This window comes from Lentzea sp. NPDC051838 (genome assembly GCF_040681245.1).
GTDB lineage: Bacteria > Actinomycetota > Actinomycetes > Mycobacteriales > Pseudonocardiaceae > Lentzea.
In genome coordinates this window covers 21,190-70,371 of the sequence record NZ_JBFAYI010000039.1, presented here as the reverse complement: position 1 = coordinate 70,371, position 49,182 = coordinate 21,190, and the positions used below count along the sequence as shown (strand labels likewise).

The 49,182-nt window shown below is 68.7% G+C and carries 52 protein-coding genes and 1 pseudogene; 24 read left to right on the top strand and 29 right to left on the bottom strand.

Features of this window, described 5'->3' with window-relative positions; all coding sequences use genetic code 11:
* Positions 1-125 precede the first annotated feature (125 nt).
* The 3 genes from AB0M24_RS42970 to AB0M24_RS42960 are packed head-to-tail and all read right to left on the bottom strand — an operon-like array spanning position 126 to position 2,185.
* A complete protein-coding gene (locus AB0M24_RS42970) occupies positions 126-1,346 on the bottom strand; it encodes a primosomal protein (RefSeq protein WP_363780070.1) in 1,221 nt (406 codons plus the stop codon).
* Positions 1,347-1,400: 54 nt separating this feature from the next.
* Positions 1,401-1,838: a YbaB/EbfC family nucleoid-associated protein gene (locus tag AB0M24_RS42965; RefSeq protein WP_363780068.1), complete on the bottom strand. Its 438-nt coding sequence runs from the start codon at positions 1,836-1,838 to the stop codon at positions 1,401-1,403.
* Positions 1,835-2,185 (bottom strand): hypothetical protein, encoded by a 351-nt coding sequence (locus AB0M24_RS42960; RefSeq protein ID WP_363780066.1) that lies wholly within the window; start codon positions 2,183-2,185, stop codon positions 1,835-1,837. Before AB0M24_RS42960 ends, AB0M24_RS42965 begins: the two co-directional genes overlap by 4 nt.
* 31 nt (positions 2,186-2,216) lie before the next feature.
* Here AB0M24_RS42960 and AB0M24_RS42955 point away from each other — a divergent pair, with 31 nt between their 5' ends.
* The gene (locus AB0M24_RS42955) at positions 2,217-2,543 is read left to right on the top strand and encodes a YnfA family protein (RefSeq protein WP_363780064.1); all 327 of its coding nucleotides are present in this window, start codon (positions 2,217-2,219) and stop codon (positions 2,541-2,543) included.
* On the opposite strand, the gene AB0M24_RS42950 is transcribed toward AB0M24_RS42955, so the two are convergent.
* Positions 2,524-3,081 (bottom strand): TetR/AcrR family transcriptional regulator, encoded by a 558-nt coding sequence (locus tag AB0M24_RS42950; protein ID WP_363780062.1) that lies wholly within the window; start codon positions 3,079-3,081, stop codon positions 2,524-2,526. The genes AB0M24_RS42955 and AB0M24_RS42950 overlap by 20 nt on opposite strands.
* A gap of 84 nt (positions 3,082-3,165) precedes the next feature.
* On the opposite strand from AB0M24_RS42950, the gene AB0M24_RS42945 reads away from it, so the two are divergent.
* A complete protein-coding gene (locus tag AB0M24_RS42945; RefSeq protein WP_363780060.1) occupies positions 3,166-3,588 on the top strand; it encodes a tautomerase family protein in 423 nt (140 codons plus the stop codon).
* A 229-nt stretch (positions 3,589-3,817) separates the two neighbouring features.
* Positions 3,818-4,021, top strand: a complete 204-nt coding sequence (locus AB0M24_RS42940; protein WP_363780058.1) for a limonene-1,2-epoxide hydrolase family protein — start codon at positions 3,818-3,820, stop codon at positions 4,019-4,021.
* On the opposite strand, the gene AB0M24_RS42935 is transcribed toward AB0M24_RS42940, so the two are convergent.
* A complete protein-coding gene (locus AB0M24_RS42935; protein WP_363780056.1) occupies positions 4,003-5,172 on the bottom strand; it encodes a C40 family peptidase in 1,170 nt (389 codons plus the stop codon). The genes AB0M24_RS42940 and AB0M24_RS42935 overlap by 19 nt on opposite strands.
* On the bottom strand, positions 5,169-5,495 hold the full coding sequence (locus tag AB0M24_RS42930; protein WP_363780054.1) for a hypothetical protein: 327 nt from the start codon (positions 5,493-5,495) through the stop codon (positions 5,169-5,171). Before AB0M24_RS42930 ends, AB0M24_RS42935 begins: the two co-directional genes overlap by 4 nt.
* 100 nt (positions 5,496-5,595) lie before the next feature.
* On the opposite strand from AB0M24_RS42930, the gene AB0M24_RS42925 reads away from it, so the two are divergent.
* Positions 5,596-6,126 (top strand): SMI1/KNR4 family protein, encoded by a 531-nt coding sequence (locus tag AB0M24_RS42925; RefSeq protein WP_363780052.1) that lies wholly within the window; start codon positions 5,596-5,598, stop codon positions 6,124-6,126.
* On the opposite strand, the gene AB0M24_RS42920 is transcribed toward AB0M24_RS42925, so the two are convergent.
* From AB0M24_RS42920 to AB0M24_RS42905, 4 genes are all read right to left on the bottom strand, one after another.
* The gene (locus tag AB0M24_RS42920) at positions 6,119-6,712 is read right to left on the bottom strand and encodes a MarC family protein (protein WP_363780050.1); all 594 of its coding nucleotides are present in this window, start codon (positions 6,710-6,712) and stop codon (positions 6,119-6,121) included. The genes AB0M24_RS42925 and AB0M24_RS42920 overlap by 8 nt on opposite strands.
* Positions 6,713-6,749: 37 nt before the next feature.
* Complete coding sequence (locus AB0M24_RS42915) at positions 6,750-7,271, bottom strand: VanZ family protein (protein ID WP_363780048.1); 522 nt, start codon at positions 7,269-7,271, stop codon at positions 6,750-6,752.
* 77 nt (positions 7,272-7,348) lie between these two features.
* Positions 7,349-9,535, bottom strand: a complete 2,187-nt coding sequence (locus AB0M24_RS42910) for an FtsX-like permease family protein (RefSeq protein ID WP_363780046.1) — start codon at positions 9,533-9,535, stop codon at positions 7,349-7,351.
* Positions 9,532-10,221, bottom strand: a complete 690-nt coding sequence (locus AB0M24_RS42905) for an ABC transporter ATP-binding protein (RefSeq protein WP_363780044.1) — start codon at positions 10,219-10,221, stop codon at positions 9,532-9,534. Before AB0M24_RS42905 ends, AB0M24_RS42910 begins: the two co-directional genes overlap by 4 nt.
* Positions 10,222-10,330: 109 nt before the next feature.
* Between AB0M24_RS42905 and AB0M24_RS42900 the strand changes: the two genes are divergently transcribed.
* Both AB0M24_RS42900 and AB0M24_RS42895 read left to right on the top strand, forming a co-directional pair.
* Positions 10,331-11,461, top strand: a complete 1,131-nt coding sequence (locus tag AB0M24_RS42900; protein WP_363780042.1) for a histidine kinase — start codon at positions 10,331-10,333, stop codon at positions 11,459-11,461.
* Positions 11,458-12,084, top strand: a complete 627-nt coding sequence (locus AB0M24_RS42895) for a response regulator transcription factor (RefSeq protein ID WP_363780040.1) — start codon at positions 11,458-11,460, stop codon at positions 12,082-12,084. Before AB0M24_RS42900 ends, AB0M24_RS42895 begins: the two co-directional genes overlap by 4 nt.
* 18 nt (positions 12,085-12,102) lie before the next feature.
* Here the strand turns inward: AB0M24_RS42895 and AB0M24_RS42890 are convergent, their stop codons facing one another.
* From AB0M24_RS42890 to AB0M24_RS42875, 4 genes are all read right to left on the bottom strand, one after another.
* A complete protein-coding gene (locus AB0M24_RS42890; RefSeq protein ID WP_363780038.1) occupies positions 12,103-12,966 on the bottom strand; it encodes an aldehyde dehydrogenase family protein in 864 nt (287 codons plus the stop codon).
* Positions 12,959-14,386: an aldehyde dehydrogenase family protein gene (locus AB0M24_RS42885; protein WP_363780036.1), complete on the bottom strand. Its 1,428-nt coding sequence runs from the start codon at positions 14,384-14,386 to the stop codon at positions 12,959-12,961. The genes AB0M24_RS42890 and AB0M24_RS42885 overlap by 8 nt, the downstream gene beginning before the upstream one ends.
* A 5-nt stretch (positions 14,387-14,391) precedes the next feature.
* Positions 14,392-15,348, bottom strand: a complete 957-nt coding sequence (gene deoC / locus AB0M24_RS42880) for a deoxyribose-phosphate aldolase (RefSeq protein WP_363780034.1) — start codon at positions 15,346-15,348, stop codon at positions 14,392-14,394.
* A gap of 75 nt (positions 15,349-15,423) precedes the next feature.
* Entirely contained in the window at positions 15,424-15,822 is a 399-nt protein-coding gene (locus AB0M24_RS42875; RefSeq protein ID WP_363780032.1) for a hypothetical protein, read from the bottom strand.
* On the opposite strand from AB0M24_RS42875, the pseudogene AB0M24_RS42870 reads away from it, so the two are divergent.
* Positions 15,788-18,601 (top strand): annotated as a pseudogene (locus AB0M24_RS42870) (BTAD domain-containing putative transcriptional regulator); the annotation flags it as partial. The gene AB0M24_RS42875 and the pseudogene AB0M24_RS42870 overlap by 35 nt on opposite strands.
* Positions 18,602-18,632: 31 nt before the next feature.
* On the opposite strand, the gene AB0M24_RS42865 reads toward AB0M24_RS42870, so the two are convergent.
* The 7 genes from AB0M24_RS42865 to AB0M24_RS42835 all read right to left on the bottom strand — a co-directional run bounded on the left by AB0M24_RS42865 (position 18,633) and on the right by AB0M24_RS42835 (position 24,386).
* Positions 18,633-20,876, bottom strand: a complete 2,244-nt coding sequence (locus AB0M24_RS42865; RefSeq protein WP_363780030.1) for a bifunctional polysaccharide deacetylase/glycosyltransferase family 2 protein — start codon at positions 20,874-20,876, stop codon at positions 18,633-18,635.
* Positions 20,873-21,265, bottom strand: a complete 393-nt coding sequence (locus AB0M24_RS42860; protein ID WP_363780028.1) for a hypothetical protein — start codon at positions 21,263-21,265, stop codon at positions 20,873-20,875. Before AB0M24_RS42860 ends, AB0M24_RS42865 begins: the two co-directional genes overlap by 4 nt.
* Before the next feature lie 67 nt (positions 21,266-21,332).
* The gene (locus AB0M24_RS42855) at positions 21,333-21,743 is read right to left on the bottom strand and encodes a hypothetical protein (protein WP_363780026.1); all 411 of its coding nucleotides are present in this window, start codon (positions 21,741-21,743) and stop codon (positions 21,333-21,335) included.
* Entirely contained in the window at positions 21,743-22,387 is a 645-nt protein-coding gene (locus tag AB0M24_RS42850; protein WP_363780024.1) for a DUF1707 domain-containing protein, read from the bottom strand. The genes AB0M24_RS42855 and AB0M24_RS42850 overlap by 1 nt, the downstream gene beginning before the upstream one ends.
* 19 nt (positions 22,388-22,406) lie before the next feature.
* The gene (locus AB0M24_RS42845) at positions 22,407-22,604 is read right to left on the bottom strand and encodes a hypothetical protein (RefSeq protein ID WP_363780022.1); all 198 of its coding nucleotides are present in this window, start codon (positions 22,602-22,604) and stop codon (positions 22,407-22,409) included.
* Between the two features lie 107 nt (positions 22,605-22,711).
* Complete coding sequence (locus tag AB0M24_RS42840) at positions 22,712-23,704, bottom strand: Gfo/Idh/MocA family oxidoreductase (protein ID WP_363780020.1); 993 nt, start codon at positions 23,702-23,704, stop codon at positions 22,712-22,714.
* 34 nt (positions 23,705-23,738) lie between these two features.
* On the bottom strand, positions 23,739-24,386 hold the full coding sequence (locus AB0M24_RS42835) for a maleylpyruvate isomerase N-terminal domain-containing protein (RefSeq protein ID WP_363780018.1): 648 nt from the start codon (positions 24,384-24,386) through the stop codon (positions 23,739-23,741).
* Between AB0M24_RS42835 and upp the strand changes: the two genes are divergently transcribed.
* On the top strand, positions 24,385-25,008 hold the full coding sequence (upp, locus tag AB0M24_RS42830) for a uracil phosphoribosyltransferase (protein ID WP_363780016.1): 624 nt from the start codon (positions 24,385-24,387) through the stop codon (positions 25,006-25,008). The two genes, AB0M24_RS42835 and upp, sit on opposite strands and share 2 nt — an antisense overlap.
* 95 nt (positions 25,009-25,103) lie before the next feature.
* Positions 25,104-26,393 carry a glycoside hydrolase family 18 protein gene (locus AB0M24_RS42825; protein WP_363780014.1) on the top strand — a complete coding sequence of 430 codons (1,290 nt, stop codon included), beginning with the start codon at positions 25,104-25,106 and terminating at the stop codon, positions 26,391-26,393.
* A 70-nt stretch (positions 26,394-26,463) separates the two neighbouring features.
* Here AB0M24_RS42825 and AB0M24_RS42820 read toward each other — a convergent pair whose 3' ends face one another.
* Positions 26,464-27,057: a TetR/AcrR family transcriptional regulator gene (locus tag AB0M24_RS42820; protein ID WP_363780012.1), complete on the bottom strand. Its 594-nt coding sequence runs from the start codon at positions 27,055-27,057 to the stop codon at positions 26,464-26,466.
* 56 nt (positions 27,058-27,113) lie between these two features.
* Here AB0M24_RS42820 and AB0M24_RS42815 point away from each other — a divergent pair, with 56 nt between their 5' ends.
* The 5 genes from AB0M24_RS42815 to AB0M24_RS42795 all read left to right on the top strand — a co-directional run bounded on the left by AB0M24_RS42815 (position 27,114) and on the right by AB0M24_RS42795 (position 29,388).
* Positions 27,114-27,320, top strand: a complete 207-nt coding sequence (locus AB0M24_RS42815) for a type II toxin-antitoxin system VapB family antitoxin (RefSeq protein WP_045315411.1) — start codon at positions 27,114-27,116, stop codon at positions 27,318-27,320.
* A gap of 32 nt (positions 27,321-27,352) precedes the next feature.
* Complete coding sequence (locus AB0M24_RS42810; RefSeq protein ID WP_363780010.1) at positions 27,353-27,739, top strand: Fic family protein; 387 nt, start codon at positions 27,353-27,355, stop codon at positions 27,737-27,739.
* 34 nt (positions 27,740-27,773) lie between these two features.
* Positions 27,774-28,151 (top strand): MerR family transcriptional regulator, encoded by a 378-nt coding sequence (locus AB0M24_RS42805; protein WP_363780008.1) that lies wholly within the window; start codon positions 27,774-27,776, stop codon positions 28,149-28,151.
* Positions 28,152-28,198: 47 nt separating this feature from the next.
* Complete coding sequence (locus AB0M24_RS42800; protein ID WP_363780074.1) at positions 28,199-29,119, top strand: aldo/keto reductase; 921 nt, start codon at positions 28,199-28,201, stop codon at positions 29,117-29,119.
* A gap of 74 nt (positions 29,120-29,193) precedes the next feature.
* Complete coding sequence (locus AB0M24_RS42795; RefSeq protein WP_363780006.1) at positions 29,194-29,388, top strand: hypothetical protein; 195 nt, start codon at positions 29,194-29,196, stop codon at positions 29,386-29,388.
* 50 nt (positions 29,389-29,438) lie between these two features.
* On the opposite strand, the gene AB0M24_RS42790 is transcribed toward AB0M24_RS42795, so the two are convergent.
* A complete protein-coding gene (locus AB0M24_RS42790) occupies positions 29,439-29,891 on the bottom strand; it encodes a flavodoxin family protein (protein ID WP_363780004.1) in 453 nt (150 codons plus the stop codon).
* The gene (locus tag AB0M24_RS42785; protein ID WP_363780002.1) at positions 29,891-30,358 is read right to left on the bottom strand and encodes a hypothetical protein; all 468 of its coding nucleotides are present in this window, start codon (positions 30,356-30,358) and stop codon (positions 29,891-29,893) included. Before AB0M24_RS42785 ends, AB0M24_RS42790 begins: the two co-directional genes overlap by 1 nt.
* Positions 30,359-30,378: 20 nt before the next feature.
* Here AB0M24_RS42785 and AB0M24_RS42780 point away from each other — a divergent pair, with 20 nt between their 5' ends.
* Together AB0M24_RS42780 and AB0M24_RS42775 are read left to right on the top strand one after the other, a co-directional pair.
* On the top strand, positions 30,379-31,005 hold the full coding sequence (locus AB0M24_RS42780) for a class I SAM-dependent methyltransferase (RefSeq protein WP_363780000.1): 627 nt from the start codon (positions 30,379-30,381) through the stop codon (positions 31,003-31,005).
* A gap of 21 nt (positions 31,006-31,026) precedes the next feature.
* Positions 31,027-31,362, top strand: a complete 336-nt coding sequence (locus AB0M24_RS42775; RefSeq protein WP_363779998.1) for a hypothetical protein — start codon at positions 31,027-31,029, stop codon at positions 31,360-31,362.
* Here AB0M24_RS42775 and AB0M24_RS42770 read toward each other — a convergent pair.
* Genes AB0M24_RS42770 through AB0M24_RS42760 form a run of 3 tightly spaced genes read right to left on the bottom strand, consistent with a single transcriptional unit; the run spans position 31,355 to position 35,385 of the window.
* Complete coding sequence (locus tag AB0M24_RS42770; protein WP_363779996.1) at positions 31,355-32,956, bottom strand: phospho-sugar mutase; 1,602 nt, start codon at positions 32,954-32,956, stop codon at positions 31,355-31,357. The two genes, AB0M24_RS42775 and AB0M24_RS42770, sit on opposite strands and share 8 nt — an antisense overlap.
* Positions 32,953-33,744 (bottom strand): purine-nucleoside phosphorylase, encoded by a 792-nt coding sequence (locus AB0M24_RS42765; RefSeq protein WP_363779994.1) that lies wholly within the window; start codon positions 33,742-33,744, stop codon positions 32,953-32,955. The genes AB0M24_RS42770 and AB0M24_RS42765 overlap by 4 nt, the downstream gene beginning before the upstream one ends.
* A 9-nt stretch (positions 33,745-33,753) precedes the next feature.
* Positions 33,754-35,385 (bottom strand): serine/threonine-protein kinase, encoded by a 1,632-nt coding sequence (locus AB0M24_RS42760; protein WP_363779992.1) that lies wholly within the window; start codon positions 35,383-35,385, stop codon positions 33,754-33,756.
* 90 nt (positions 35,386-35,475) lie between these two features.
* Here AB0M24_RS42760 and AB0M24_RS42755 point away from each other — a divergent pair, with 90 nt between their 5' ends.
* From AB0M24_RS42755 to AB0M24_RS42730, 6 genes are all read left to right on the top strand, one after another.
* Positions 35,476-37,230 carry a methylmalonyl-CoA mutase family protein gene (locus AB0M24_RS42755; protein ID WP_363779990.1) on the top strand — a complete coding sequence of 585 codons (1,755 nt, stop codon included), beginning with the start codon at positions 35,476-35,478 and terminating at the stop codon, positions 37,228-37,230.
* Entirely contained in the window at positions 37,227-39,362 is a 2,136-nt protein-coding gene (gene scpA / locus AB0M24_RS42750) for a methylmalonyl-CoA mutase (RefSeq protein WP_363779988.1), read from the top strand. Before AB0M24_RS42755 ends, scpA begins: the two co-directional genes overlap by 4 nt.
* A complete protein-coding gene (gene meaB / locus AB0M24_RS42745) occupies positions 39,355-40,347 on the top strand; it encodes a methylmalonyl Co-A mutase-associated GTPase MeaB (RefSeq protein ID WP_363779986.1) in 993 nt (330 codons plus the stop codon). Before scpA ends, meaB begins: the two co-directional genes overlap by 8 nt.
* Positions 40,348-40,403: 56 nt before the next feature.
* On the top strand, positions 40,404-40,697 hold the full coding sequence (locus tag AB0M24_RS42740) for a hypothetical protein (protein ID WP_363779984.1): 294 nt from the start codon (positions 40,404-40,406) through the stop codon (positions 40,695-40,697).
* Positions 40,698-40,902: 205 nt separating this feature from the next.
* The gene (locus AB0M24_RS42735) at positions 40,903-42,075 is read left to right on the top strand and encodes a M20 family metallopeptidase (RefSeq protein ID WP_363779982.1); all 1,173 of its coding nucleotides are present in this window, start codon (positions 40,903-40,905) and stop codon (positions 42,073-42,075) included.
* Positions 42,072-43,349 (top strand): M20 family metallopeptidase, encoded by a 1,278-nt coding sequence (locus AB0M24_RS42730; RefSeq protein ID WP_363779980.1) that lies wholly within the window; start codon positions 42,072-42,074, stop codon positions 43,347-43,349. Before AB0M24_RS42735 ends, AB0M24_RS42730 begins: the two co-directional genes overlap by 4 nt.
* A gap of 58 nt (positions 43,350-43,407) precedes the next feature.
* Here the strand turns inward: AB0M24_RS42730 and AB0M24_RS42725 are convergent, their stop codons facing one another.
* Both AB0M24_RS42725 and AB0M24_RS42720 read right to left on the bottom strand, forming a co-directional pair.
* On the bottom strand, positions 43,408-44,847 hold the full coding sequence (locus tag AB0M24_RS42725) for an alkaline phosphatase D family protein (protein ID WP_363779978.1): 1,440 nt from the start codon (positions 44,845-44,847) through the stop codon (positions 43,408-43,410).
* A 30-nt stretch (positions 44,848-44,877) separates the two neighbouring features.
* Positions 44,878-46,587, bottom strand: a complete 1,710-nt coding sequence (locus tag AB0M24_RS42720; RefSeq protein WP_363780072.1) for a glycerol-3-phosphate dehydrogenase/oxidase — start codon at positions 46,585-46,587, stop codon at positions 44,878-44,880.
* Positions 46,588-46,872: 285 nt separating this feature from the next.
* Here AB0M24_RS42720 and AB0M24_RS42715 point away from each other — a divergent pair, with 285 nt between their 5' ends.
* Both AB0M24_RS42715 and glpK read left to right on the top strand, forming a co-directional pair.
* Complete coding sequence (locus AB0M24_RS42715; RefSeq protein WP_363779976.1) at positions 46,873-47,616, top strand: MIP/aquaporin family protein; 744 nt, start codon at positions 46,873-46,875, stop codon at positions 47,614-47,616.
* Between the two features lie 13 nt (positions 47,617-47,629).
* The gene (glpK, locus tag AB0M24_RS42710) at positions 47,630-49,138 is read left to right on the top strand and encodes a glycerol kinase GlpK (protein WP_363779974.1); all 1,509 of its coding nucleotides are present in this window, start codon (positions 47,630-47,632) and stop codon (positions 49,136-49,138) included.
* The last annotated feature ends 44 nt before the right edge of the window (positions 49,139-49,182 follow it).

Below are 49,182 nucleotides of genomic sequence, written 5' to 3'. Positions count from 1 at the left end.
CGCAGCTCACAAACCCACGACAGACAACAAGAGACGGGCCGCCGCTGACGCGACGACCCGTCTCAAGGAACTCACCCCTGGTTAAAACACCAGGTGGATGAAAGAGCCGTTCATCGTGAAAAGGGTCAGTTGGCGTTGAGCCGGTCCTCGAACGAGGCCTGGAGGGTGCGGAACGCGGCCACCTCGGCGTCGTACGGGGCGGACGGCGCGAGCCGCGTCGGGTCCGGCGACACGACGAACGACACCAGCCAGCCGAGCGACTCGGACGAGGCCAGCGCGTCCTTCACGGACTCGTCCTCAGCCCAGTCACCCGCGTCCTCGAACAGCTCCACGGCGAGGTCGAGCTGCTGCGGGTCGAGGGCGTCGGGGCCCTCCTCCATGTCCTCGGCGATGCCGGTCAGCACGTAGACGTTGTCGTCGTCCACGTCGACCTCGAGCTCACCCGCGGTGGCCTTGACCTTGACGTCGTTCCACGTCTCGACGTCGGCGAGGTCGTGGTCGTCGTTCTCGGCCACGAACCGGCTCAGCGCGCGCTGCGAGGTGAAGACCTCGATCTTGCCGCGGCGGCCCAGGAACACCGGGTCGTCGCCGAGGTAGCAGCGCAGCGTGTAGAACTCGCCGGCCGACGTGATGATCTTGATGGGGTCGATGCCGACCTCGACCCAGAAGCCGGTGGGCTCGGGCTTGTCCTCGTCGGAGTCCTCCGAGTCGGGAGCCTCGACGGCGGCGGCAGCTGCGGTCTCGGCCTCGAGCGCGGCGAGCTCCTCCTGCGCGACGGCGAGCTGCTTCTCCGGGACCTCGGGCGTGTTCACGACGCCGTCGATCGCGTCGAGGACCTCGTCCCACTTCTCGGAGACGACCTCGGACAGCTCGTCCCACAGCTTCGCGCCGTCACGGCCGCTGAACGGCAGCGTGCCCTGCGGCAGCAGCGAGAAGCCCTCCGCGCTGTCGAGCACCTCGTGGACCTTCTCCAGGTCGCAGACGTCCGCAAGAGCGCGCACGATCGCGATGACGTCGGCGAGCTCGCCGATCGTCCAGGTGTCCGGGTCCTCTGCGATCAGCTCGGGCACGCCGACGAGGTCGAACTGGTGGTTGTCGTCCGGCGAGAGGTCCGCGACGCCCAGCGACGGCACAACCGGCCACGCTGGGTGATCGGTCAGGTCGTGCTCCTCCGCGGTGCGGACGAAGGCGGCGAGGTGCGCGGCGTCGGGGAAGACGAACAGGTCCTCCTCGTCACCGAGGAACGCCTCCCACTCCTCGCCCTTCTCGCGCCAACGGGGTGCCCACAGCGTGACGACGTCACCCTGCGTCAGCCCCAGCTCGATGGGGACGATGTCCTGCGCCATCCTGACCTCCCGGTCACGCCTGCCTGATGCCGTGGGCGAGCCTAACGGTGCTGATCACCGGCGCCCAAAGGGGTTCTCGAAGAACGCGTCCTCGTCGGGATCCTCGACGACGGGCGTCCTGGGCCGCCGCTCCTGAGCTGCCTCGGGAGCTGCGGATTTCGGGGGCACGACGGGGTTCCACGTCGACCGGAAGGGTGAGTCGCCCGCGATCGACTCGACGTCGATCGCCATTCCGTCACCCAGCGCCAGTGCCATCCTGTTGAAACTCGTCTGCACGGCCGCGTTGGTCGCGAGCCGCACCGTCTCGGTCACGACCTCGCCGACCGCCCGTGCGCCCTGTTGCAGCAGCGCCGGGTGCAGGTGCAGGGCCTTGATCTCGCCCTTCGCGGACGCCGTGACCATGCACAACCCGTTCGGGTGCTCGACCGTCTCCGCGGTGCGCGCGAGATCCTGCTGCAGCTGCTCGGTGGCCTGCATGCGTTCTTCGTTCACCGCCGCCACCCGAGGTCCTCGTCCTGCTCCGGCGCGAAGCCCAGCTCCGTCAGCTCGCGCGGGTCGACCACGCGTTCCAACGTGTGGTGCAACCGCGACGACGCGCTGCGCTGGGCCTTCTCGGCGATGCGCATGATCTCGGCGGCCAGCCCCTGCGGCCCCATCCGCAACGCGGCCGGGCTCACCACGATCTGCTGCGGCGGACCACCGGGCGTGGCGACCACCGTCACGGCACCGTCCGGTGAGGACACCCGTCCCGTGATGGGACCACTGCGCGCGACGTGTTGCGACACGGCCTGCTCGACATCGCGCACCTTCCTCGCGGCGCGCTCGACGTCGTCGTCCACCCGATCACCCCCTACTGCGACAGTGTGCCGCATGATGCTGCGTTCGGTCCTGCTGTTCGCCCTCGCCGCCCTCATGGAGATCGGCGGCGCCTGGCTCGTGTGGCAGGGCGTGCGGGAGTCGCGCGGCTGGCTGTGGATAGGCGGCGGGGTGATCGCGCTGGGCGTCTACGGCTTCGTGGCGACGCTGCAGCCCGACGCTCATTTCGGCCGGATCCTCGCGGCGTACGGCGGCGTCTTCGTGGCGGGGTCGCTCGCCTGGGGCATGGTCGTCGACGGGTTCCGGCCCGACCGTTACGACGTGATCGGCGCTCTGGTGTGCCTCGCCGGCGTGGCTGTGATCATGTACGCACCGCGCTAGCCAGCAGCGCGGTCAGTTCGGTGGCGATGGCCTCGAGCGGCTCGATGCCCCGCTGCGCCCGGCACAGCACCACGGCGCCCTCGGCGGCCCCGACGACCAGCGTGGCGAGCTGAGCGGCCCGCTGGGGCTCGACCCCGTGTTCCTCCAGTGATGCGGCCAGCTGCGCCGACCACGCCCGGAACGCGTCGGCGGCCGCGGCGAGCGCCTCGGGGTGGTCCGCCTCCTCGACGGCGACCGCGACCACGGGGCAGCCGGCCTTGAAGTCGTTGCCGGCCACGACCTCCCGCCACAGCTCGAAGAACGCCCGCACACCCTCCGCGGGACCCTGCCGGAGTTGCTGGTCGAGCACCTTCGAGACGAAGTCCGCAGACAGTCGCACGGCCTCCGCGGCCAGCTGGTCCTTGCCGCCGGGGAAGTAGTGGTACGTGGACCCGAGCGGCGTGCCCGCGTGCTTCGCGACCTCCCGGATGCTCGTCGCGTTGAGGCCGCGGCGCCGGAGCATGTCCGCCGCTCCGGCGACGATCTGCTGTCGGGACATCTCCTGAGCCTCTCTGGTTATAACGACTGTCATACGATAGCGTGCCGTTGGGGTTATAACAGTCGTCATAAGGGGAGTCGTGCCATGCCGATGATCGAACTGACCGCGCCGGCCGGATCGCTGACCGACGCGGGCCGCAAGAGCGTGCAGAAGGACCTCGCCGAGCTGCTGCTCAAGTGGGAGGGCGCGCCGGACAACGACTTCTTCCGCTCGGTCGCCTGGACCTACCTGCACGAGCTGCCCGCGGGCGCGCAGACGACCGCGCTGGACGACGCGCCGCGGTTCCGGGTGGACGTGACGGTTCCGGCGGGCGCGCTGTCCGACCGGCGCAAGGCCGGGCTGATCAAGGAGGCGACCGCGCTGGTGCTGGAGGCCGCTGGGCTGGCGGAGAGCGACGCGCTGCGGGTGTGGGTGCTGATCAACGAGCAGCCGGAGGGGACCTGGGGAGCGGGCGGTCAGGTTGTGAAGGTCGAGGAGCTGCGGAAGATCGCCGAGGCTGCTCAGTAGGGTCGGTGCATGAGCGATCCTCGGGATGTGCTCGCTCGCGTTTGGCCCCGCCCTCCCTAGGGGGCAGACCGCCACATAGTCCTAGGACGCAACTTACTGGCGGATTCGTGCTGTCAAGGCCCCGCTCGGCGATCTGTGGACAACCAGCTGCCGGGCCCCGAGTTGTCCACAGATCGCCGAGCGGCGGGTTGACGTCACGATTTCGCGGCTAACGTCGACAGTGTGGCTGGTGTGGCCCCCTTGGGTGGGCGGGGCCCAGGCGTGGCGGGCCGAGTTCTGGGTGTGCGGGACGTTCGTGGTGCGGGACGGGAAGGTCGTGCTGTGGCGTGACTACTACGACAACGCGACCTTCGTCTACGCGTGCTTGAAGGGGCTGGTCCGGGCGGCGCTCAAGATCGCCCGGACCAAGCTCGCTCAGCCCGTCGGGCGGTAGAAGCCGTAGAACGACATCCCGCTGTTCGTCGTGCGGATCTTGCCGACCTGCACCGGGTCGCCGGCCTCGACCATCTGGCCGTTGCCGATCACCATCGCCACGTGCCCGTCCCACACGACGAGGTCGCCGGGCAGCAGCTGGTCGGCAGGCACGGACGCGCCCATCGCCTGCGAGGACGCCGGGCGCGGGATGTCGAAGCCCGCGTTCTTGTAGGCCCACTGGGTCAGGCCCGAGCAGTCGGTGCCCTGCGGCGGGTTCGCGCCACCCCACACGTACGGGGTGCCCAGCGCCGACAGCGCGTTGCGGACGGCCTTGGCGGCGGTCTCGTTGGGCGCCTCGGCACTGCTGCCGTCGGGCAGGTTCACGCCGACGCCGGTGCCGGGCTGCGGCGGGATCGCGACCGGCAGGCGAGGGCCGGAACCGCCGCCACCGCCACCTCCTCCGCCGCCACCACCACCGCCGCCTCCTCCACCCGAGCCGCCGCCTCCACCGTTGGAGCCGGAGCTGTGCGAGGGAGCGGACTCCTGCTTCTTCGTGTCGGTCGCACCGGCCGTGGAGGTCGTGCCCTCGTCACCGCCGAGCGGCTCGCCGAGCTTGCCCAGCGCGCCGAGATCGGGCTTCTGCAACCCGTTCAGCTGCCCGATCAGCTGCGTGAGCTGGTCGCGCACCTTCTGCAGCTCGGCGGAGGTCTTGCCCTGGTAGCCGGTGGCCATGCCGGCGAGGTCCGCCAGCGCCGCCAGCACGATGCCGGGACCGGCCACCAGCGACGCGGCCATCGCGGCCGCGAGCTTCGGCGTCGCCTTCGAGGTGAACTCGTCGATGAGGCCCTGGATCGCCGTCCGCCCGCCGGTCACCGCGGAAACGCCGGACGACGCCACGGTCTTGAAGACGGAAGCGTTGGAGGACAACGTGTTCGTGGCCGACGCGAAGGTGGCGACGCGGCCGGTGAAGGCGTTGGCCTTGTCGCCGGACCACGTGTTCAGCACGGCCGTCGACGCCGACGAGTGCCGTGTCCCCAGGTCGGTCATGGCCGTCTGCGCGCGGCCGAACGCGTCGCCTGCGCGCGTGGCGCCACCGGTGTCGCCGTCCAGCTTCGCCAGGTCTTCCTTCATGGGCGCGATGAACGCGCTCAAAAGCCCTTCGACGCTCATGCACGCGCCGCCTTGTCGAGCGACGCCTTGTGCGCCTCTTCCTGCGCGATGTACGCCTCACGGGCCTTGGAGACGGCGGTCCCGAGGCCCGACAGACCCGCAGACGCCGCCTTCAGCGCGTCCATCTGCGCCTGCGCGGCGGTCTGGAACGCGGCGTTGAGCCCCACCTCGTTGCCGATCTTGCCGAAGCAGTCGCCGGGCAGTGCTGTGGTGCCGTTCAACGTGCCGGTGCCGACCGCGCCCACCTCGCTCGCCAGACCGGCCACCGCCGACGCGTATCCGGTCAGGGCGTCGAGGTCGACCTTGAGACCTTGTTCCGCCATCTGAAAGCTTCTTCCCCCAGTAGTGACCTGTTCCGCCCTGATCCTGCCCCGATGAGCGGTACCTCGCCCGACGTTCGCACAAGATCATGGAGCAGTGGGTGTGATCGAGCACTGGAACCGGATCCTGGCATGGCTGGCGGAGCACGCTCCGGCCACCCGCGCCGTGCTGCGTCCGAGGTACGACGCGCTGCCGGAGCTTCGGGTTCCGATCGATCTCCAGATGTGGTGGAGCGTCTACGGCGGCACGGAGGAGGGCCTCTTCGCCGAGATCCTGCCGCCCTTCTACACGCCGCTGGGCGCCGATCGGGCGTTCGTGCTGAGGGAAACCCACGCGAGCAAGCCCGCTGACGCCTCCGAGGCCGGCTCACCGACGGCGGGCTTCCACCCCGAGTGGCTGCCGATCGCGTTCGACGGCACCGGCGACGTGCTCGCGATGGACCTGAGGCCCGGCGTGCTGCGCGGCTGCGTGGTCGAGTGGGACCAGGAGCGCAACGAGATGGTCAAGCCGGAGTGGACGTCGATCGTCGAGATGTTCGACCAGGTCGCGACGGCGCTGGAGAACCGCAGCGCGGTCGGCCACTGCTTCCCCGAGGTCAACACCGCGGGTGAGCTGGGCTGGCGCACTAGCTGATCGGTTCCAGCACCTTCAGCGCCTCCAGACCGTTGATGATCTGCTCGACGCCCAGTGCCGCGAGCAGGATGCCGAGCACCCGGACCAGGACCCACGCGTAGGTCATCTTCACGTACCGCATCGCGATGCCGAGCACCGCGATCGCGGCCAGGTCGAGCGCGATCACCGCGGCGAAGGCACCGGCCAGCACGAACGTCACCTGGACCTCCTTCGTGTCCGCGAGGAGGAACAGGTAGGCCAGTGCCACCGGGTTCGCGTAGTACGCGGTGGCCAGCTCGTGGGTGCCGCCGGTCACGTCGTGGGTCGGCTCCTGCTTGCGGCCGAGGACGAGGTCGAGGGCGTGCACGAAGAGAATCACGCCGGCGGCCAGCAGCAGGGCGCCCTGGCTGATGTGGAACAGGGAGAGCAGCAACCGTCCCGCCGCCACCACGAACAGACCCACGCCCAGCGCGATGGCCGTGGAGCTCCAAGCGACCCGCCAGCGCTTCTGCGAGTCCGCGCCTTCGGTGTCCATCAGAAACGCCAGCAGGATCTTCGGCGGGCCCACGACGGCGACGAGGATGCTGAACGCTTCGACGAAGCTCATGTCCTCAATGATCGAGCCGTGGGACCGGGCCCGCGACTTACCTCACGCCGGCGAGTGAACGCTGCGGCACCGGGACGGCCTTCACGCGGGCGTAGATCTTCACCGCGGCCAGCGCGCCGAGCCACCCCAGTGCGGTACCGGTCGTGTTGGTGATCAGGTCGTCGACGTCGAAGATCCGGTTGGCCCACATCAGCTGCGAGCCCTCGATCAGCAGCGAGACGCCGTACCCGATCAACGCGGCCTGGCCCACGGTCCTACGGCCCCAGAACATCAGCATCGCGCCCAGCGGCACGAACAGCAGCACGTTCAACGTCATCTGGTCGAAGGCGATCTGGCCGTCGCGGAACGTGTCGGCGATCCACTGGAACGGCACGAGCTGCACGGCCTGGCGCGGCGGCACGGTCTGCATCGGCAGGAACGTGGCCGAGAACAGCATGCTCGCGTACACGGTGATGGTCGCGCTCCGGAACGTCAGCTGACGGAACAACAGCTGCGGCAGCAGGAAGACGACCGACAGGAAAAGGCCCCACTGGATGCTCGCGAGCTGTGCATTCGTCATGAATCCAAGTTATGAAAATGGCCCTCAGCGCACATCGCGCTGAGGGCCAGTCTCATCCTCGTACTTCCGGCCGAGACCTACTCGGCCGCGTAATCCCGTGGGCTGATGCCCCGTAGTACCGGGCCGCACGCCAGGGCTGCTACCAGCGCAACCACCATTCCGACGCCCACCGGAGCGAGCACCCACGGCGTGAGCGGCATTTCGCCGTGACCCACCAGTCCACGCGCGAGAGTGAGCAATCCGAGGCCCACGACAATGCCCGCACCACACGCCGCGATTGTGACGGCGAACACCGGAAGCATTACCTCGCGGCGCAATGCGTGACCCAGCACACGAATTGGTGTTCCTGCCGCGATCAACGCACCGAAAGTGCGCCTGCGGTCGATCACCGAACCGGCTGCGGCCACCGCCGCGCCGATGCCACCGAGCACCGCCGCGATCGACAGACCGATGATCGTGGCCCGTTGCAGGTCGTCCATCAGCGTGTCGCCGTAGAGCTCGCGCTGTTCGCCGTCGACCAGCCGCACGCCCGGCAGCGTTCCGACCAACGCCGTGTGCACGGCGTCCCGGTTCTCGGCGGTCGTGGGCACGCCGACCATCGACGTCTTGCCCTCGACCCCCGGCAGCAGCTCCGGGTCGATCACCACGCCGACCCGGCCGGACGGGCTGAACGGCCGCGTCTCGTACTGCGTGGGCAGCTTGGAGGTCACGACGTCGTGCGGGCCGCCCGACTTGAACTCGTCGCCGTCCAGCTTCGCTGACGAGTACACCGCGGGCCCCGGCCGGCACGACAGGCCGTTCAGCACCTTCGCGACGTCAGCGCACTTGCCGACGATCACGTACGTGCCGTAGTCGGCCTTCTTGCCCGTCGAGACCGTGCCGTCGAGCATCGCGACGATCGGCGCCGAGGTCTGCAGCCGCAACGGGGTGATGTCGTGCGTCACCTGCTCCGCCACGATCGCGTTCTCGTTCCACGTCGAGTCGCGGAACGGCACCTGACTTTCCAGGCCCGGCAACATGGTCAGCGCCATCGAGCCGGTGAACACCGCGATCACGACACCGGTGGAACCGCGGAACGCCGCCACCGGGTCACCCGCCAGCCGCCGTCCCGCCAGCAGGGTCGACGGCTTGTGCCATCGCGAGACGAAGAACCTGCCGACCCACGCCGTCATCACCGGCCCGGCCAGCACCAACGCCAGAGCCACCGCGCCAAGACCGAGGAGCACCACGGTGAACTGGCTGTCGCCGCTGGCCTCCTGCGCGTACACGATCCCGAGGAAGAACACGCCGAGAGCCCCGGCGATCATCAGCAGCCGCCACGACCGGACCTTGCGCTTCTCCTCCGCTGCCAACGGTTTCTGCACCACGCGCCGCAGCCCCATGATCGCCGCCCCGATGACGAGCACCGGAGCGAGCACCGCGACGGCCACGACGACCGGGACCGACGGCACGAAGTCACCCGGATACCAGGTGCCGCCCTCCCACGGGATCTTCGCGGTGATGTGGCTGAACGGCTGCGCGAGCACCACGCCCAGCACGCTGCCGACAACCGCGCCGACGGCCGTCTCGACCGCGGTCATGATCACGACCTGCCGCGGCGACGCACCGGCCAGCCTCAACGCGGCCAGACGCCGTTCCCGTTTCGCTGCAGTCAATCGCGCGGCCGACGCGACCAGCACGAGACACGGCACGACGAGCACCACGAGCCCGACGCGGGTGAGCAGGTAGAGCATGCCGTGGTAGTCGTCGCGGTACGAGCCGGAGCCACCCAGCAACCCCGAAGCCGGGTAACCGTTCTCGACCTTGTCGTGGCCGATGACCGCGACGAGCTCACCGGGGAACTTCAGCGCGTCCTGCCCGAGCTCGCCGATCTGCTTGCCGGGAAAGCGATTCCCGAGTTTCTCGGCAGGTGTGCTGCGCACGAGGTCGGACAGCGCGGGCGACAGCAGCACCTCGCCCGCCTCCGGGAACTTCGCGATTCCCTTGGCCACCGGGATGTCGCCCTGCTCGTTGCGCGCGACGTCGAACCGTTCGATCAGCTTGCCGTCGAACGAGTCCTTGTTCACCGCAACGGAGATCGCGCCCTTGTCCGCTTGCCCGAACACCTCGCGCCAGGCCGTGCGGTCCGCCCGCGCCTGCAGGCCGTTCGGCGCGGCGACGAGCCACAGCACCAGCGACACCGCGATCATCACGCCCAGCGCGACCAGCACGGTGGCGATCTGGCTGCGCCGATCCCTGCGCAGCACCGCGAGAGCGATCCTCACGCCGACACCCCTGAGTCGATCATTTTGGCTGCGATGCGCCCGTCCTGGATCTCGACCACGCGCAACGCCCGGTCCGCGATCGCCTTGTCGTGCGTGACGATCACGACGGCCGCGTTGGTCTCCTCCGCGGCCTGCAGCAGCGCGGTCATCATCTCCTGGCCGGTCCGCGTGTCGAGGGCGCCGGTCGGCTCGTCCGCGAAGATCACCCGCGGCCGGTGCGCCAACGCCCGCGCGATCGCGACCCGTTGCGCCTGCCCGCCGGACAGCTCACCCGGCCGCCGCTTCTCCATGCCCTGCAGGCCCAGCCGCGAGAGCCACAGCCGGGCCGCACCGAGCGACTCCTCGCGCGAACCGCCGGCGAGCAGCATCGGCAGTGCCGCGTTCTCCTCGGCCGTGAGCTCGGCGACGAGCATGCCCGACTGGAAGACGAACCCGAACGCCGTCCTGCGCAGCTCGCTGCGTCCTGTCTCGTTCAGTTCACCGATCGCGCGCCCGTCGAGGAACACCTCGCCGCCGTCGGCGCGCAGGATGCCGGACAGGACGTGCAGCAGTGTCGTCTTGCCGGAGCCGGACGGACCCACGACCGCGAGCACGTCACCGGCGGAGATGTCGATGTCCACCCCGGCGAGCGCGTGCACGTCGCCGTAGGTCTTGACCAGGCCACGAGCGGCCAGAACCGAATTCATGCCACTTAAGGTGCCGCGCGCGTCCGAGGAAAACCTCAGCCTTGACGACACACCGGATCAGCCGGATGACCGAGGCTAGAGGGGTGTGATGGTCCTACCGTTGTCTCCCGTGGACAGTCATCGGGGTCAATGGCCGATCGCCGCCGGGCTGGCGCTGCTGATGCTCGGCGAGCTGGTGCTCATGAACGGGCCCGGCAGCGCCGAGGCACTGGTGTGGCTGCTCAGCGTGCCGCCGTGCATCGCGGCCGTCACGTCGTTCAAGTCCCGCGCCTTCACCATCCCCGTGACCGTGGCGTCGATCTTCGTGGCGTCGTTCGTCATCCGGCTGTTCAACGTCAACCTGCCCACGCTGCTGAGTCCGCTGACCGTCGCCGAGACCGCCGCCTGCCTGGTCCTGACCGCTGTGATCGTGCGCGAGGAACCCCGCCGCGCCGCCGCCTGGTCGGTCGGCTCGCTGATGGCCGTCAGCTTCTTCGCCGCGATCGTCCGCGACAACTGGCTCTCCCGCGGCAACTACAACGAGCTGCTGGGCTCGCTGGTCCTGGGCTTCGGCGCCCTCGGCGTCGGTCTGTACTTCCGCGCGCGCGACACCGAGAGCGGTCGCCTGATCGCCGCCGCCGTCACCGACGCGCAGAAGGAAGAACGCATCGCGCTGGCCCGCGAGCTGCACGACGTGGTCGCCCACCACGTCACCGGCATGCTCGTGCAGGCTCAGGCCGCGCTGGAGGTCTCCGACGACGACCCTCACGCCGCCCACCGCCTGCTGCCGGGCATCGTCCGTTCGGGCACGGAAGCCCTGGGCGCGATGCGGCGCATGGTCGGCACGCTGCGGCAGGGCGAGCACGACGACGCCACGACCGACCTGGCCGCGGACGTCATCTCGACCGTCGAACGCACCCGCGAGCTCGGCTTCGAGACCAGGCTGCGCATCGACCTGCCCGACGAGGTGCCGCCGGAGCTCGGCCGCTCGGTGTTGCGCCTGGTCCAGGAGTCGCTGACCAACGTGCACAAACACGCGCAAGGCCCGACGATGATCGACGTGGAGATCTCCCGCACGGCCGGTGGCGCGCTGCGCGTGATCGTCGCCGACGACGGCCGCCCGCACGAGCTGAACCAGGGTGGATACGGTCTCGTAGGCATGCGTGAGCGGGTTGACCTGCTCGGCGGCCTGTTCTCCGCGGGGCCGCGGGAGAACGGCTGGCAGGTGCTCGCAGAGCTACCCCTGAAAGGGACGAAGTGATCTCGGTTCTCATCGCCGACGACCAGGAGATGGTCCGCGTCGGTTTCCGGATGATCCTGGAGAAGCAGCAGGACATCACGGTGGTCGCGGACGTGCCGGACGGCGTGTCGGCCGTGACCGCGGTCCGCGAGCTCAAGCCGGACGTGGCGTTGCTCGACATCCGCATGCCCGGTCTGGACGGCCTGGAGGTCACCAAGAAGATCTCCGGCTCGACCAAGGTCGTCGTGGTGACCACGTTCGACCTGGACGAGTACGTGCACACGGCGCTGGAGAACGGCGCTTCCGGCTTCCTGACCAAGGACGCGGGACCGGCGCTGCTGGTCGAGGCGGTGCGGGCGGCGGCGCAGGGCAACGCGCTGATCTCGCCTCAGGTGACCGTGCGGATGCTGGAGCACTTCTCGCGCCCGGCCGAACGGCCTGACCTGGGCCTGCTGACCGCGCGGGAGCAGGACGTCGTGCGAGAGGTGGCGCGCGGCCTGAGCAACCAGGAGATCGCGTCGGAGCTCTTCCTGTCGCTGTCGACGGTGAAGACGCACCTCGCGTCGGTGCAGACGAAGCTGAACGTGAAGAACCGGGTGGGGATCGCCTCGTGGGCGTGGCGAGCGGGCCTGGTTAACACGTGACCAGACCCGCTCGGCAGCTCACACACCCATGGGGTGCCAGACCGTCTTCGTCTCGAGGTAGGCGCGCAGCCGCGACATGTCGGGCGTGACGCCGAAGTCCTCGCTCGCCTTGTTGCGCAGCACGCGCTTCACCGTGCCGGCCGCCGAACGCTCCAGGTCGGCCCGGAGCGACTCGGGCGAGCCGGTGAGGTCGAGCGCGTTCACGTCGGCGTGCGACGCGAGCCACGGCGCGATCTCCGCGGTCCGGCCGGTGATGATGTTGACCACGCCACCGGGAACGTCGCTGGTCGCGAGCACCTCGGACAGCGTGATCGCGGGCAGCGGGCGGTCCTGCGAGGTGATCACGACCGCGGTGTTGCCGGACGCGATCACCGGCGCGATCACGGACACCAGGCCCAGCAACGACGACTGCTGCGGCGCCAACACGGCCACCACACCCGTCGGTTCCGGTGTGGAGAACGAGAAGTACGGGCCCGCCACGGGGTTCGAGGACCCCAGCACGGCCGCGATCTTGTCCGTCCAGCCCGCGTACCAGACCCAGCGGTCGATGGCCGCGTCCACCAGGGACTGAGCCTTCTTCACCTGGACGCCCTCGGACTGGGCGACCTCGGTGATGAACTGCTCGCGGCGGCCCTCCAGCACCTCCGCGACCCGGTACAGGACCTGGCCGCGGTTGTAGGCGGTAGCACCCGACCAGCCGGGGAAGGCCTTGCGGGCGGCGGCGACCGCGTCACGGGCGTCCTTGCGGGACCCCTGCGCGGCGTTGGCGAGGAAGGTGCCCTTCGAGTCGGTCACCGGGTAGCTGCGACCCGACTCGGACCGCGGGAACGCGCCGCCGATGTAGAGCTTGTAGGTCTTCGCGACCGAGACGCGATCAGACATCGAGGTAGGCCTCCAGACCGGTGCGGCCGCCCTCACGGCCGAAGCCCGACTCCTGGTACCCGCCGAACGGCGCGGCCGGGTCGAAGCGGTTGAACGTGTTGGACCACACCACACCGGCGCGCATCCGTTGCGCCATCCAGAGAATCCGCGAGCCCTTCTCCGTCCACACACCCGCGGACAGGCCGTACGGCGTGTTGTTCGCCTTGGCCACGGCCTCCTCGGGCGTGCGGAACGTCAGCACCGACAGCACCGGGCCGAAGATCTCCTCGCGGGCGATGCGCATCGCCTGCGACACGTTGGAGAAAACGGTGGGCGCGAAGTAGAAACCCTTGTCCGGCAACGGGCACGACGACGTCCAGCGCTGAGCGCCCTCGGCCTCTCCCGACTCGGTCAGCTCCTTGATCTTGGTGAGCTGCTCGCGCGAGTTGATCGCGCCGACGTCGGTGTTCTTGTCCAGCGGGTCGCCGACGCGCAGCGTGTTGATCCTGGTCTGCAGCTTCGCGAGCAGCTCGTCCGCGACGGACTCCTGGACCAGCAGACGACTTCCGGCGCAGCAGACGTGGCCCTGGTTGAAGAAGATGCCGTTGACGATGCCCTCGACGGCCTGGTCGAGCGGCGCGTCGTCGAACACGATGTTCGCGGCCTTGCCACCCAGCTCCAGCGTGAGCTTCTTCGACGTGCCGGCGAGCTTGCCCTGGATGATCTTGCCGACCTCGGTCGACCCGGTGAACGCCACCTTGTTCACGTCAGGGTGCTCGGTGATCGCCGCGCCTACGTCACCGGCGCCCGGGATGATGTTGACGACGCCCGGTGGCAGGTCGCACTGCTGGATGATCTCGGCCAGCACCAGCGCGCTCAGCGGTGTGGTCTCGGCGGGCTTCAACACCACCGTGTTGCCGCACGCGAGCGCCGGCGCGATCTTCCACGCGGCCATCAGCAGCGGGAAGTTCCACGGGATCACCTGGCCCGCGACGCCGAGCGGCTTCGGGTCCGGCCCGTAGCCCGCGTAGCCGAGCTTGTCCGCCCAGCCCGCGTGGTAGAAGAAGTGCGCCGCCGCCGTGGGGACGTCGACGTCGCGCGACTCCTTGATCGGCTTGCCGTTGTCGAGCGACTCCAGCACCGCGAGCTCACGCGCGCGTTCCTGGATCTGCCGCGCGATCCGGTAGATGTACTTGGCTCGCTCACTGCCCGGCATCTTCGACCACACGCGGTCGTAGGCCTTGCGCGCGGCCTTCACCGCAGTGTCCACATCGGACGCTGATGCCGTCGACACCTCGGCCAGCACCTCTTCGGTGCCGGGGTTGATGGTCTTGAGCGGTTCGCCGGAGCCCTCGACGAACTTGCCGTCGACGAACATCTTGTAGCTCGGCTTGAGGTTCGCGATGTCCCGCGACTCGGGCGCGGGGGCGTATTCCCACATGTCTGTCAGTCCACCGTCACGTAGTCCGGGCCGCTGTAGTGGCCGTCCAACTGGGTCCGCCGCTGCATGAGCAGGTCGTTGAGCAACGTCGACGCGCCGAACCGGAACAGGTGCGGGTCGAGCCACTCGGGCCCGGCCACCTCGTGCACCGCCACCAGGTACTTGATCGCGTCCTTCGTGCTCCTGATGCCGCCGGCGGGCTTCACCCCGCGCAGCTCCCCGGTCTGGTTCTTCCAGTCCCGGACGGCCTGCAACATCACGTGCGTGACCGGCAACGTCGCGGCGGGCTGCACCTTGCCGGTCGACGTCTTGATGAAGTCGCCACCCGCGAGCAGCGCGAGCCAGCTCGCCCGGCGCACGTTGTCGTACGTCACGAGCTCGCCGGTCTCGAGGATGACCTTGAGGTGCGCGTCCCCGCACGCCTGTTTGATCTTGACGATCTCGTCGAACACCTGCCCGTAGCGGCCGCTCAGGAACGCACCCCGGTCGATCACCATGTCGACCTCGGTGGCGCCCTGCTCGACGGCGAACCGCGTGTCGGCCAGCTTGATGTCCATCGTGCTGCGGCCGCTGGGGAACGCCGTGGCGACGCTGGCGATGTTGATGCCGGTGCCCTTGAGCTCGTCGGCGGCCGTCTTGACCATGTCCGGGTAGACGCAGACCGCCGCGACCTTCGGCACGTCCGGCCGCTCGGGGTCGGGCCGCTTGGCCTTGGCGGCGAGACTGCGCACCTTGCCGTGCGTGTCCGCGCCTTCCAGCGTGGTCAGGTCAACCATGCTGATCGCCAGGTCGATGGCCTGCATCTTGGAGGCCTTCTTGATGCTCCGCGTGCCGAGGCCCGCGGCTCGTTGCTCGACGCCGACCTGGTCGACGCCGGGGAGCCCGTGCAGGAAACGCCGCAGCGACGATTCGTCGCGCACGGCGTCAGCCAGGGCCGACGGCAGTGTCGTTGGAGCAGCCATGACCGCGAGTCTAAGCGGAATGGGACGCCCGTCCTAAGTGAAGCCGTTTGCGCTGATCAGGTGGTGTTGGAGCGCTCAGTATCCGAGCGCTGTCAGCTCCGCGACCACCTCGTCGTTCAGACGGCTCGTGTACAGGATCGGATGCCTCGTCACCCCGTTGACGAGCACGTCGCGACCCTGCGCCTTGTGCTGCACCCACGCGGCGACGACCGAGAGGTGCACCAGCGCGTCGACCGGCAGGTCCTGCCCGCGGGTGAAGAGATCGACGACCAGTTTGTCGCCGCTCCACCAGGAGCTGACGAGCAGCGGAAACGTGTCGATCTCGGTCAGCGGCGGCGGCAGGGGAAACGGGTCGAGCGCGCCGTCGGCCGCCTCGAACTCCCACCGCCTCCGCGACCACCCCGCCATCGGAACAGGCGCGGGATCGTCGATCCTGCGGATGCTGATGCCTTCGTACCCTCCGAGGCTCCCCATGAGTTCCCGTCTGCCTTTCTGCGACATCGTTTGCGCTGATCAGGCGTATCTGAGTGGCCTGTGCAACCTACTCGCCCAGGTGGCCGTCCTCCTGGATCATGTGGGGGTGGTGTCCGTGCTGAGGATCACGCTGCTGGGGTCCGTCGACGTCTGGGTGGACGGCGAGCGCCTTCCTCTCGGCTCGCCGCTGCAACGGACCCTGTTCGCGATGCTCGCGCTGGAGCCCGGTACCGCGGTGCCGGTGGACCGGCTGGTCGACGCGCTGTGGGGTGAGGCGCTGCCGGGCGATCCGCGGGCGCTGGTGCACAGCTATTCGTCGCGGTTGCGGAAGGTGCTCAGGGCGGCCGGGATCGAGATCGGCAAGCGGGCCGCCGGCTACGTGCTGGAGGTCGAGCCGCGGTTGGTCGACCTGCACTCGTTCCGCGCGTTGATGCGTGCCGGCGAGCTGCGGCAGGCGCTCGACCTCTGGCCCGGTTCGGTGCTCGGCGGCCTCACGGACTCGGACGTGGTGGCGGCGCTGCGGACGGGGCTGGAGGCGGAACGGCTGACCGCTGCCGAGGAGTGGATCACAGCTGCGGTGGACGCGGGGGAGGCGGTGCTGCCGGAGCTGACCGCGCTGGTGGCCGCGAACCCGTTGCGGGAGAACCTGGTCCGGCTCGAACTGATCGCGTTGTACCGCGCGGGCAGGCAGGCGGACGCTTTGACGCGGTACGAGGAGACGCGCACCCGGCTCGCCGACGAGCTGGGCATCGATCCCGGCGCCGAGCTGCAGGACGTGTACGCGCGGATCCTCAGAGCCGACCCGTCGCTGGAGCCCCCGGCGCAGCAGGTCGTCGCGCTGCCGTTCGACGTGCAGGACTTCACCGGACGGGCGAGCGAGCTGGCAGGGCTCGGCGACGGGCACCAGGTCGTGGTGGTCGACGGCATGGCGGGCGTGGGGAAGACGGCGTTGGTGGTCCACGCGGTGCACCGACTGGGCGAGCGGTATCCGGACGCGCGGATCTTCGTCGACCTGCACGGGTTCACGCCGGGGAGGGAGCCGGTGACGGCGTACGCGGCGTTGCAGCACCTGTTGCAGGCGGTGGGTGTTCCGTCGTCGCGGATTCCGGGCGATCTCGACCAGCGCGTGACGGCCTGGCGGGCGGAGATGGCGCGGCGGCGGGCGGTCGTCGTGCTGGACAACGCGGCCTCCGCCGAGCAGGTGCGGCCGTTGCTGGTGGGAGCGGCGGGGAGCCTCACGATCATCACCAGCAGGCTGCGGCTGGTGGTCGACGGGGCGGCGGCGATGTCGCTGGACGTGTTGCCGGCGGGTGAGGCACGCGCGTTGGTCGCTGGTGTCGTCGGTACGCGGGTCGAGGCTGAACCTGAGGCGCTGCAAGAGCTCGTCGAGGTGTGCGGAAGGCTGCCGCTGGCGTTGCGCATTGCCGCGGCCCGGCTCGTCAGCCGTCCACGATGGACAGTCGCGGACCTCGTGGAACGGTTGCGCGAGCACCGGCGGACGTTGCCGGAGCTGACGGCGGGGGACAAGGACGTCGTGGCGTCGTTCCTGCTGTCGTACGACCAGCTGACCGTTGAGCAGCAACGGATGTTCACGTTGCTCGGTCGCCTGCCCGGCCCGGACGTCGACGCGTACGGCGCCGCCGCGTTGGCCGACGTGCCGTTCCACGACGCGCGCGATCTGCTGGAGGACCTGCTCGACCACCACTTGCTCGTGCAGCACGTGCGCGGCAGGTACACGTTCCACGACCTGGTGCGCGAGTTCGCCCGGTCGCTGTCCGACGGCGAACCGCGCGGCCTCTTCGACTACTACCTGCACGTCGCCAACACCGCCGCCCACCTCCTGCAGCCGGGCAGACCCGACTCCTCCCCGAAGATCGACCGCCTGCCGCTGCACGCCCCGATGCTGCGCGACGCCGCGGACTCGACCGCATGGCTCCGGACGGAACGCGAGAACCTCATCGCCTCGGTGCGCGTTCTCGCGGAGATCGGCGACAACCACAACACGTGGGCGATGACCCGCGACGTCGGCCACAGCCTGATCATCACGCACCGCCTGGACGACCTGGAGGAGCTGCACGAGCTGTCGTTCGCCGCCGCCCGCGGGTCAGGCGACCGGGACAAGGAACTGGGCGTGGCCTTCGGCATGGCCAACGTCGCGTACGGGCGTTGCCGTTACCGCGAGGCCCTGGAACGCATCGAGCACTCCCGCGCGCTGGCCCACGAGCTCGGCAACCTGCGCTGGGAAGGCGACTCCCACGCCGTGATGGCCATGGTGCTGCACCGACTGGGCCGCTTCGACGAAGCACTCGTCCAGGGCGAGGCAGGCCTGGTGCTGCACAAGCAGATCGAGTCGTTCCGGGTGTACGCGATCAGCATCAGCAACATGGGCCGCGCCTATTTGGCACGCGGAGACGCGGCGAAAGCGGTGGAGCCCTTCACCCAGTCGCTCGACCTCGTCCGCGAACTCGGAGAACGCAGCGAGGAAGCGTCAATCCTTTGTGGACTCGGTGCCACGCACAGCGTTCTGGGCGACCACGCGCTGGCGTTGACGTTGCTGGAAGAGGGTTTGGCGTTGGCGGAGCAGGTCGGCAACGACCACTACGCCATGCGCGGCTTGATCAAGACGGCCAACGTGCTGCGCCGCGCCGACCGGTTGGACGAGGCGCGTTCGTTCGCACAGAAGGCTTTCGACGCTTTGGGGCACGGCGTCGCGCGTGATCACCTCAGCACGATGCACAACGTCATGGGTCTGATCGAGCGCGCGGACGGACGGCTGCCCGAAGCAGCCGAGCACCACCGCGCGGCACTCGCTATCGCGGAGAAGATCGAGTACCGGATCGAGGAGGCACACGCCCTGGACGGGCTTGCCCGCGTGGTGCCTGACCACGAGGACTACCGGTTCCGGGCGGACGAGCTGTACCGGGAGATGGGCGCAAGGCCTCTCTGAGCAACGGCACGGTGCGTTCGTCCAGCTCCGGCGCGTCCTGCGCGGCACTGCCGGTGCGCTTGAGCTTCTGCCACGGCAGCACCGCACCCGCCAGCGCCGTGATCACGGACTGGATGACGACCAGGTACATGAGCTGCCGGTAGACGATCGGTTGCAGCGCGACGGCCCACAACGGCCGCAGCTGCTCGCCGTCGAGCCGGAACGCGATCACCGCCGGGATCAGCTGCAGCACCAGGAAACCGAGCCAGGCGAGGGCGCCGGCGGCGGGATCCGTCCAGAGGCTCAGCACCGCGAACACGTCGATCGCGGGCGCCAGCACCGGCAGCGCCACCTGGTACAGGAAGAGGTACGGCAGGGCGCGGCGGCCGAGCTTGCCGCCCATGCCGCGCTCGGCGACCGCGCCGCGGTGCTTCCACATCGCCTGCAAAGTGCCGTAGCACCAGCGATAGCGCTGCCGCCACAGCTGCCCGAGGCTCGCCGGCGCCTCGGTCCACGCCCGCGCGTTCTCCTGGTAGACGACCGACCAGTCGTCCCGCAACAGCGCCATGGTCAGGTCGGTGTCCTCGGCCAGCGTGTCCTCCGGGACGCCGCCGACCGCGCGCAGGGCGCTGACTCGGAAACCGCCGACCGCGCCCGGCACCGTCGGCATGCACTGCATGACGTCGTACATCCGCCGGTCGAGGTTGAAGCCGATCACGTACTCGATGTGCTGCCAGCGGCCGAGGAGCCCCGACCTGTTGCCCACCTTGGCGTTGCCCGACACCGCGCCGATCTCGGGGTTCGCGAACGGCTGCACGAGGTTGGCGACGGTCTCCGGTTCCAGCACGGTGTCGCCGTCCACCATCACGACGAGCTCGGTGCGGGTGTGCCGCAGCCCGGTGTTCAGCGCCGCCGCCTTGCCCGCGTTGCGTTGGCGCACCAAGGAAACGTTCGGCAGGTGCAGGCTCTTGACCACCTCGGACGTGCGGTCGGTCGAGCCGTCGTCGATCACGATCACGTGCACGGGCCAGGTGCTCGACAGGATCGTGCGGACGGTCGCCTCGATGCCCGCTTCCTCGTTGTAGGCGGGCACGAGCACGGTGACCATCTGCTGCCGCAGCTTCGGCGCGTGCTTGCCCGGTTTGCGGCGCGCGTGGATCGCCGTGGTCACCAGCAGCACCGCGGCACGGGCGAGCGCGAGCACGCTGGAGATGACGACGAGCCAGGTCAGCAGTTCCGTGACGAACCGCGAGAACCGCACGGCGAGCGACACGGCCGTGCCCTCACCGCGCTCCGCCGCTGTCGCGGGCCGAATCGCCTGCTTGACGTCGAACGCCTCACTGGTGGTCTTGAACGCGAACCCGCGCTCCTTCAGCGCCGGGATCAGCTTCTCCAGCGCCGCAACGGTTTGCGACCGGTCGCCACCGCCGTCGTGCATCAGCACCACAGCGCCCTTGTCGTCCTTGGGCGTCGAGTTCGCGACGACGGCGTCGGTGCCGGGCCTGCGCCAGTCCTCGCTGTCGAGGTCGGTGAGCACCACGAGGTTGCCGGCCGCGGTGATCCGCTCGATGCCGACCAGGTCCTCGTCGTCGACCGCGTCGGGCCGGTTCGAGTACGGCGGCCGCACCAGCTGGCTGGACTTGCCGGTGCCGCTCGCCACGACGAGCCCGGTCTGCCCGAGCTCCAGCCGCGTGCGCGTCTCGCCGACCTTGCCCAGGTCGACGTGGGTGAAGGTGTGCAGCCCGACCTCGTGACCCTCGGCATCGATGCGTTCGAGCACGTCCTGGTGCTGCGCCGCGGCCGCGCCCGTGACGAAGAAGGTGGCCTTGACCCCGTTGCGCTGCAACACGTCGAGGATCTTGGGCGTCCACTCGGGGTCCGGCCCGTCGTCGAACGTCAGCACCACGGTGCGGTCCGGCGTCGTGCGCGAGCTGAGCTCAGACCCGGTGTCGCCGATCAACGGCCCACCCTGGTGCAGCTTGTCCGGCACGGTCTTCGCGGGCCCGGCGGTCGGCTGCGCACCCTGGCCGACGTGGCTGGTCACGAACGTGTCCAGCAGCAACGCGCCGAGCAGCACGACCATGCTCAACCCCAGCAGCACCCAGTGGGCGCGCGGCTGTGGTCTCACGGCTTGCCCTGACCGGGGTTGCTGGGCCGGTTCGACGCGCCAGGCGGGTCGGTGCGCTTGTTGCCGTTCTCGGTCGTGGTGGTCGTGGTGGTGTTCGTCACCGGGGCCGTCGTCGTGGTGGTCGGCGCCGTGGTGGTGGTTTCGTTGCGTGGCAACGATGTTGCTTCGGGTGACGACGTCTGGGTGTCCGTGGTCGTGGTGACCGCGGGCTCGGCCTTGGGGATCGGCAGCAACGTCGTCGGATTCACGGGGCCACCGGCCAGCGCGATCACGAGTAACACCAGGTAGGCCACCACGGCGACGGCGACAACGCCGATGGCGATGCGCACGACCTTGCGGCGGCGGCCACTCGGATCAACGAACACGGGTCTGTCTGAGGGAGTCGTCATGACCTTCGCGGAGGGACGGCATGCGGTCGCAGGAGGGTAACCGGCTAGCGCGTCCAGCGGAAGGCGTTCACCAACCGAGCTTCGCGAGCCCGTCCAGGACGCACTCGTCGAGGCTCGCGTAGCCCTCGTGCTTCCCCTTGGCGGCGAACAGCACCCATTTCGACTCGAGGCTGTACTGGACGATGAACAGCTCGCCGGTGTCCCCGATCGCTTCGAACAGCTCCGCGTACGCGTCGGCGTCGCTGACCGGCTCGTCCAGCCACGCCCAGTCTCCCGGCAGCTCCGCCAGGCTTTCGCGCGCGCAGGCAAGCCCCTGGTCGAGGTCGGCGAAGTCGCCGCCGGCGTACCAGTACTCGCCGACGTACGGCGGCTGGTTGAGCTTCACCGTCCACTTGTTGCGCGGCCGCGGGCCATCCATCTTGATCATGAAGACGACGCCGGTCTGTCCCGCCCGCTCGACGAACTCCGCGAGCAGCATCAGTCGAGCAGTTCGCGCAGGATCTGGGACTTCTTTTTCTTCGGCCCCTTGACCTCGACCCCGCCCATGATCGCGAGCCCGGTGATCCGCACGGTCGGCGCACCCGGAATGTGCCGCCGCCCGGGAACGTGGTCCTCGAACGCGCCCATGAACCCGAACCCGTCGACCTTCACGTTGATGTCGTCCGGCACGCGGATCTCGACGCCGCCCCAGAACGCGAACACGCTGATCGTCACCTCGGCCTCGGCGAAGCTCGCGTGCGTCAGGTCGAGGTCGATGCCGCCCATCACCGCGACGGCGTTGTGCATCCGCGGGACCACCCAGTTGCCCTTGCGGTTGACGCCGGACCAGAAGGCGATCGACACTGCGCTGCCCGGCTCGCCGCCGATGCGAGGGCTCACGGCCGGCTGGTACTGCGGCACGACCGGCGGCTGGGGCAGGCCGCTCAGCACCAGGTCGGCGGTGATGGGAACGAGCTCGCCGTAGGTCTTCGCGGCGTAGACGGCCACGAGCCGCTCGTCCAGTTCGTGGATGTCGAGGCGGCCCTCGGCGGTCGCCTTGTGCAGCACCTGCGCGATCCGTTCCCGGTCCGCGTCCGAGGCGCGCATGTGACTCTGGTCAGCGGGTACCAGCTCGTCGCTCACCCGATCGAGTTTAGAGCGCTCACTTCCGGTTCGGTGCGTACTTGACCGTGATCGCGAATGCCAGCACCAGCAGTGCTCCGACTGCCGACGCGAGCGTCGGGCTGTAGCCCCACATGAGCGGCAGCACCCCGATCAACAGGGCGACCGAGCCCGACACACCCAGGATGACCAGCGGGGACTCGCACAACTGCTGGACGGGCTTCTGCTCGATCGTCACCGTTCGCTCCTCCACGTCTCAACTGGCTACGAGACACTTCGGAGTCGCTTTGTCGATTCTTTACTCCCGGATCGGGTTGCAGAGCGACCCGATCCGGTGGCCTCTGACTACGCGGTCGGCTGGCGCAACGGCAGTCCGGCCGCCCGGTAGATCGAGTCGATGACGGTCATGTTCTTCACCGCGTCGTCCGCGGTCGTCGGGAACGGCTTGCCGTGCAGCACCGCGTCGGTGAACGCGTCGAGCTGGTAGGCGTAGGTCGCGCGCTTCCCGAACGTCTCGGCCGACGTGTGTCCCTTGAGCTTCAACGACAAGCGGTGCAGCGTCTGCGGCCCGAGAGGGTTGAACACGCTCAGGGTGCCGTTCTCGCCGATCGCCTTCATGTTCAGCTTGAACACCGTCGACGACCACAGCGACGCGTGCACGGAACCCGTGTGGCCGGAAGGGAAGCGCAGCGACGCGCGCATCGCCCTGTCGATCTTCTCGCCGCGCAGCAACGCCGTCGCGGAACGGACCTCGGGCTCCTCGCCGCCCAGCAGACGCGCCATGTGCACGGCGTAGCAGCCCGCGTCCATCATCGCGCCGCCCGCGAGCGAGTAGTCGTAGCGGATGTTGGAGAACACCGGCAGCGGGAAGCAGACGTTCGCCTCGACGTGCCGCAACGGGCCCAGCACGCCGGAGCGCATGATCTCGTCCACGCGCAGCGCGAGCGGGTGGTAGCGGTAGTGGAACGCCTCCATCACCACGAGTCCGGAACCACGAGCGACATCAGCCACGGCAGCGGCCTCGGCGGCGTTGGCGGTGAACGGCTTCTCGCACAGCACGTGCTTGCCGGCCTCCAGCGCCGCCAGCGTCCACTTGCCGTGCAGGCCGTTGGGCAGCGGGTTGTAGACGGCGTCGACGGCGGGATCCGCCAGCAGGTCCTCGTAGGAGCCGTGCACGCGCGGAATGCCGTGCTTGTCGGCGAAGGTCTGGGCCCGGTCGGCCGAGCGCGCGGCGACGGCCACCACTTCGGCGACGGTCGAGGAGCGGGCGGGGCGGATGACAGCGGGCGGCGCGATCATGGCCGCGCCGAGGACTCCGATGCGCACGTGGTCTGTCACGCGGCCGACCCTACACCCATTCAGTTAACGGTGTTCACTCGATCAGATCGGTGGAGCGCACCGGGAAGAACGGGATCTTGTCCACCAGTGACGGGTCCGAGGTGCTCCACGACTGCATCTGGCGGCGCGACCGCCTTCCGAAGAAGGCGCGCCACAGGTCGAACGCGTCCGCTTCCAGCGTGGCGGGGCCGTCGCCGATGACGCCGAGGTCCGTCTTGAAGGTCGCTTCCGGCACCACGCGCGGTGCCATCCACACCAGCGTCGGGAACCACACGGCCTCCGGGAGGCGTTCGCGGCCGAGCACCGCGCGCAGGTCCGCCTCGTGGGTGATCGCGTCCATCGCGAACTGGTACGGGATCCGCGGCATCCGGTCGATCGCGGTGCCGGACGTGTTCCACTGCTCCAGCAGGTCGTCCGCCGGGACGTCCGCGCGTTCGGCGACGTGCCGCGCGGTCCACTCCTGCGACGGCGCGCCTTCCATGCGGCCGTTGACCAGATCCGACGCCTCACCGGACAGGTGCGAGATCAGCTGGTGCACGGTCCACTCAGGACAGGCGGGTACGACGCGACCGAGTTCCTCCGCGCTCAGTCCCGCGGTCAGGCCGACGATGCGCGCGCGTGCCTCGCGGTAGATCTCTTCGAACACCCCGAGATCCTCCCCAGCGGTTACGGTGTCGGGCATGGACGTCCTCGTCGTCGATCATCCACTCGCCAAGGCGAGACTCACAACCATGCGCGACGCGCGCACGGACAACGCCGCTTTCCGCGCCGCGCTGCAGGAACTCACCGTCATGCTGGTCTACGAAGCCATGCGCGAGGCGCCGCTGACCGAGGAGCGCACGCACACCCCGGTCGCGCGCACCACGGGCTACAAGCTCGCGAACCCGCCGTTGCTCGTGCCGGTGCTGCGGGCCGGGCTGGGCATGGCGGACCAGGCGCACAAGCTCATCCCGGACGCCCAGATGGGGTTCGTGGGGCTGGCGCGCGACGAGGAGACGTTGCAGCCGACGCCGTACATGGAGTCGTTGCCGGAGAACCTCGCGGGACGACCGGTGTTCGTGCTCGACCCGATGCTCGCGACCGGTGGCTCGATGGCCTACACGATCCGGTTGCTGACCCAGCGCGGCGCGACGGACGTGACGGCCGTGTGCGTGCTCGCGGCGCCCGAGGGGATCAACCACCTCGAGGACTCGAAGCTCCCAGTTCGTCTCATTACGGCTTCCGTCGACGAGAGGCTGAACGACTCCGGCTTCATCGTGCCTGGTCTGGGCGATGCCGGTGACCGTCTGTACGGGGCGGTTTAGGACATACCTCCGATCGGACGTAGCAGTGGTCTAGACCTCAGAGCTAACGTGCTGTGGACCACATCGCCGCTGCCGCGATCTGACTTAGGAGAACCATGTCCAGACGGAGATGGGGTGTCGCCGCACTCGCGGTCGGCGCCCTGTCCGCGTCGCTGGCTGTAGTGCCGGCGAACGCAGATGTCGAGACCAATGGGCACCACGGTTATTCGAAGACCCGCACCGTTGGGTACTTCATCCAGTGGGGCGTGTACGGCCGGAACTTCCGGGTCAAGAACCTCGTCGACAGCGGGGCCGCCGCGCGGCTCACGCACCTCAACTACGCGTTCGGATTCCTCGACGAATCCGGCAAGTGCGTCAGCGCCGACCCGTGGGCGGACTGGCAGATGCCCTACACCGCTGAGCAGTCCGTCAACGGCAAGGCCGACGAACCGGGCGCGCTCGCGGGCAACCTGAACCAGCTCAAGCAGCTCAAGGCCAAGTACCCCAAGCTGAGGATCAACATCTCGCTGGGCGGCTGGACGGGCTCCCGCTACTTCTCCAACGCCGCGCTGACCCCCGAGTCGCGCGCCGCGCACGTCAAGTCGTGCACCGACATGTGGATCAAGGGCAACCTGCCGGGTCTGCCCGACGGTGCCGCGAAGGGCATCTTCGACGGCGTCGACCTCGACTGGGAATGGCCTGCCAGCAACGGCAACATGGACCCGCCCAACGTGGTTCGGCCCGAGGACAAGCAGAACTTCACCAAGCTGCTCGCCGAGTACCGCAAGCAGATGGGCTGGAACCGCGACCTGACCGCGTTCCTCCCCGCCGACCCGAAGCAGGTCGACGCGGGCTTCGAGGTCGCGAAGGTGTTCTGCTACCTCACTTTCGGCACGCTGCAGGGCTACGACTACCACGGTGCGTGGGACCCGGAGGCGAACCAGCAGTCCTCGCTGCGGGTGCCGAAGGGGGACCCGTCCCCGGCGGAGTTCAGCTCCGAGGTGACGGTCAACGCGTGGCTGTCCCGCGGTGCTCCGCGCTCGAAGGCCGTGCTCGGCGTGCCGTTCTACGGACGCGGCTGGACCGGTGTGGCACCCGGTACGCGCAACGGCCTGTTCGGCACGGGTACGCCCGCGCCGGCCACGTACGAGGCGGGTTACGAAGACTTCCACACCATCAAGCCGAAGCTGGCCGACCCGAAGTACAAGGTCTACCGCGATGAGCGCGCCGGCTTCGCGTGGATCTACGACGGCACGACGTGGTGGACCTACGACGACGCGGTCGAGATGAAGCGCAAGGCTCGCTTCATCAACGACCGTCGCCTGGGCGGAGCGATGATCTGGTCGCTCGACGGTGACACCAAGGACGCAGAACTGATCAAGGCCCTCGACGGCGCCTTGAAGTAGACGGACTGTCCGGATCGGACAGTTCTGCGGGTCCGGGGAGGTTTCGCGGCGGCCGCCTCCCCGGATTCCGTCAGTTCTCCTTGTGCGACAACCAACCTCGGCCGTGCGCGCGCAACGCCAGCTCGTACGTGGCTCGGGCGTCGATGCCCGGCGGCAGGTTGCCGTTGAGCTCCAGGCTCACCAGGCCGTGCGCGATGCCCCACATCGACATCGCGATCTGCTCGGGGTCCTCGTCCACGAAGACCCCTTGAGCGACCGCCCGGCGGACGGTGTCGATCACCGGCGCGAAGGTCCGGCCGGCCGCGCGGCTCATCGCCTTCGTCGGTTCGACGACCTTCGAGTAGAGCACCGAGTAGAACTGCGGGTCCGCGAGCGCGCTGCGCCGGTACGCCAGCCCGATCTGGACCAGGTCCTCCGCGGGGTCCTCGGTGACCGGCACCGCCATGAGGTGCGCGCCGAACCGGTTGAACGCCTCGTCGTAGAGCGCCTCGAGCAGTGCGGGTTTTCCGCCGAAGAGGGAATAGACCGCCGTCGTCGAGGTGTTGACGTCGGTGGCGATCTTGCGCAGGCTCACCGCGGCGGGACCTTCGGTGCTCAGCAGCTCGCCCGCCCGCTCGAGCAGACGCCGTCGCAGAGCGTCATCGTGGGTCTTGGGCCGGGGCATCACGCAATCCTAACGGCCGCTGGTCAGGGTGGTATCACATTGGTACCGTCCCTGGAATGGCGATGACCTTGCGGTTGACCGACGAGGAGAACCACCGGCTCGCTGAACTGGCGCAGGCCGAGGGGCGCTCCAAGCAGGAGGTCGTGCGTCTCGCGATCGCGGACCGTTACCAGCGCATGCAGCAGGAAGAAAAGCTCGGCGAGGTTCTGGGGCGAGTCCTGCCGAAGTACCGAGGTCTTTTGGATAGGCTCGGATCTTCCTGAAACTGTCAGACCTCTGTGATCAACTGGGTGCCGTGATCTCCTACCTCGACGCCGGGGACCTCTTAGTGCTGGCCACAGCCGTGACCGGTGGCGACCTCGTCGTCAGGGACATCGGTCTGCTGGACACAGCGGCGTACCGTCCCCGCGCCACCGTGCTCGGCGTGGAGGCCTACGACACGCTGTGGCTGAAGTCCTCCGCCTTACTCGACTCGATCGTGCGAACCCGCCCCCTGGTAGAGGGAAACTGGCGGCTCGGCTGGGTCTCCGCCGTCACGATGTGCGACATCAACGGCTACTGGATCGACGCGGACGAGGACGACGCGCTGGACCTCGTGCGAGCCCTGGGCCGCGACAAGATCGACGTGCCCGAGATGGCCGGCCATCTCGAAGCGTGGGGAATCCCGAAGGATTCCGCTTGACCTAGAGCGCGCTCTAGCTCGTAGCGTCGTCGCCGTGAGTTACTCGATAGCCCAAGCCGCGCAGCGCAGTGGGTTGTCCATCGACACCTTGCGCTACTACGAACGAATCGGGCTCGTCGACCCGCCCGCGCGAGACTCGGGTGGGCGTCGCAGCTACTCGGACGAAGACCTGGGTTGGCTCGCCTTCGTGACGCGTCTGCGCACGACCGGCATGCCGATCCGCATGATGCGCGAGTTCGCGCAGCTCAGGCACCGCGGCGACCTGACGGCAGGCCGCCGCAAGCAAATCCTCGTCGAGCACCGCAACGACGTCCGCGCCCGCATCGCGGAGCTGCAGACGTGCCTGGAGGTGCTCGACTACAAGATCGACCACTACGCGGTGGTCGAGCGGGACTTGGAGGCGACGGCGTGAGCCGTTTGTTGGGATCGTTGGAGGTCGGGCCGCAGGGGCTCGGCTGCATGGGAATGTCGGAGTTCTACGGCGCCGGCGACGAGTCGGAGTCGATCTCGGTCATCCACCGGGCTTTGTCGTTGGGCGTCACGCTGCTCGACACGGCCGACATGTACGGGCCGTACGTGAACGAGGAGCTGGTGGGCCGCGCGATCGCGGGCCGTCGTTCTTCCGTCGTCCTGGCCACGAAGTTCGGCATCGTGCGCGAAGAGGGCGGATCCCGTTCGATCCGCGGTGATCGTGCTTATGTGCGTTCTTCGGTCGAGGGCTCTTTGAAGAGGCTCGGCACCGACGTGATCGACCTGTACTACCTGCACCGCGTTCCGGCGGACACGCCGATCGAGGAGACCGTCGGCGCGATGGCCGAGCTGGTGACCGAGGGCAAGGTGCGGTTCCTCGGGCTCTCGGAAGCCGGTGCTTCTACGTTGAGGCGTGCTCACGCGGTGCACCCGATCACGGCGCTGCAGAGCGAGTGGTCGCTGTGGTCGCGCGACATCGAGGCCGAGATCGTGCCCACTGCCCGCGAGCTGGGCATCGGGTTGGTGCCGTACTCGCCGCTGGGCCGTGGCGTGCTGACCGGGCGCTTCACCTCCGCCGCCGACTTCGGTGCCGGCGACTTCCGCGGCGTGGCTCAGCCGCGGTTCCAGGGTTCGAACCTCGACGCGAACCTGAAGATGGTGGAGGAGCTGCGCGCGCTGGCCTCGGAGCGCGGTGTGACCGCGGGCCAGCTGGCGTTGGCGTGGGTGCAGCACCGCGGGTCCGACGTGGTCCCGATCCCGGGTACCAAGCGGATCAAGTACCTGGAGGAGAACGTGGCGGCGGCTTCGTTGGAGCTGTCCGCCGAGGATCTCGCCGCGATCGAAGCCGCCGTGCCCGCTTCGGCCGTGGCTGGTGACCGGTACCCGGACATGAGCACCGTGGGTCGTTAGAACATACGTTCGAAAGTATCCCCAGGGTTGTCCACAGGTTGGGGACAGGTGGCTGTGGACAACCCTGGGTTCATGTGGACAACTCGATTGTTGAGGGCGCGGATGATCGCGGGCCGCTGCGTGGGCTTCGTGCCCCGCAGCGCCAGGTAGGTGATCGCGACGCGACACGCGGCGTGGATCAGCAGCGCGAGAACGCCAGCAGTGGTGACAGCGGCCAACATGCGTCCAGTGGATCGCTGCTCGGCCGGCAGGTCTATGCCGAATACTGAATACGGATATTCTCGTCCCAGCATAACGCCTGGTCAGAGGGTTTCTGGAGCTAGCTGGAAAGTTGGGCCGCGACGGTCGCGCCGAGCTCCCAGCACGCCTCCAGGTCGGCCTTCGCCGGCTCACCCGTGACCACCACGTGCTGCGCCGCCTTCTCCCACCCCAACCCGGTCGTGGCCGTCTCCACGCTGCGCACCGCACCCGTCGTGTCGTTGTTGCCGTGCACGTAGAGCCCGAACGGCCTGCCCTTCGTCGAGTCCAGGCACGGGTAGTAGACGGTGTCGAAGAAGTGCTTCAACGCACCGCTCATGTAGCCGAGGTTCGCGGGCGTCCCCAGCAGGTAGCCGTCAGCCTCCAACACATCCACAGCGGTTGTGGACAACGCGGCTCGCCGGACCACCTCGACGCCCTCGATCTCGGGAGTGGTGGCGCCCGCGACGACGGCTTCGAACATCGCCTGCAGCGTCGGCGACGGCGTGTGGTGGACGATCAGCAGCCGCGCCATCAGTAGTCCATCTCGTAGTCGTTCATGTTCGGCGGGGTGTCGTCCACGCCGAGCGCCTTCAGGTCGTCCGACGTGACCTTGTCGACGGTAGGTCCCATGAGCTCCATCAGCTCGTCGACGATGTCCAGGTGGATCTTGTGCGACTCGTCGTTCAGCCTGCCGATCTCGATCATCCGATCGATGACGCCGCTGCCCTCCAGCTTCGTCGCGATAGCGCTGAACTCGCCGAAGTTGCTGGCAGGCGCGATGATCGCGGCGTTCGACCCGACGGTGCTCCTCAGCAACATGTTCAGCGCTATGTGTGCGCCGAGGTCGATGCCGAACGCCTTGAGCAGACCGTCGCGCAGGCGGACCTGGAACGCCTTCATGTCGTCGCTGAACGCGCCGTAGAACATGTTGAGGCCGTTCCTGCTGTCCTGATGCGCGTCCAGGACGGACTGGGCCAGGTCACGCCGGGTGTACTCCATGAGCGGCAACATAGATGACCATGACCCGCGCCTCCTACGACATTGTCGCCGCCGACTACGCCAGGCTCATCCCGGACGCGCACGACGGCCGCCCGCTCGACGCCGCGATCATGCGAGCGTTCGCCGAGCTCACCGAAGGCCCCGTCGCGGACCTCGGCTGCGGCACCGGGCGCATCACCCACCACCTGCACGAACTGGGCCTCAGCACGTTCGGAATCGACCTGTCCGACGGCATGCTCGACCAGGCAAAACGCCTCTACCCGCACCTCGACTTCACGCAGGGCGACATCACGAAGCTGGACCTGGAAGACGACAGCCTCGGCGGCGCGGTCGTCTGGTACTCGACGGTCCACATGCCGGCGGACGAGGTGCCCTGGCAGGAGTTCCACCGCGTCCTCAAGCCGGGCGGACACCTGCTGCACGCCTTCAAGCTGGGCAACTTCAAGAACCACATGACCCACGCGTACGGCCACGACGTGGATCTTCACGTCTACTGGCACGACATCGACGAGGTCGTGACCAAAGCTACGGAAGCCGGGTTCAACGAAGTGGCCCGGTTGCAACGTCAGAAGGACGTGGACGAGAAGGGACCGCAGGCGTTTTTGTTGCTGAGCAAACGGAACCCCGCGGCAGGCAGCACGTCCTAGTGGGTGTACACAGGAGGGACCATGAAGACCACCGCCCTTATGACCACCAGTCCTCGTCAGCGTCGCATCACCTGGGGTTTCGGCCTTGCGATCGGCATCGGGATGATCGGGATCGGGCCCCTCTTCGCGTCGCTGTGGCCGGGGTTCGACCACAGCCCGTGGGACGTCAACACGATGTTGCTCGGACTCGGCGTGGGGCTCTGCACGATCGCGTACATCTTCGGGCGGATCGCCGTCGCGGCGGTCACCGAGGGGCGCCGCAACGCGGTTGCCCCGCCGACCAGAAGGGCCTACTGGGTGGCCGGCGGGGGTTTCGCTCTTGCCGTGCTGTGCCTGCTGATCGCGTTGTCTAGCTGACCAGTGCGGTAACCCGTTCCCGCAGCTCTGCCAAACGAGCCCGACCTGAGGCACGGGCGGACTCCAGTCCGTCCGTGACCGGCTCGACGACCTCCAGGTACGCCTTGAGCTTCGGCTCGGTACCGGACGGGCGCACGATCACGCGCACGCCGTCGGCGGTCCAGCGCAGCACGTCCGCGCTGGGCAGCAGGTCTTCCGACTGGAAGTCGGCGGGTGGCGAGGAGCGCAGCCGGGCCATCGTCGCGCCGATCAGCGACAAATCGGTGTACCGCAAGGAAACCTGGTCCGTCAGGTGCAGGCCGTGGTCCAACGCGAGCTGGTCCAGGGCGTCCAGCAACGTGCGACCCGACGCCTTCAGCCCGGCAGCCAGATCCGCCGCGACCACAGCAGCCGAGACACCGTCCTTGTCTGCCACGTAGGCAGGATCGACGCAGTTGCCGAGCGCTTCCTCGTAGGCGAACACCAGACCTTCACCGGCCCGTGCCAGCCACTTGAAGCCGGTCAACGTCTCCGCATAACGAGCGCCGTGCGCGGCAGCGATCGACTTCAGCAGCGAAGAAGACACGATCGTCGTTGCCACCAAAGGATCCGCGGACTCCGTGGTGGACAGCACGAGCGACCCGAGCAGCACGCCCGTCTCGTCACCGCGCAGCATCCGCCACGACGAACCGTCGCGAACACCCAGCGCGCAACGGTCGGCGTCCGGGTCGAGAGCGATCGCCAGGTCCGCATCCACCGATGCCGCAAGGGAAAGCAGCTCGTCGGACGCCCCGGGCTCCTCCGGGTTCGGGAACACCACGGTCGGGAAGTCCGGGTCCGGCACGGCCTGCGACCGCACCACGTGCACATCGGTGAAACCCGCGCGCCGCAACGCTTCCACGGCGAACGCGCCACCGACGCCGTGCATCGGCGTCAACGCGATCTTCAACGCGCGCGCGTTCTGGCGCGGCAACGAGGCCACCCGTTCCAGGTACTCGTCGACCTCGGCGTCGGACACCGTCGAGTAGGAAGGACTCCGCGGCACGGACACCGCGGCCGGAACAGCCTCGATCGCCTTCTCGATCTCGCCATCGGACGGCGGCACGATCTGCGAGCCACCGGACAGGTAGAGCTTGTAGCCGTTGTCCGCGGGCGGGTTGTGCGACGCGGTGATCTGGATCCCGGCCACCGCACCGTGCCGGCGCACCAGGTAGGCGAGCACCGGCGTCGGCAACGGGCCCGGCAGCACGCGCACGTCGAAGCCCGCGGCCGCCATCACCTCGGCGGCGGCCGTGCCGAACTCTTCCGACCCGTGCCGGGCGTCGCGGCCGACGAACACCAGCCCGGAGGTCCCGAGCCACGACGCCAGCCCGGCCGTCGTGCGGACCACCGTGGCCACGTTCATGCCGTTGGTGCCCGCGCGCACCGGCCCGCGCAGCCCGGCGGTGCCGAACGTGAGCGGACCGGCCATGCGATCGGCGAGATCTTCGAGAGCGGCGGGGTCGCCGCCCATCGCCCGTGCCAACACGCCCTGCAGCTCGGTTCGAGTCGCGTCCGACGGGTCGTCAGCGATCCACCGGAACGTCGCGTCACGCAGTGCCGGCGTCAGGCTCATGCGCGGTCCACCAGCTCGCGCAGCAGCGTGCCCATGCGCTGAGCGGCGGCGGCACCGGCGTCCAGCACCTCCTGGTGGTTCAGCGGCTCACCGGTGATGCCCGCCGCGAGGTTCGTCACCAGCGACAGACCGAACACCTCGACACCCTCGGCACGCGCGGCGATGGCCTCGTGCACGGTCGACATGCCGACCAGGTCCGCGCCCATCGTGCGCAGCATCCGGATCTCGGCGGGCGTCTCGAAGTGCGGGCCCGGCAGACCCGCGTACACGCCCTCTTCGAGCGACGGGTCGATCTGCTGGGCCAACGTGCGCAGCCGCGGCGAGTACAGGTCCGTCAGGTCCACGAACCGGGCGCCGACCAGCGGCGACAGCGCGGTCAGGTTGAGGTGGTCGGAGATCAGCACGGGCTGCCCGACCGACATGCCCTGGCGCAGGCCACCGGCGGCGTTGGTCAGCACGACCGTGGACACACCCGCGGCAGCGACGGTGCGCACGCCGTGGACGACCTTCTGGATGCCCTTGCCCTCGTAGCCGTGGGTGCGGCCGAGGACGACGAGGACCTTCTTGCCGCCCACCTCGACGGAGCGGATGGTGCCGCCGTGGCCGAGCGCGGTCGGCGCCTCGAAGCCTTCCAGCTCACCGACGGGGATCTCGGTGACCGGGTCGCCGATCACGTCGGCGGCGGGCCGCCAGCCGGAGCCGAGCACGATCGCGATGTCGTGCTTCGCCACGCCGGTGCGGCTCTGGATCTGTTCCGCGGCCTTGCCGGCCAGCTCTTCTGGAGTCACCGCGAGAGCTTAAACCGGCGAGAAGGTCGAGGCGATCGCGTCGAAGAGCGTCGCGCGGGCCGCGTCCTGCTGTTCGGTTGGGACGACGACCTCCACCACCCACAGGTCGTTCCCGGACGGCAGCACGCGCGAGAAGTGCGAACGCCCGAGCGCGTCGGTCCCGTCACCCTCGACCGTCTTGTAGATGAACTGGATCGCCTCTTCCTTCTGCTGCCCCGGCAGGCTCGGCGTCAGCACCTTGTCGCCGCCGAAGAACCGGCTCGGCCACCGCGCCTGCACGCTCGACGTGTACGTGCTGATCGTGCGCTTCGGGTAGAAGTCGGGGAACCACTGCACCGTCGCCTCGTACGCACCGGTGGGGGACAGGAAGTGCACCACCGCGGATCCCGGCATCAGCTTGTCGCCCAGGCGCTGTTCGGCGTAGGTCGACCAGCTGGCCTCGACGTTCAGCGTGAACTTCCCGCCCTGGTCACCCTGCGCGGTGACGGCTGTCTCGGTGCGCGGCTGGAGCGTCGCGGAGGTGGGCAGCGTGGGCAGCGTCTGGATGGTCTGCTGGGCGGGCGGTAGCAGCGACGCACCCGCCGCCAGCCTGACCAGCGCGAACCCGCCACCTGAGCCCGCCACGAACAGCAACAGGGCCGCGACCAGCAGAAACGTCGTGGCGACCCGTCCGCGCCGGCGCTGAGGCGCGATCGGCTTCGTGACCATGAACGGCAACGGGCCGGGGTCGTCGGCCAGCGGCGCGTCCGGCTCGATCTTGGGCTTGGGCCGCACGATGATCGGCGTCTGCACCGCCTCGCGCACCTCGAACGCGTCGGTGCCCGGCTCCGGCAGCAGCGGGTAGACCTGCTTGCGCACGTCGACCAGCGAGAGTCGGTCGGTCGGCTCCTTCCGCATCAACCCGCTGATCACCGGGGCGAGCCTGCCGGCACCCGCTGGCACCGGCACGTCACCGTTGATCACGGCGTTGATGGTCTGCATGACGTTCTTGCCCACGTACGGCGGCTCGCCGGCCATCGCGGCCCACATCGTGGCGCCGAGCGACCACCTGTCGGCGGCGGCCGAGACGTCACCGCCCTGGGCGACCTCGGGCGCGATGTAGGCGGGGGTGCCGAGCGTGATGCCGCGCGCGGTCATGGTGGCCTCGGCGACGTTGCGCGCGATGCCGAAGTCCGTGAGCTTCACCCGGCCGTCGTCCGCGATCAGCACGTTGCCCGGCTTCACGTCCCGGTGCGTGATGCCCACCCGGTGCGCCGACGCCAGCGCCGACGCGATCGCGTCCAGCACCGCGGCGCCCTGCTTCTCGGTGAGGCAGCCCTGTTCCTGGATCACCTCGTTCAGACTGCGTGACGGTACGAGCTCCATCACCACGTACGGGTCGCCATCGTGCTGGACGACGTCGTACAGCGTTACGAGGTTCGGGTGAGACAGCGCGGCAACGGCACGCGCCTCGCGCATCGTCCGTTCCCGCAGCTCGTCGGCCGCGGCGTCGGGCATGCCGGGGGTGTGCAGGATCCCCTTCACGGCGACCTGCCTGCCCAGCACCTCGTCGCGAGCAGCCCAGACGGTGCCCATCGAGCCTTGACCGAGCAGGTGCAGCAGCCGGTACCTAGCCGCGATCAAGCGCTCCTGATCCTCCACACGTCCATTCTTCCTGAGACACTCACTGCATCGTTAACGGCGGTGAACCTCACATAGCCGTGTCGGTACTGGTCGGTAACACTGCAACGCATGATGGAGTTGGCCTTGCCCGCCGAATTCCGCCCGAACGAGTTCCCCGCAGCGTCGCGGGAACAGTGGCGCGCGATGGTCGACGCCGTCCTCAGCAAGACCGGCGCTTCGTTCGAGTCGCTGGTCACGAAGACTTACGACGGCATCTCGCTCCAGCCGCTCTACACGCTCGACGACGCGCTGCCTCCCTACGCGCTGGCGCCCGTCAAGCAGGGCTGGGACGTCCGTCAGCGCCACGCCGTGCCCGATCCGGTCGCTCTGATGAACGACCTGGAGGGCGGCGTCACGTCGCTGTGGCTCGCGGTGCCGGCCTCTTCCTTGGAACGGCTGCTGGACGGCGTCTACCTCGACCTCGCGCCGATCGTGCTGGACGGTTCCCCCGAGGCCGCTCTCGCGATGCTGCGGATCTACGACCAGGCGCCGGTGCTGGCCGACGAGGTGCGCGGCAACCTGGCTTTGACGCCTTTCGGCCCTGCTCTGGACGTGATCAAGCAGGCTCGCTCGGAGTTCCCGTCGCTGCGGACCGTCGTGGTGGACGCGCTGCCGTTCCACGACGCGGGTGGTTCGGACTCCGAAGAGCTCGGCGCGTCCTTGGCCCTGGCGGTTTCCTACTTGAGGGCTTTGACCGGTGCCGGGCTGAGTGTCGCGGAGGCGTTCGCGCAGCTGGAGTTCCGCTACGCCGCTTCGGCCGACCAGTTCGCGACCATCGCGAAGCTCCGTGCCGCTCGACGGCTGTGGGCGCGCGTGGCCGAGGTGTCCGGCGTGGACGTGCCGCAGGTGCAGCACGCGGTGACGTCGTCGGCGATGATGACCCGCCGCGACCCGTGGGTGAACATGCTGCGCACCACGGTGGCGACGTTGGCCGCCGGTCTCGGTGGCGCCGACTCGGTGACGGTGCAGCCGTTCGACGCGGCGATCGGGCTGCCGGACGAGTTCGCGCGGCGGATCGCGCGCAACACGCAGAACCTGCTGCTGGAGGAGTCGCACCTCGGCGAGGTGATCGACCCGGCGGCCGGCTCCTGGTACGTGGAGTCGCTGACCGACTCGCTGGCGGTGTCCGCTTGGGCCTGGTTCCAGGAGATCGAACGGGCGGGCGGCTTCGCTGCCGCGCGGGGCCTCGTCGCTTCGCGGATCGCTGAGACCTGGGCGGCGCGCTCGGCTCGGCTCGCGGACAGGAGCGACCCGATCACCGGCGTCAGCGAGTTCCCGAACCTGGCCGAGAAGCCCGTGGTCCGCGTCTCCGGAATCGATACGGATTCGCAGGCCCCCTGGGGGGACGCACCCCCCATCCCAAGTGTCTCAAGCGGGTCTGACAGTTTCGGGCTGCCGCGAGTTCGCTACGCCCAGGCCTTCGAAGAGCTGCGCGACCTCGCCGACGCCCAAGAGACCCGCCCCCAGGTCTTCCTCGCCACCCTCGGCCCGGTAGCCGCCCACACCGCGCGCGCCACCTTCGCCGCCAACCTCTTCAACGCCGGCGGTTTCGCCACCCCGACCGCGGGCCCGACCAGGACCGCCGAAGAAGTGGCGACCCAGTTCAAGGCCTCCGGAGCGCGAATCGCGGTCATCTGCGGCAGCGACTCCAGCTACGCCGACCAGGCAGCACAAACCGAACAGGCCCTGCGCGAAGCCGGCGCGGAACGGGTACTCCTGGCAGGCAAGAAGACCGACGCGAACGTCGACGGCTTCGTCTTCATGGGCTGCCCGGCACTGGAAATCCTCAACAGCACCTTCGACTTCCTGGGAGTGGAGCGATGATCCCCAGCTTCGCGGACATCGACCTCGGCCCCCTCCCGTCGGCGAAGTACGAGACCGACCTGCCCGCCTGGGAGACGCCGGAGGGCATCGCGGTCAAACCCGTCTACGGCCAGGAAGACCTGACAGGACTCGACTTCCTGCAGACCTATCCCGGCGTGGCGCCGTTCCTCCGCGGCCCGTACCCGACGATGTACGTCAACCAGCCGTGGACCGTCCGCCAGTACGCGGGTTTCTCGACGGCCGAGGAGTCGAACGCCTTCTACCGCCGCAACCTCGCGGCGGGCCAGAAGGGTCTGAGTGTCGCCTTCGACCTCGCCACGCACCGCGGGTACGACTCGGATCACCCGCGCGTCGCCGGTGACGTCGGCATGGCGGGTGTGGCCATCGACTCGATCTACGACATGCGCACGCTGTTCGACGGCATCCCGCTGGACAAGATGTCCGTGTCGATGACGATGAACGGCGCGGTGCTGCCGGTCCTGGCCCTGTTCGTCGTGGCGGCGGAGGAGCAGGGGGTGAAGCCGGAGCAGCTCATGGGGACGATCCAGAACGACATCCTCAAGGAGTTCATGGTCCGCAACACCTACATCTACCCGCCGCAGCCGTCGATGCGGATCATCTCCGACATCTTCAGCTTCACGAGCTCGCACATGCCGAAGTTCAACTCCATCTCGATCTCCGGCTACCACATGCAGGAGGCAGGGGCGACGGCCGACCTGGAGCTGGCGTACACGCTGGCGGACGGCGTCGAGTACATCCGCGCGGGCAGGGAAGCCGGGCTGGACGTGGACGCGTTCGCACCACGCCTGAGCTTCTTCTGGGCGATCGGCATGAACTTCTTCATGGAGATCGCCAAGATGCGGGCCGCGCGCCTGCTCTGGGCCAAGCTCGTGCAGACGTTCGAGCCGAAGTCCGCGAAGTCCCTGAGCCTCCGCACCCACTGCCAGACCAGTGGCTGGAGCCTCACCGCGCAGGACGTGTTCAACAACGTCGCGCGTACGTGCGTCGAGGCGATGGCGGCCACGCAGGGCCACACGCAGTCGTTGCACACCAACGCACTCGACGAGGCGCTCGCACTGCCGACGGACTTCTCCGCGCGCATCGCCCGCAACACGCAGCTGCTGCTCCAGCAGGAGTCCGGCACCACGCGCGTGATCGACCCGTGGGGCGGCAGCGCGTACGTCGAGCGGCTCACGAACGAGCTCGCGCGCAAGGCCTGGGAGCACATCACCGAGGTCGAGAAGGCCGGCGGCATGGCCCGTGCGATCGACGAGGGCATCCCAAAGCTGCGGATCGAAGAGGCCGCGGCACGGACGCAGGCGCGCATCGACTCCGGACGGCAGCCCGTCATCGGCGTCAACAAGTACCTGGTGACCAACGACGAGCAGATCGAGGTCCTCAAGGTCGACAACGCGGGAGTGCGCGCCCAGCAGCTCGAAAAACTGCGCCGCCTCAAGGAAGAACGCGACCAGTCCGCTGTGGACGGTGCGCTCGAAGCGCTGACGAACGCCGCCACGGGCCACGGCAACCTGCTGGAGTTGGCGATCAACGCCGCACGGGCCAAGGCGACCGTCGGCGAGATCTCCGAGTCGCTCGGCAAGGTGTGGGGGCGGCACTCGGCGCAGATCCGCACCATTTCCGGCGTGTACCGGCAGGAGGTCGGCCAAGTGTCCAACGTGGACGCCTGCCGCGAGGTCGTCGAGGCGTTCGCGGAGGAAGAGGGCCGCCGCCCGCGCATCCTGGTCGCCAAGATGGGGCAGGACGGGCACGACCGCGGCCAGAAGGTGATCGCGACGGCGTTCGCGGACCTCGGCTTCGACGTCGACGTCGGCCCGCTGTTCCAGACGCCGGACGAGGTCGCGCGCCAGGCCGTGGAGGCCGACGTGCACATCGTCGGCGTCTCCTCGCTGGCGGCCGGCCACCTCACGCTGGTGCCTGCCCTGAAGGAAGAGCTGAGCAAGCTCGACCGCGCGGACATCATGATCGTCGTCGGTGGCGTGATCCCGCCGCAGGACTTCGACGAGCTGTACGCGGCGGGTGCGTCGGCGATCTTCCCGCCCGGCACCGTGATCGCGGATGCCGCCAAGGATCTGCTGGTGAAACTCGCGGACCAGCTCGGCCACCATGGCTAGGGTGATCGACGTCGACGAGCTCACCAGAGGAGTCCTCGAAGGCAAGCGCGGAACCTTGGCCAGGGCGATCACCTTGGTCGAGTCGAAGCGCAAGGACCACCGCGCGAAAGCGCAGGAGCTGCTGATCGAGCTGCTGCCCAAGTCGGGCAACGCGATCAGGGTCGGTATCACCGGTGTTCCCGGCGTGGGCAAGTCGACGTTCATCGACGCGCTCGGCACCATGCTCACCGAGAAGGGCCATCGGGTGGCGGTGCTCGCCGTCGACCCGTCGTCCACCCGCACCGGCGGCAGCATTCTGGGCGACAAGACGCGCATGGCCAGGCTTTCCGTCGACGAGAACGCCTTCATCAGGCCCTCGCCGACGTCCGGCACGCTCGGCGGCGTCGCGCAGGCCACGCGCGAGACGATCGTGCTGGTCGAGGCTGCCGGGTTCGACGTCGTGCTGGTCGAGACGGTCGGCGTGGGGCAGTCGGAGGTCGCCGTCGCGAACATGACGGACTGCTCGCTGTTCCTTACCCTCGCGCGCACCGGAGACCAGCTGCAGGGCATCAAGAAGGGCATCCTGGAGCTCGCGGACGTCATCGCGGTCAACAAGGCCGACGGCGAGCACGAGCTGGACGCCCGCAAGGCCGCACGAGAGCTCGCCGGAGCGTTGAAACTCCTGCGCTCCCCGGACGCCTTGTGGCACCCGCCGGTGCTGACGTGTTCCGGACTCACCGGCGTCGGGCTGGACGAGCTGTGGTCCCGAGTGCTGGAACACCGGTCCACCTTGAGGGACGCTGGTGAGCTGGACGAACGACGACGACGCCAGCAGGTCGAGTGGACTTGGATGATGGTCCACGACGAACTGTGGCGGCAGGTGCGCGAGAGTGCCGCCGTGCGCGCGTTGGCCCCCTCTCTGGAGGAGAAGGTCCGGTCGGGAGAGCTCACCGCGACGCTGGCCGCCGAGCAGATTTTGAAGGCGTTCCAATCGGACTCTCGGTAGGCGCGTAACTAGTTTGGGTGACCATCGATCGTGGTATTCGAGGTAGAGTTCAGGCCATGTCGAGGTTGCTGCTGGCCTGCGTGTTCGCGCTGATGAGCGTCGTCGGGATCGCCGGTGTGGCGTCCGCGCAAGAGGCGGCGAACGCGCCCGTGGTGGCCGCACAGCAGACGACAGTGAATCCTGGTCCGGCCGTGAACGCGCCGCAGGAACCCGCGCCTGAAGTACGTCAGGAGACCAAGCGCAAGCTGTGGATCGGCGCCATCGCCGTGGGCTTGTTCGCACTGGTCTACTACCGCAACAAGCGTCGGTGGGCGGCGTGGCGCAAGGCACGGGCGGCCAAGAAGGGCTAGCCCGGCGGTCGTTCGCGTTGAGACGTTCCGTTCCACATGGTGGGACGTAATAGTCAAAATTAAGCGTGTCTCTCGACCATTTGCGTCATCGTTGATCGGTCAGACCGAAACTCGCTCGCCGCTTGGCGCAGCGCTGCGACCGGCCAGCCGGTTGATCATCATCAGCGTGCTGCGTCTCACGGGCGGTGATGCAGGATGGTGGCAAATGGGTACCGACTTGAAGATCAGCACACGCTCGACCGTCGAGCGGTACTCCGACGCGCTGCTGGACCTGTCCCACTCCATTCACGCCCAGCCTGAGCTGGCGTTTCAGGAGCACCGCAGCGTCGAGAAGATCACCTCCCTGCTGGCCCGCGAGGGTTTCAAGATCGACCGAGGCGTGGCCGGCCTCGACACCGCGTTCGTCGCGACGTACGGCGACGGCGAGCTGGTGCTGGGGCTTTGTGCCGAGTACGACGCGCTGCCCGAGGTCGGGCACGCGTGCGGGCACAACGTCATCGCCGCGGCTTCCGTCGGCGCGGCACTCGCTCTGCGTGACGTCGCCGACCGCCTGGGTGTCACCGTGAAGGTGATCGGCACTCCGGCCGAAGAGGTCGGCGGCGGCAAGGTGCTCATGCTCGAACGGGGCGTGTTCGACGACGTCTCGTTCTCGATGATGGTGCACCCCGCGCCGTACGAGTCGTGCGCCGCGAAGTCGCTGGCCATCACCGATCTCAAGGTGCACTACACGGGCAAGCCGTCGCACGCCGCCGCGGCGCCGCATCGCGGTGTCAACGCGGGCGACGCGGTCACGATCGCGCAGGTGGCCATTGGCCTCTTGCGGCAGCATCTCGAACCAGGCCAAATGGTTTCGGGCATCGTCACCCACGGCGGCACCGTGCCGAACGTAATACCCGCCCGCGCGTCGGCGATGTTCGATGTGAGGGCGGAGAACTTGGAATCGTTGCAGCGCCTGGAGAAACGCATCCGGGACTGTTTCCACGCCGGCGCGCTCGCGACCGGCTGCACCCATGAGGTCGAGCAGGTCTCACCGATCTACGCCGAGCTGACTCCCGACTCGTGGCTGGCTGACGCCTACCGGCGCGAGGCCACTGAGCTGGGACGACGACCGCTCTCGCCCGAGCAGGAACAGCGAGAGAAGATCGGGAGCACCGACATGGGCAACGTCACCAGAGTGTTGCCCGCCATCCACCCGACCATTGCCATTGACTGCGGAGACGCGGTGAACCACCAACTAGAGTTCGCGACCGCCTGTGCCTCGGCGTCGGCCGACCGTGCGTTGCTCGATGGAGCACTTGCCATGGCCTGGACGACGATCGCGACAGCCACCGATTCCCAGCAGCGCGCACGGCTGCTGGCCCGCGGAGGTGCGGCATGACGGTTCTGGACTCACGACCCTCCGGCTCTTCCTCCGTGAAGAACTCCACCGAGATGCTCGTCGACCCCACTGGGGTGAGCATGTCTCCTGTGGATGATCTGGGAGAGGGCCGCGGCCCCGCCTGGCTCGACGACTGGCTGAAGGCGCACGCCTCCGACGTCGTCGCCTGGCGCCGCCACATCCACGTCAACCCGGAGCTGTCCCGGGCCGAGTACAACACCACCGAGCTCGTGGCGAAGCTGCTGCGCGAGGTGGGCCTAAAGCCCCGCGTGCTGCCCGGCGGCACCGGCCTGATCTGCGACATCGGCAACGGCCCTCGCTGCGTGGCTCTCCGCGCGGACATGGACGCGTTGCCGTTGCAGGAGAACACCGGCCAGCCGTTCGCGTCCACTGTGGACGGTGTGTCGCACGCGTGCGGTCACGACGCCCACACGACGGTGCTGCTCGGCACGGCTCTCGCACTCGCGTCGGCCACCGAGCTGCCCGGCCGCGTCCGTCTGGTGTTCCAGCCGGCCGAGGAGGTCATGCCGGGCGGCGCGCTGGACGTGCTGGCCGCGGGCGGCCTCGACGGCGTGGAGCGAATTTTCGGTCTGCACTGCGACCCGCGCCTGCAGGTCGGCCGCATCGGCACCCGCATCGGCGCCATCACGTCGGCCTCCGACCTGCTGGAGCTGCGGCTGAACTCGCCGGGCGGCCACACCTCGCGCCCGCACCTCACCGCGGACCTGGTGCACGCCCTCGGCACGGTCATCACCGGCCTGCCGACGATGCTCTCCCGCCGCGTAGACCCGCGTTCCGGCACCGTCCTGGTGTGGGGCGCGGTCCACGCGGGCGAGGCGCCCAACGCCGTCCCGCAGGACGGTCTGCTGCGCGGCACGCTGCGCACGGGCGACCGCGACATCTGGGCCGAGCTCGAACCGCTCGTGAAGGACCTGGTGACCGGGCTCCTGGCCCCCACCGGCGTCGGCTTCGACCTGCACCACCGCCGCGGGGTCCCGCCCGTGGTGAACGAGCGGGAGTCCACGCAGATCCTGCGCGCGGGCATCGAGGCCGCGCTGGGCGACGACGCGCTGGCCGGCACCGAGCAGTCGTCCGGTGGCGAGGACTTCGGCTGGTACCTGGAGCACGTGCCCGGCTCGTTCGCGCGCCTCGGCGTGTGGAACGGCCAGGAGAAGCAGCGCGACCTGCACCAGCCGACGTTCGACCTGGACGAGCGCGCCCTCCTGGTAGGCGTCCGCGTAATGGTCCACACGGCCCTGGCCGCCCTGGCCTAGGTTTCCTCGATGAAGGGCGCATTCATCCACGTGAGGTGGATGAATGCGCCCTTCATCGTTAGAACAGGACGGGTTCTACTCGAGCCGTGTTGTGGCGGGTGCGCCACGAGTGGGCCTTGCGGATCGTGGCCTGAGGATCGGTCCGGTCCGACGTGTAGAACCAGTCCATCCGGACCTCGTCGGGCGTCACCTCGAGCGTCGAGACGCCGTGCGAGTCCAGCTCCACGAACCGCACGTGCGGGTTCTTGGCCATGATCGCGGCTTCCAGCACCAGCGATCCGGTGCGCGGCGGCACCTTCAGGAACTCGTCGAAGTTGTCGGACGTGACCGACGTGGTGATGAACTCGGTGGCCACGGACTTCAACGCGGAACCGTCCGGCACATCTACGGCCCACGACGAGTGGATGTCGCCGGTGAGGAAGACCGCGTTCTTCATCCCCGCCCGGTCCAAGGCGCGCACGACGATCTCCCGGTCGGTCGGGAAGCCGTCCCACTGATCGGTGTTGACCGACGGGAAGCCGGGCGCGGGTGGAATCGCGAGCGGGCTGAACATCACCGAGGTGCCGATCAGCCGCCACCGCGCGGTGCCGTCGCAGATGCCCTTGATCAGCCAGTCGCGCTGCCGGGCACCCAGGATCGTCTCGGGCGTGCGGTGCGAACGCAGGTCCAGCATCGTGATGTCGAGCAGCGAGCCGTACTGCAGGCGGCGGAACATCAGGCCCTCGCGGATGGGCATCCACTCGAAGTAGGCCTGGGTCGCGGCGGCCAGACGCACGGCCCACGGTCCTTCGGTCGCCGGGTCGTGGCCCAACGCGCCGACGGCCGACGAGTTGTCGGCGGACTCGTTGTCGTCCCACGTCGCGATGAACGGATGAAGCGAGTGCAGGCGCTGCAGGTGCGGGTCGGTCTTGTACATCGCGTGCCGCGTCCGGTAGTCCGCCAGCGTGATGATCTCGTGCTGCGGCTGCGCGTCGCGGACCTTCGGGTCGTAGTGCGGGTAGATGTAGTCGCCGAGGTGGATGACGGCGTCCAGGTCGTCGCGGTCGGCCAGGTAGCCGTACGGGACGAAGTGGCCCGCCATCCAGTTCGCGCACGACACCACGCCGAACTTCACGCCCGAGATGTCCCCGGACGGCGCGGTCTTGGTGCGTCCCACGGGCGAGACGACGTCGCCGACGCGGAATCGGTAGTAGTAACGGGTGCTCGGCCGGAGTCCGCAGACCTCGACCTTCACGGTGTGGTCGCGGTGCGCGCCGGTCCGCGTGTGCCCGCGCGCCACGATCCGCGAGAACGACTCGTCGTGCGCGACCTCCCAGCGCACCTCCGACGACGTCACGACACGGGTCCACAGCAGAACCCCGTCCGGCACCGGGTCGCCTGACGCGACACCGTGCTCGAACACAGCGGTGGCAGCGGAAGCGGACACAGCGCCTCCCGCGGTCGCGGCGCCCGCGACCGCACCGGCTTTCAGGAACGTTCGACGATCAACCCCAGACATGCCACCAAGGATGCCGGAGGTCGATCACATCTAGCTCACAGGCTCGATCAGTTGCGCACGAGCTTCCGGTGCGGCAGCACGAACAGCGTCCGCCGCCTGGTCGTCCGGCTTGGTCTGCGAGTCGCGCTCGGCCTCGACGCGCGCGTTGTAGACCTCGACCTCGCGTTTGATCGCGTCCTCGTCCCAACCCAGCACGGGCGCGACCAGCCGCGCCACCGCCTCCGACGACTCGACGCCGCGGTGCGCGTACTCGATGGAGATGCGCGTGCGCCGCGTCAGGATGTCCTCCAGGTGCATCGCGCCCTCGTGCGACGCCGCGTACACCGCCTCGACCTGGAGGTAGTCCGGCGAGGCGGGGATCGGCTTGAGCAGCTCCGGGTTGTCCGCCGCCAGCGACAACACCTCGTGCACCAACGAGCCGTAGCGGTCCAGCAGGTGCCGCACTCGATACGGGTGCAGTCCGTGCTTGGCCGCCAGCTGGTCCGCCTGGTTCACCAGCGCGTGGTAGCCGTCGGCACCGACCAGCGGCACCTTGTCCGTGATGGACGGTTGGATCCGGCCGGGCAGGTCGACGTGCGCCGCGTCGACGGCGTCCGCGCCCATCACCCGGTACGTCGTGTACTTGCCGCCGGCGATCGCGACGAGTCCTGGCGCGACCCGAGCCACCGCGTGCTCGCGGGAAAGCTTCGACGTCGAATCGGATTCGCCTGCCAGCAAAGGCCTTAGCCCCGCGTAGACGCCCTCGATGTCGTCGTGCGTCAACGGAGTCGCGAGCACGGAGTTGACGTGTTCGAGGATGTAGTCGATGTCGTGCTTGGTCGCCGCCGGGTGCGCGAGGTCGAGGTTCCAGTCGGTGTCGGTGGTGCCGACGATCCAGTGGTTGCGCCACGGGATCACGAACAGCACGGACTTCTCGGTGCGCAGGATCATCCCGGACTCGGCCACGATCCGGTCGCGCGGAACGACGATGTGCACGCCCTTCGACGCCCGCACGCGGAACCGCCCGCGGGATCCGGAAAGCCGCTGCAGCTCGTCCGTCCACACACCGGTCGCGTTGATCACCGCGTGCGCCCGGACGTCGACCTCACGGCCGTCCTCGACGTCGCGCACTCGCACGCCCGAGACCCGGTCGGCCTCGCGCAGGAACCCGACCACCTGAGTCGAAGTGCGCACGACGGCGCCGTAGTGCGCGGCGGTGCGGCCGACCATCATCGTGTGCCGTGCGTCATCGGCTTGTGCGTCGTAGTAACGGATGCCGCCGATCAACGCATCGCGCTTCAACGCCGGAACCAGTCGGAGGGCACCCGCTCGGGTGAGATGTTTCTGCCCCGGCACGGACCGGGCGCCGCCCATCGTGTCGTAGAGGAACAGGCCGGCCGCCGTGTACGGACGCTCCCACAGCCGGTTCGCCAGCGGGTACAGGAAGCTCACCGGCTTCACCAGGTGCGGTGCGATGCGCGTCAGCATCAGCTCGCGCTCGCGCAGTGCCTCGCGGACCAGACCGAACTCGAGCTGCTCCAGGTATCGCAGACCGCCGTGGAAGAGCTTGGACGACCGGCTCGACGTGCCGGAAGCCAGGTCACGGGCCTCGACGAGTGCCACCCGCAGGCCGCGCGTGGCCGCGTCCAGTGCCGCGCCGACGCCGACGACACCACCGCCGATCACGACGAGGTCGAACGTCTCGGCCCCCAGCCGCTGCCACGACTCCTCGCGCTCGGCGGGACCCAGCCTGCCGGTGATCGGCGGGGCGGCGGGGGTTTGCGGTGCTGCAGCTGCGTTCTTGCGCGTGGCCACGACAGACGCCTCCCTGGTGACGACTCGCGGCTCACGTTACCTGGGGCAACGGGCGTTCGCCCACGGGCGCGAGAGCCAGAACCCTTCGGCCTAAAAATGGCCCGACCACAGGTAGTTGGCGTAGACAACTGATCAGCACGGTAATAGCGTCCGAGCACGTTGTGGGCGGGCGGCGCGGCCTGACCTCCGGGTTTGCGCTCCCTCCTGGCCGCAGACAGAGGAGGGTCGACGATGAGTGCAGGCTCGATCTTCGTGTGGGAGATGCTGGGGACCGCGGTCCTCATCCTCCTGGGCACCGGTGTCGTCGCGAACCAGGTGCTCAAGAACACCCTCGGCAACAGCACCGGATTCCTGTTCGTCAACGTCGGCTGGGCCTTCGCGGTCTTCACCGGCGCCAGCATCGCCAACCCGAGCGGGGCTCACCTCAACCCGGCGGTGACGCTGGGACTCGCGATCGCCGACAAGACGCCGTGGGGTGACGTTCCCGTCTACATCCTCGGACAGATGGTCGGCGCGATCATCGGCGCGATGCTCTGCTGGGCGACGTACAAGATGCAGTTCGACACGCACGACGAACCGCAGAACACGCTCGGCATCTTCTCGACCGGACCGACCGTGCCGAACACGGTGTGGAACCTCGTGTCCGAGATCATCGGCACGTTCGTGCTCGTCGCGTGGATCCTGCTGTCGCCTGGCGTGAAGGTGGCGGGCGACGGGGTCCCGCAGTTCGGCAACTCGGCGCTCGGCTACGCGGGTGTCGCGTTCGTGGTCTTGGTGATCGGTACGTCGCTCGGTGGCCCTACCGGTTACGCCATCAACCCGGCGCGCGACCTCGGTCCGCGCATCGCCTACGCGTTCCTGATGCCGATTCACAACAAGGGCAACGCCAACTGGAACTACTCGTGGATCCCGGTTGTCGGCCCGCTCGTGGGTGGCGCGCTCGCCGCGTTGCTCTACCTGGTTCTCCCGGTCTGAAAGGACTTCCAGCATGACCCAGTACGTGGCCGCGATCGACCAGGGCACCACGTCGACCCGTTGCATGATCTTCGACCACTCGGGTCGAGTGGTGTCGGTCGACCAGAAGGAGCACGAGCAGATCTTCCCGAAGGCGGGCTGGGTCGAGCACGACCCGATGGAGGTCTGGCAGAACACCCGCCAGGTCGCCGCGGGCGCGCTCGCCAAGGCCGATCTGTCCACTTCGGACATCGCCGCCGTCGGCATCACCAACCAGCGCGAAACCGCTGTGGTGTGGGACAAGAACACCGGCGAGCCCGTCTACAACGCCATCGTCTGGCAGGACACTCGCACGGACAAGATCGTCGCCGAGCTGGGCAACCTCGGCGGCGGGCAGGAGCGTTATCGAGCCAAGGTCGGCCTGCCGCTGGCGACCTACTTCTCCGGCCCCAAGATCCGCTGGATTCTCGACAACGTCTCCGGCGCCCGTGAACGCGCGGAAGCCGGCGATCTGTTGTTCGGCAACATGGACACGTGGGTGCTGTGGAACATGACGGGCGGGATCGACGGTGGCGTGCACGTCACCGACCCGACGAACGCCTCGCGCACCATGCTGATGGACCTCGACACGCTCGCGTGGGACTCGTCGATCGCTTCCGACATGGGCATTCCGATGTCGATGCTGCCGGAGATCCGGTCCTCGTCCGAGGTCTACGGCCAGGTGCGCGAACGGGGTGCGCTGGCCGGGGTGCCGATCGCGGGCATCCTCGGAGACCAGCAGGCGGCGACGTTCGGCCAGGCCTGCCTCTCGCCCGGTGAAGCCAAGAACACCTACGGCACCGGCAACTTCATGCTGCTCAACACCGGCACCGAGAAGGTGATGAGCGAGAACGGGTTGCTCACCACCGTCTGCTACAAGATCGGCGACGCACCGGCGATCTACGCCCTGGAGGGCTCGATCGCGGTCACCGGTTCGCTGGTGCAGTGGCTGCGCGACAACCTCGGCATGATCGGCTCCGCGGCCGAGATCGAGGAGCACGCGCGGTCGGTGGAGGACAACGGCGGCGCGTACTTCGTGCCCGCGTTCTCCGGCCTGTTCGCGCCGTACTGGCGTTCCGACGCCCGTGGCGCGATCGTGGGTCTCACGAGGTTCGTCAACAAGGGCCACCTCGCGCGGGCCGTGCTGGAGGCGACGGCTTTCCAGACGCGTGAGGTGCTCGACGCGATGAACGCCGACTCCGGCGTCGACCTGACGGCGTTGAAGGTCGACGGCGGCATGGTCGTGAACGAGCTGCTGATGCAGTTCCAGGCGGACATCCTCGGCGTGCCGGTGATCCGGCCGGTCGTCGCGGAGACGACCGCGCTCGGTGCCGCCTACGCGGCCGGTCTCGCGGTCGGCTTCTGGAAGTCGGAGGACGACATCCGGGAGAACTGGGCCGAGGACAAGAAGTGGGAGCCGCAGATGGACGAGTCCCGCCGCACTTCCGAGTACGCGAACTGGAAGAAGGCAGTGACGAAGACCTTCGAGTGGGTAGAGGACTGAAAACCATGAACGGCGCTTTTGTGGACCTCAAGTCCACAAAAGCG

Coding starts and splice junctions, on each gene's coding strand:
- AB0M24_RS42815 (WP_045315411.1), top strand. CDS start 27,114: ATGGCGATGACCTTGCGGTTGACCGACGAGGAGAACCACCGGCTCGCT.
- AB0M24_RS42790 (WP_363780004.1), bottom strand. CDS start 29,891: ATGGCGCGGCTGCTGATCGTCCACCACACGCCGTCGCCGACGCTGCAG.
- AB0M24_RS42950 (WP_363780062.1), bottom strand. CDS start 3,081: ATGTCCCGACAGCAGATCGTCGCCGGAGCGGCGGACATGCTCCGGCGC.
- AB0M24_RS42835 (WP_363780018.1), bottom strand. CDS start 24,386: ATGCCCGACACCGTAACCGCTGGGGAGGATCTCGGGGTGTTCGAAGAG.
- deoC (WP_363780034.1), bottom strand. CDS start 15,348: ATGGCTGCTCCAACGACACTGCCGTCGGCCCTGGCTGACGCCGTGCGC.
- scpA (WP_363779988.1), top strand. CDS start 37,227: ATGATCCCCAGCTTCGCGGACATCGACCTCGGCCCCCTCCCGTCGGCG.
- AB0M24_RS42785 (WP_363780002.1), bottom strand. CDS start 30,358: ATGGAGTACACCCGGCGTGACCTGGCCCAGTCCGTCCTGGACGCGCAT.
- AB0M24_RS42970 (WP_363780070.1), bottom strand. CDS start 1,346: ATGGCGCAGGACATCGTCCCCATCGAGCTGGGGCTGACGCAGGGTGAC.
- AB0M24_RS42800 (WP_363780074.1), top strand. CDS start 28,199: ATGGGAATGTCGGAGTTCTACGGCGCCGGCGACGAGTCGGAGTCGATC.
- AB0M24_RS42885 (WP_363780036.1), bottom strand. CDS start 14,386: ATGTGGGAATACGCCCCCGCGCCCGAGTCGCGGGACATCGCGAACCTC.
- glpK (WP_363779974.1), top strand. CDS start 47,630: ATGACCCAGTACGTGGCCGCGATCGACCAGGGCACCACGTCGACCCGT.
- AB0M24_RS42740 (WP_363779984.1), top strand. CDS start 40,404: ATGTCGAGGTTGCTGCTGGCCTGCGTGTTCGCGCTGATGAGCGTCGTC.
- AB0M24_RS42955 (WP_363780064.1), top strand. CDS start 2,217: ATGATGCTGCGTTCGGTCCTGCTGTTCGCCCTCGCCGCCCTCATGGAG.
- upp (WP_363780016.1), top strand. CDS start 24,385: ATGGACGTCCTCGTCGTCGATCATCCACTCGCCAAGGCGAGACTCACA.
- AB0M24_RS42715 (WP_363779976.1), top strand. CDS start 46,873: ATGAGTGCAGGCTCGATCTTCGTGTGGGAGATGCTGGGGACCGCGGTC.
- AB0M24_RS42820 (WP_363780012.1), bottom strand. CDS start 27,057: ATGCCCCGGCCCAAGACCCACGATGACGCTCTGCGACGGCGTCTGCTC.
- AB0M24_RS42855 (WP_363780026.1), bottom strand. CDS start 21,743: ATGCTGCTCGCGGAGTTCGTCGAGCGGGCGGGACAGACCGGCGTCGTC.
- AB0M24_RS42890 (WP_363780038.1), bottom strand. CDS start 12,966: ATGTCTGATCGCGTCTCGGTCGCGAAGACCTACAAGCTCTACATCGGC.
- AB0M24_RS42730 (WP_363779980.1), top strand. CDS start 42,072: ATGACGGTTCTGGACTCACGACCCTCCGGCTCTTCCTCCGTGAAGAAC.
- AB0M24_RS42875 (WP_363780032.1), bottom strand. CDS start 15,822: ATGGGGAGCCTCGGAGGGTACGAAGGCATCAGCATCCGCAGGATCGAC.
- AB0M24_RS42825 (WP_363780014.1), top strand. CDS start 25,104: ATGTCCAGACGGAGATGGGGTGTCGCCGCACTCGCGGTCGGCGCCCTG.
- AB0M24_RS42755 (WP_363779990.1), top strand. CDS start 35,476: ATGATGGAGTTGGCCTTGCCCGCCGAATTCCGCCCGAACGAGTTCCCC.
- AB0M24_RS42735 (WP_363779982.1), top strand. CDS start 40,903: ATGGGTACCGACTTGAAGATCAGCACACGCTCGACCGTCGAGCGGTAC.
- meaB (WP_363779986.1), top strand. CDS start 39,355: ATGGCTAGGGTGATCGACGTCGACGAGCTCACCAGAGGAGTCCTCGAA.
- AB0M24_RS42905 (WP_363780044.1), bottom strand. CDS start 10,221: ATGAATTCGGTTCTGGCCGCTCGTGGCCTGGTCAAGACCTACGGCGAC.
- AB0M24_RS42725 (WP_363779978.1), bottom strand. CDS start 44,847: ATGTCTGGGGTTGATCGTCGAACGTTCCTGAAAGCCGGTGCGGTCGCG.
- AB0M24_RS42920 (WP_363780050.1), bottom strand. CDS start 6,712: ATGAGCTTCGTCGAAGCGTTCAGCATCCTCGTCGCCGTCGTGGGCCCG.
- AB0M24_RS42775 (WP_363779998.1), top strand. CDS start 31,027: ATGAAGACCACCGCCCTTATGACCACCAGTCCTCGTCAGCGTCGCATC.
- AB0M24_RS42915 (WP_363780048.1), bottom strand. CDS start 7,271: ATGACGAATGCACAGCTCGCGAGCATCCAGTGGGGCCTTTTCCTGTCG.
- AB0M24_RS42770 (WP_363779996.1), bottom strand. CDS start 32,956: ATGAGCCTGACGCCGGCACTGCGTGACGCGACGTTCCGGTGGATCGCT.
- AB0M24_RS42945 (WP_363780060.1), top strand. CDS start 3,166: ATGCCGATGATCGAACTGACCGCGCCGGCCGGATCGCTGACCGACGCG.
- AB0M24_RS42860 (WP_363780028.1), bottom strand. CDS start 21,265: ATGACGACTCCCTCAGACAGACCCGTGTTCGTTGATCCGAGTGGCCGC.
- AB0M24_RS42935 (WP_363780056.1), bottom strand. CDS start 5,172: ATGAGCGTCGAAGGGCTTTTGAGCGCGTTCATCGCGCCCATGAAGGAA.
- AB0M24_RS42780 (WP_363780000.1), top strand. CDS start 30,379: ATGACCCGCGCCTCCTACGACATTGTCGCCGCCGACTACGCCAGGCTC.
- AB0M24_RS42930 (WP_363780054.1), bottom strand. CDS start 5,495: ATGGCGGAACAAGGTCTCAAGGTCGACCTCGACGCCCTGACCGGATAC.